General features: G+C 40.2%; 55 protein-coding genes (2 of these 55 only partly in view). 23 read left to right on the top strand and 32 right to left on the bottom strand.

Annotated features, from left to right (window positions below):
- On the top strand, positions 1-363 hold the 3' portion of the coding sequence (locus ABFU83_RS08250; RefSeq protein ID WP_347070046.1) for a DUF1456 family protein. Its footprint begins 72 nt before the window's first position; only the last 363 of its 435 coding nucleotides appear in the window; its start codon lies off the left edge, out of view; the stop codon is at positions 361-363.
- A gap of 1 nt (position 364) precedes the next feature.
- On the top strand, positions 365-892 hold the full coding sequence (locus ABFU83_RS08245; protein WP_347070045.1) for a DUF4269 domain-containing protein: 528 nt from the start codon (positions 365-367) through the stop codon (positions 890-892).
- A gap of 46 nt (positions 893-938) precedes the next feature.
- On the opposite strand, the gene sucC is transcribed toward ABFU83_RS08245, so the two are convergent.
- From sucC to ABFU83_RS08225, 4 genes are all read right to left on the bottom strand, one after another.
- Entirely contained in the window at positions 939-2,132 is a 1,194-nt protein-coding gene (gene sucC, locus ABFU83_RS08240) for an ADP-forming succinate--CoA ligase subunit beta (protein WP_136404162.1), read from the bottom strand.
- Between the two features lie 221 nt (positions 2,133-2,353).
- A complete protein-coding gene (locus tag ABFU83_RS08235; RefSeq protein ID WP_347070044.1) occupies positions 2,354-2,611 on the bottom strand; it encodes a hypothetical protein in 258 nt (85 codons plus the stop codon).
- 2 nt (positions 2,612-2,613) lie between these two features.
- The gene (locus ABFU83_RS08230) at positions 2,614-2,922 is read right to left on the bottom strand and encodes a co-chaperone YbbN (protein WP_136404164.1); all 309 of its coding nucleotides are present in this window, start codon (positions 2,920-2,922) and stop codon (positions 2,614-2,616) included.
- An 18-nt stretch (positions 2,923-2,940) separates the two neighbouring features.
- Positions 2,941-3,576: a peroxiredoxin gene (locus ABFU83_RS08225; RefSeq protein ID WP_256550689.1), complete on the bottom strand. Its 636-nt coding sequence runs from the start codon at positions 3,574-3,576 to the stop codon at positions 2,941-2,943.
- A 265-nt stretch (positions 3,577-3,841) separates the two neighbouring features.
- On the opposite strand from ABFU83_RS08225, the gene ABFU83_RS08220 reads away from it, so the two are divergent.
- From ABFU83_RS08220 to ABFU83_RS08210, 3 genes are read left to right on the top strand one after another with little or no spacing between them, the layout of a single operon-like run.
- Positions 3,842-5,794, top strand: coding sequence for an amino acid permease (locus ABFU83_RS08220; RefSeq protein ID WP_347070043.1), 1,953 nt, complete (start codon positions 3,842-3,844; stop codon positions 5,792-5,794).
- 33 nt (positions 5,795-5,827) lie between these two features.
- Positions 5,828-6,673, top strand: coding sequence for an N-acetylglucosamine kinase (locus ABFU83_RS08215; RefSeq protein ID WP_347070042.1), 846 nt, complete (start codon positions 5,828-5,830; stop codon positions 6,671-6,673).
- 1 nt (position 6,674) lies between these two features.
- Positions 6,675-7,049: a methylglyoxal synthase gene (locus ABFU83_RS08210; RefSeq protein WP_136404168.1), complete on the top strand. Its 375-nt coding sequence runs from the start codon at positions 6,675-6,677 to the stop codon at positions 7,047-7,049.
- On the opposite strand, the gene ABFU83_RS08205 is transcribed toward ABFU83_RS08210, so the two are convergent.
- Together ABFU83_RS08205 and ABFU83_RS08200 are read right to left on the bottom strand one after the other, a co-directional pair.
- Positions 7,030-7,413, bottom strand: coding sequence for a RidA family protein (locus ABFU83_RS08205; RefSeq protein WP_347070041.1), 384 nt, complete (start codon positions 7,411-7,413; stop codon positions 7,030-7,032). The genes ABFU83_RS08210 and ABFU83_RS08205 overlap by 20 nt on opposite strands.
- A 20-nt stretch (positions 7,414-7,433) precedes the next feature.
- Positions 7,434-10,115, bottom strand: coding sequence for a putative LPS assembly protein LptD (locus tag ABFU83_RS08200; protein WP_347070040.1), 2,682 nt, complete (start codon positions 10,113-10,115; stop codon positions 7,434-7,436).
- Positions 10,116-10,238: 123 nt separating this feature from the next.
- On the opposite strand from ABFU83_RS08200, the gene ABFU83_RS08195 reads away from it, so the two are divergent.
- The 8 genes from ABFU83_RS08195 (at position 10,239) to bshA (ending at position 19,797) form a co-directional block, all read left to right on the top strand.
- Positions 10,239-11,429, top strand: a complete 1,191-nt coding sequence (locus ABFU83_RS08195; RefSeq protein ID WP_347070039.1) for an N-acetylmuramoyl-L-alanine amidase — start codon at positions 10,239-10,241, stop codon at positions 11,427-11,429.
- 55 nt (positions 11,430-11,484) lie between these two features.
- Entirely contained in the window at positions 11,485-12,453 is a 969-nt protein-coding gene (locus ABFU83_RS08190; RefSeq protein ID WP_347070038.1) for an MlaD family protein, read from the top strand.
- A 19-nt stretch (positions 12,454-12,472) separates the two neighbouring features.
- Positions 12,473-13,801, top strand: a complete 1,329-nt coding sequence (locus tag ABFU83_RS08185) for a (Fe-S)-binding protein (RefSeq protein WP_347070037.1) — start codon at positions 12,473-12,475, stop codon at positions 13,799-13,801.
- A 42-nt stretch (positions 13,802-13,843) separates the two neighbouring features.
- A complete protein-coding gene (locus ABFU83_RS08180; RefSeq protein ID WP_136404174.1) occupies positions 13,844-14,635 on the top strand; it encodes a (Fe-S)-binding protein in 792 nt (263 codons plus the stop codon).
- A gap of 2 nt (positions 14,636-14,637) precedes the next feature.
- The gene (locus tag ABFU83_RS08175) at positions 14,638-15,120 is read left to right on the top strand and encodes an ABC transporter ATPase (protein ID WP_347070036.1); all 483 of its coding nucleotides are present in this window, start codon (positions 14,638-14,640) and stop codon (positions 15,118-15,120) included.
- Positions 15,121-15,201: 81 nt separating this feature from the next.
- Positions 15,202-18,105 (top strand): glycoside hydrolase family 3 N-terminal domain-containing protein, encoded by a 2,904-nt coding sequence (locus ABFU83_RS08170; protein WP_347070035.1) that lies wholly within the window; start codon positions 15,202-15,204, stop codon positions 18,103-18,105.
- A 19-nt stretch (positions 18,106-18,124) separates the two neighbouring features.
- Entirely contained in the window at positions 18,125-18,580 is a 456-nt protein-coding gene (locus ABFU83_RS08165) for a DUF1801 domain-containing protein (protein ID WP_347070034.1), read from the top strand.
- A gap of 83 nt (positions 18,581-18,663) precedes the next feature.
- On the top strand, positions 18,664-19,797 hold the full coding sequence (gene bshA / locus ABFU83_RS08160) for an N-acetyl-alpha-D-glucosaminyl L-malate synthase BshA (RefSeq protein ID WP_347070033.1): 1,134 nt from the start codon (positions 18,664-18,666) through the stop codon (positions 19,795-19,797).
- Between the two features lie 50 nt (positions 19,798-19,847).
- On the opposite strand, the gene ABFU83_RS08155 is transcribed toward bshA, so the two are convergent.
- From ABFU83_RS08155 to ABFU83_RS08145, 3 genes are all read right to left on the bottom strand, one after another.
- The gene (locus ABFU83_RS08155) at positions 19,848-20,342 is read right to left on the bottom strand and encodes a hypothetical protein (RefSeq protein WP_136404179.1); all 495 of its coding nucleotides are present in this window, start codon (positions 20,340-20,342) and stop codon (positions 19,848-19,850) included.
- A 99-nt stretch (positions 20,343-20,441) separates the two neighbouring features.
- Positions 20,442-21,224 carry a hypothetical protein gene (locus ABFU83_RS08150; protein ID WP_347070032.1) on the bottom strand — a complete coding sequence of 261 codons (783 nt, stop codon included), beginning with the start codon at positions 21,222-21,224 and terminating at the stop codon, positions 20,442-20,444.
- 43 nt (positions 21,225-21,267) lie between these two features.
- Entirely contained in the window at positions 21,268-22,101 is an 834-nt protein-coding gene (locus ABFU83_RS08145) for a UDP-2,3-diacylglucosamine diphosphatase (protein ID WP_347070031.1), read from the bottom strand.
- 144 nt (positions 22,102-22,245) lie between these two features.
- Here ABFU83_RS08145 and aroC point away from each other — a divergent pair, with 144 nt between their 5' ends.
- Complete coding sequence (gene aroC, locus ABFU83_RS08140) at positions 22,246-23,295, top strand: chorismate synthase (protein WP_347070030.1); 1,050 nt, start codon at positions 22,246-22,248, stop codon at positions 23,293-23,295.
- A gap of 165 nt (positions 23,296-23,460) precedes the next feature.
- Positions 23,461-24,207: a T9SS type A sorting domain-containing protein gene (locus ABFU83_RS08135; RefSeq protein ID WP_136404183.1), complete on the top strand. Its 747-nt coding sequence runs from the start codon at positions 23,461-23,463 to the stop codon at positions 24,205-24,207.
- A 45-nt stretch (positions 24,208-24,252) separates the two neighbouring features.
- Here the strand turns inward: ABFU83_RS08135 and ABFU83_RS08130 are convergent, their stop codons facing one another.
- From ABFU83_RS08130 to ABFU83_RS08120, 3 genes are all read right to left on the bottom strand, one after another.
- Positions 24,253-24,396, bottom strand: coding sequence for a hypothetical protein (locus ABFU83_RS08130; protein ID WP_347070029.1), 144 nt, complete (start codon positions 24,394-24,396; stop codon positions 24,253-24,255).
- A 65-nt stretch (positions 24,397-24,461) separates the two neighbouring features.
- Complete coding sequence (locus ABFU83_RS08125; RefSeq protein WP_347070028.1) at positions 24,462-24,875, bottom strand: thiol-disulfide oxidoreductase DCC family protein; 414 nt, start codon at positions 24,873-24,875, stop codon at positions 24,462-24,464.
- Positions 24,876-24,878: 3 nt separating this feature from the next.
- On the bottom strand, positions 24,879-27,050 hold the full coding sequence (locus tag ABFU83_RS08120) for a DNA mismatch repair protein MutS (protein ID WP_347070027.1): 2,172 nt from the start codon (positions 27,048-27,050) through the stop codon (positions 24,879-24,881).
- Between the two features lie 94 nt (positions 27,051-27,144).
- Here ABFU83_RS08120 and ung point away from each other — a divergent pair, with 94 nt between their 5' ends.
- A complete protein-coding gene (gene ung / locus ABFU83_RS08115) occupies positions 27,145-27,810 on the top strand; it encodes a uracil-DNA glycosylase (protein ID WP_347070026.1) in 666 nt (221 codons plus the stop codon).
- On the opposite strand, the gene ABFU83_RS08110 is transcribed toward ung, so the two are convergent.
- From ABFU83_RS08110 to ABFU83_RS08100, 3 genes are all read right to left on the bottom strand, one after another.
- Complete coding sequence (locus ABFU83_RS08110) at positions 27,811-28,743, bottom strand: transglutaminase domain-containing protein (protein WP_347070025.1); 933 nt, start codon at positions 28,741-28,743, stop codon at positions 27,811-27,813.
- 24 nt (positions 28,744-28,767) lie between these two features.
- Positions 28,768-29,613: a substrate-binding domain-containing protein gene (locus ABFU83_RS08105; protein ID WP_347070024.1), complete on the bottom strand. Its 846-nt coding sequence runs from the start codon at positions 29,611-29,613 to the stop codon at positions 28,768-28,770.
- A 148-nt stretch (positions 29,614-29,761) separates the two neighbouring features.
- Positions 29,762-31,279, bottom strand: a complete 1,518-nt coding sequence (locus ABFU83_RS08100) for a succinate CoA transferase (protein ID WP_347070023.1) — start codon at positions 31,277-31,279, stop codon at positions 29,762-29,764.
- A gap of 158 nt (positions 31,280-31,437) precedes the next feature.
- On the opposite strand from ABFU83_RS08100, the gene ABFU83_RS08095 reads away from it, so the two are divergent.
- Positions 31,438-32,268, top strand: a complete 831-nt coding sequence (locus tag ABFU83_RS08095) for an AraC family transcriptional regulator (RefSeq protein ID WP_347070022.1) — start codon at positions 31,438-31,440, stop codon at positions 32,266-32,268.
- On the opposite strand, the gene ABFU83_RS08090 is transcribed toward ABFU83_RS08095, so the two are convergent.
- From ABFU83_RS08090 to ABFU83_RS08070, 5 genes are all read right to left on the bottom strand, one after another.
- Positions 32,265-32,801, bottom strand: a complete 537-nt coding sequence (locus ABFU83_RS08090; protein ID WP_347070021.1) for a GNAT family N-acetyltransferase — start codon at positions 32,799-32,801, stop codon at positions 32,265-32,267. The genes ABFU83_RS08095 and ABFU83_RS08090 overlap by 4 nt on opposite strands.
- Positions 32,798-33,241, bottom strand: coding sequence for a DinB family protein (locus ABFU83_RS08085; RefSeq protein ID WP_347070020.1), 444 nt, complete (start codon positions 33,239-33,241; stop codon positions 32,798-32,800). Before ABFU83_RS08085 ends, ABFU83_RS08090 begins: the two co-directional genes overlap by 4 nt.
- Positions 33,242-33,243: 2 nt before the next feature.
- Entirely contained in the window at positions 33,244-34,116 is an 873-nt protein-coding gene (locus ABFU83_RS08080; RefSeq protein WP_347070019.1) for a nucleoside phosphorylase, read from the bottom strand.
- Positions 34,117-34,131: 15 nt separating this feature from the next.
- The gene (locus ABFU83_RS08075) at positions 34,132-34,482 is read right to left on the bottom strand and encodes a translation initiation factor (protein ID WP_347070018.1); all 351 of its coding nucleotides are present in this window, start codon (positions 34,480-34,482) and stop codon (positions 34,132-34,134) included.
- Positions 34,483-34,586: 104 nt separating this feature from the next.
- On the bottom strand, positions 34,587-35,537 hold the full coding sequence (locus ABFU83_RS08070) for a 2-oxoglutarate and iron-dependent oxygenase domain-containing protein (RefSeq protein WP_347070017.1): 951 nt from the start codon (positions 35,535-35,537) through the stop codon (positions 34,587-34,589).
- A 219-nt stretch (positions 35,538-35,756) separates the two neighbouring features.
- Between ABFU83_RS08070 and ABFU83_RS08065 the strand changes: the two genes are divergently transcribed.
- The 3 genes from ABFU83_RS08065 to ABFU83_RS08055 all read left to right on the top strand — a co-directional run bounded on the left by ABFU83_RS08065 (position 35,757) and on the right by ABFU83_RS08055 (position 38,770).
- A complete protein-coding gene (locus ABFU83_RS08065; protein ID WP_347070016.1) occupies positions 35,757-37,733 on the top strand; it encodes a dehydrogenase E1 component subunit alpha/beta in 1,977 nt (658 codons plus the stop codon).
- A gap of 174 nt (positions 37,734-37,907) precedes the next feature.
- Positions 37,908-38,354: a hypothetical protein gene (locus ABFU83_RS08060; protein ID WP_347070015.1), complete on the top strand. Its 447-nt coding sequence runs from the start codon at positions 37,908-37,910 to the stop codon at positions 38,352-38,354.
- A 116-nt stretch (positions 38,355-38,470) separates the two neighbouring features.
- The gene (locus ABFU83_RS08055; RefSeq protein WP_347070014.1) at positions 38,471-38,770 is read left to right on the top strand and encodes a hypothetical protein; all 300 of its coding nucleotides are present in this window, start codon (positions 38,471-38,473) and stop codon (positions 38,768-38,770) included.
- Positions 38,771-38,842: 72 nt separating this feature from the next.
- On the opposite strand, the gene ABFU83_RS08050 is transcribed toward ABFU83_RS08055, so the two are convergent.
- Positions 38,843-39,295, bottom strand: a complete 453-nt coding sequence (locus ABFU83_RS08050) for a GNAT family N-acetyltransferase (protein ID WP_347070013.1) — start codon at positions 39,293-39,295, stop codon at positions 38,843-38,845.
- 756 nt (positions 39,296-40,051) lie between these two features.
- On the opposite strand from ABFU83_RS08050, the gene ABFU83_RS08045 reads away from it, so the two are divergent.
- Positions 40,052-40,381, top strand: a complete 330-nt coding sequence (locus tag ABFU83_RS08045) for a multidrug efflux SMR transporter (RefSeq protein ID WP_347070012.1) — start codon at positions 40,052-40,054, stop codon at positions 40,379-40,381.
- 2 nt (positions 40,382-40,383) lie between these two features.
- On the opposite strand, the gene ABFU83_RS08040 is transcribed toward ABFU83_RS08045, so the two are convergent.
- The 11 genes from ABFU83_RS08040 to ABFU83_RS07990 all read right to left on the bottom strand — a co-directional run bounded on the left by ABFU83_RS08040 (position 40,384) and on the right by ABFU83_RS07990 (position 53,744).
- Positions 40,384-40,767, bottom strand: a complete 384-nt coding sequence (locus ABFU83_RS08040; protein ID WP_347070011.1) for a DUF3037 domain-containing protein — start codon at positions 40,765-40,767, stop codon at positions 40,384-40,386.
- A complete protein-coding gene (locus tag ABFU83_RS08035) occupies positions 40,745-41,539 on the bottom strand; it encodes a HipA family kinase (protein WP_347070010.1) in 795 nt (264 codons plus the stop codon). Before ABFU83_RS08035 ends, ABFU83_RS08040 begins: the two co-directional genes overlap by 23 nt.
- 112 nt (positions 41,540-41,651) lie before the next feature.
- A complete protein-coding gene (locus ABFU83_RS08030; protein WP_347070009.1) occupies positions 41,652-42,416 on the bottom strand; it encodes a type 1 glutamine amidotransferase domain-containing protein in 765 nt (254 codons plus the stop codon).
- 3 nt (positions 42,417-42,419) lie between these two features.
- Positions 42,420-43,385: an aldo/keto reductase gene (locus tag ABFU83_RS08025; RefSeq protein ID WP_347070008.1), complete on the bottom strand. Its 966-nt coding sequence runs from the start codon at positions 43,383-43,385 to the stop codon at positions 42,420-42,422.
- Positions 43,386-43,417: 32 nt separating this feature from the next.
- Positions 43,418-44,518 (bottom strand): alkene reductase, encoded by a 1,101-nt coding sequence (locus ABFU83_RS08020; RefSeq protein ID WP_347070007.1) that lies wholly within the window; start codon positions 44,516-44,518, stop codon positions 43,418-43,420.
- A complete protein-coding gene (locus ABFU83_RS08015; RefSeq protein WP_347070006.1) occupies positions 44,508-45,494 on the bottom strand; it encodes a TIGR03571 family LLM class oxidoreductase in 987 nt (328 codons plus the stop codon). The genes ABFU83_RS08020 and ABFU83_RS08015 overlap by 11 nt, the downstream gene beginning before the upstream one ends.
- Positions 45,495-45,496: 2 nt before the next feature.
- Positions 45,497-46,714 carry an MFS transporter gene (locus ABFU83_RS08010; RefSeq protein WP_347070005.1) on the bottom strand — a complete coding sequence of 406 codons (1,218 nt, stop codon included), beginning with the start codon at positions 46,712-46,714 and terminating at the stop codon, positions 45,497-45,499.
- Positions 46,715-46,968: 254 nt separating this feature from the next.
- Positions 46,969-47,538 carry a Crp/Fnr family transcriptional regulator gene (locus tag ABFU83_RS08005; RefSeq protein WP_347070004.1) on the bottom strand — a complete coding sequence of 190 codons (570 nt, stop codon included), beginning with the start codon at positions 47,536-47,538 and terminating at the stop codon, positions 46,969-46,971.
- 112 nt (positions 47,539-47,650) lie between these two features.
- Complete coding sequence (locus tag ABFU83_RS08000; protein WP_347070003.1) at positions 47,651-51,763, bottom strand: Dyp-type peroxidase; 4,113 nt, start codon at positions 51,761-51,763, stop codon at positions 47,651-47,653.
- Between the two features lie 269 nt (positions 51,764-52,032).
- A complete protein-coding gene (locus ABFU83_RS07995) occupies positions 52,033-52,734 on the bottom strand; it encodes a LytTR family DNA-binding domain-containing protein (protein WP_347070002.1) in 702 nt (233 codons plus the stop codon).
- Positions 52,731-53,744 carry a histidine kinase gene (locus tag ABFU83_RS07990; RefSeq protein ID WP_347070001.1) on the bottom strand — a complete coding sequence of 338 codons (1,014 nt, stop codon included), beginning with the start codon at positions 53,742-53,744 and terminating at the stop codon, positions 52,731-52,733. The genes ABFU83_RS07995 and ABFU83_RS07990 overlap by 4 nt, the downstream gene beginning before the upstream one ends.
- 167 nt (positions 53,745-53,911) lie before the next feature.
- Between ABFU83_RS07990 and ABFU83_RS07985 the strand changes: the two genes are divergently transcribed.
- The gene (locus ABFU83_RS07985) at positions 53,912-55,297 is read left to right on the top strand and encodes a TolC family protein (protein ID WP_347070000.1); all 1,386 of its coding nucleotides are present in this window, start codon (positions 53,912-53,914) and stop codon (positions 55,295-55,297) included.
- A 10-nt stretch (positions 55,298-55,307) separates the two neighbouring features.
- Positions 55,308-57,671, top strand: partial view of an efflux RND transporter permease subunit gene (locus ABFU83_RS07980; protein ID WP_347069999.1) — the 5' portion only. The gene runs 921 nt beyond the window's last position; 2,364 of the gene's 3,285 nt are visible here — the first part of the coding sequence; the start codon lies at positions 55,308-55,310; its stop codon lies beyond the right edge, outside the window.

The raw sequence follows: 57,671 nt of genomic DNA, 5'->3' as shown, positions 1-57,671 counted from the left end.
TTAGAATTGGTAGATTTTAGAATTTCCAAAGGTGAGATCGGTAATTTTTTCCGTACTGCCGATCATCCAAAGTATGTAGAATGCGGTGATCAGGTATTGCGTAACTTCCTGAATGGATTGGTAATTCATTTGCGAGGAACAAAAGAGAACCCGAAAAACGCTATGGATGTACTGGCGCAAAATAAAGAAGCGGTCAAAACCGGAGGAAAACTGGAAGTAAAAGCCAAAGCACCTCAAAAACCGACGACTCCAAAACCGGCTGCCAAAAAGCCAATGGGGAAAAAACCGGCATTTAAAGCGAAAAAACAAGAGCCGATCGTAGAAAAGGTTCGTTTTAAAAACGGAAAGAATAAAAACTCGTAATTTGAGTGTATTCGATACGCTGGATTACCTGAAAACAGGCAATGCACTGCAACAAAAAAGTTACGGTCTCTTAACGGAGCACCGTATTTTTTATGTATTGTCGGATTTTGATCCAATTCTGGTTGGAACCATTCCAATTGCTATTGCGATTGATTCGAGCGATTTGGATATCGGTTGTTATTGGAACGACAAAAACGCTTTTATAGCGACGCTACACGATGCTTTTTCCGGATACCGGGATTTCTCCTGTCAGGAATTGAATCAAGGTGCTGCGGAAGCTATAGTGGCTAATTTCAGTATTGATGGTATTGCAATCGAAATCTTCGGACAAAATATTCCCACCCGGGAACAAAACGGATACCGGCATATGCTGATCGAACACCGGATTTTACAGGAAAGGGGAGCAGCATTTCGGGAAGCGGTTATCGCTTTAAAAAAGAGCGGACTTAAAACCGAACCGGCCTTTGCCCAACTTTTACAAATAGAAGGCGATCCGTATCAGGGATTGTTGGAATATAAAAAAGCCTGAGTTTATTAAACTCAGGCTTTTATAATTATATAACTTTTTTTATCAATTATGATAAAGCAGCTTTTACTTGATCAGCAGCTTCCTGGAATTCAACAGCAGATAAAATTGGCATACCGGAATTGTCGATCAATTCTTTTGCAATTTCTGCGTTAGTTCCCTGTAAACGAACGATGATTGGCACTTTAATACTGTCACCCATGTTTTTATAAGCATCTACAACACCTTGTGCAACACGGTCACAACGAACGATACCACCAAAGATGTTAATTAAGATTGCTTTTACGTTTGGATCTTTTAAGATAATACGGAAAGCGGTTTCCACACGTTTTGCATCAGCAGTTCCTCCTACGTCAAGGAAGTTTGCCGGCTCAAAACCTGCATGTTTGATTAAGTCCATAGTAGCCATTGCTAATCCGGCACCGTTAACCATACATCCTACGTTACCGTCAAGGTCAACATAGTTTAATCCTACTTCTTTCGCTTCTACTTCAATTGGATTTTCCTCACGGATATCACGCATTTCAGCATACGCTTTCTGACGGAATAATGCGTTATCGTCTAAAACAACTTTTGCATCTACCGCTAAAATTTTATTATCGGAAGTTTTTAAAACCGGGTTGATTTCAAACAGGGAAGCATCAGCACCTACATACGCATCGTATAAAGCCGCTACGAATTTTACCATATCTTTAAAAGCATCACCGGATAAACCTAAGTTAAAAGCGATTCTTCTAGCCTGGAAACCTTGTAAACCTACAGCAGGATCGATTTCTTCTGTAAAGATTAAATGAGGTGTTTTTTCAGCTACTTCTTCGATATCCATACCTCCTTCGGTAGAATACATGATCATGTTGCGTCCTTTACCTCTGTTTAATAAAACAGACATATAAAATTCTGAAGTTTCACTTTCACCAGGATAGTAAACATCTTCCGCAACCAATACTTTGTGTACTTTTTTACCTTCTGGCGGCGTTTGCGGCGTTACTAAATCCATTCCGATGATTTGCCCGGCAATTTCCTGAACTTGCTCCAGGTTTTTAGCCAACTTAACACCACCACCTTTTCCACGACCACCGGCGTGAATTTGTGCTTTGATTACATGCCATCCGGTTCCGGTTTCGGCAGTTAGTTGTTTTGCTTTTGCTACAGCTTCCTCGGCATTGTTAGCAACATAACCACGTTGTACTCTAACACCGTGACTAGCTAATATTTCTTTACCTTGATATTCGTGTAAATTCATAATTGGATACGTTTAGCTTTATTATAAAGTGCCACAAAAATAGCAAACTTGATTTAAAGTGCCTAATTAAATTTAGATGAGTTTACGATTATGGGATTAAAAATAAAGCACTTTGACTGTTTTTTATTTTGAACGGGCAATTGGATACGGTAAAATCGGTTGTAAACAAAAAAACGCCTTCCTTTCGGAAAGCGTTTTGTATTACAATTTGAGCGTCGGGTTTATTTGTCGATCGAACCCAGAACCCGTTTCATAAAGCTGTTTAAAGCTTCTTTTTTATCGGTTCCTTCTTTTACCATTTTGTGAACTTCCAGTGCACCGTACATATTAGAGATTAACTCTCCGATTACGTCCAGTTCTTCGTCTTTTAACGACGGAACTTCGGTTAAGGCTTCCAGTACTTCGATGGTTTCGATGATATAATCCTGGTCGTTCTCTTCGATAAATTGTGTAAGTTGTTTAATTACAGGTAATTTCATAATTAAGCGATTTCATTTACCAATTCCGACAACACTTCTGCTTTATTGGTTTGCGATTGGTTGACCAAAGCACCGTTAACGAAAGTAGCGAAAGTAGGCAGGTTGCTCACATTAGCCAGTTTTCGGGATTCCGGCGAATTTTCGGCATCAACCAATACAAAAGTGATATTTTCTTTTTCGGAAGCCAGTTTTTTAAATTTTGGCTTCATGATACGGCAGTTTCCACACCAGGAAGCAGAAAATTGTACCACTACTTTTTCGTTAGCACTCACTAACTCCTGTAGTTTATCTTCATTTAATTCAATTAACATAGCAATTTTTTTTAAGAATTAGTTATTTAAGTAGTTTGCAACACCTTCTCTGGTAGCAAACATCGCTTCTTTTCCTTCTTCCCAGTTAGCTGGACAAACTTCACCTTTAGTCTGAACGTGTGTATAGGCGTCGATAAGACGTAGGTACTCGTTTACGTTTCTACCAAGAGGCATATCGTTTACGCTTTCGTGGAAAATTTTTCCGGTTTCATCTACTAAATACGTAGCACGGTAGGTTACATTAGAACCTTCGATAATAACCGTATCCAATTCGTCATTGTAATTCGCTGTTTCGATATCTAAAATACCTAAGATGTTAGCAAGGTTACGCGTTGTATCCGCTAAGATCGGGTAGGTAACACCTTCGATACCACCGTTATTTTTTGGTGTATTTAACCAGGCAAAGTGTACTTCGTTAGTATCGCAAGAAGCCCCGATTACGATCGTGTTTCTTTTTTCGAATTCAGGTAAAGCAGCTTGGAAGGCGTGTAATTCAGTTGGACAAACAAAAGTAAAGTCTTTTGGATACCAAAATAATAATACTTTTTTGTTGTTTTTAGTTGCTTCTTCGAAGATGTTGATTTTTAAATTATCACCCATTTCGGAGATAGCGTCAATTGCAATGCTTGGAAATTTTTTACCTACTAATGACATAATTTTAATGAATTTTAAAGATTATTATTTTTTTGCAGTACAAAAGTAGCCAATTCTGAGTGGACCTTTGTATTAATTTTGATTATTATTTTTTATTTTAATATAAATAAAATCTATCTGTATCTATGGTTGTTACTTTATTTACCAGAGAACCGACAATTTATAAATTGGTTTTATATATTTGTTTTTATTAGCAGAAAAAAAAATTACGGTTTAATTTATTGTTAATAATCCTAAAACTAACCGATTACGCACAAAATAATTTATGAGTTTTTCCAATTTATTTCGAAAAAAATCCGTTGATGCCATATTAAAGCAGGTAAAAAAGAATGAAGCCGATGGTCACGGAGCCCTTGGTAAGCATTTAACGACAAGGGATTTAACCGCATTTGGAATTGCAGCCATAGTAGGAGCCGGGATTTTCAGTACGATTGGAAAGGCGAGTTCCGACGGTGGTCCGGCCGTTATCTTTTTATTCCTCTTTACGGCGCTGGCTTGTGGATTTGCTGCTTTTGCCTATGCCGAATTTGCGTCAATGGTACCCGTTTCGGGAAGTGCCTATACTTATTCGTATGTGGCTTTTGGTGAATTGATTGCCTGGATTATCGGTTGGGCATTGATCATGGAATATGCGATCGGAAATATTACTGTTGCGATTTCCTGGAGTGACTATTTTACCGGGCTGCTCGCAAGTGGTGGCATACACCTGCCACAATGGATACAAATGGATTACCTGACGGCTTCCAACGGTTATGCCGAAGCTACCGCATTAATGCAGGGCGGAAAGTCCTTTGAAAATCTGAGTGCCGCGTTACAGGCGGCTCATGAGGCCTGGACGACGTCACCGGTTATCGGGTCGTTTCACTTTGTTGCCGATCTTCCTGCACTATTGATCATCATAATTATTACCGGGCTGGTATACCGCGGTATGAAAGAATCCCGTAATGCCAGTAACCTGATGGTGGTCGTTAAACTGGCTATTATTTTATTGGTTATTGCCGTAGGTGTTTTTTATGTGGATACCGAAAATTGGAATCCGTTTGCTCCCAATGGTATTAATGGCGTTTTAAAAGGTGTTTCGGCGGTTTTCTTTGCTTATATTGGATTTGATGCCATCTCAACGACAGCAGAGGAATGTAAGGATCCACAGCGGGATTTACCACGTGGAATGATGTGGGCCATCGTAATCTGTACGATACTATATATTGTAATTGCATTGGTATTAACCGGAATGGTGAATTATAAAGAATTGAATGTGGGCGATCCGCTGGCATTTGTATTTGAAAAACTGGACCTGAAATGGTTGTCCGGTATTATCGCTGTAAGTGCGGTTGTGGCGATGGCAAGCGTATTGTTGGTGTTTCAGATGGGACAACCGCGAATCTGGATGAGTATGAGTCGCGACGGATTATTGCCAAAGCGTTTTTCGAAAGTACATCCAAAATACAAAACACCTTCTTATGCCACCATCGTAACGGGTTTTGTAGTAGCGATACCGGCTTTATTTTTAAACCTGACAATGGTAACCGATTTGTGTAGTATCGGAACCCTGTTTGCTTTCGTATTGGTTTGTGCCGGTGTTTTGGTATTACAGGATAAAAAAGACATTCCGAGAGGAAAGTTTAAAACACCCTATATCAATGCGAAATATATTGCGCCGGTATTGGTAGTTGCAGGTTTGGTATTTGCCTTTACGGTGAATCAAAAAGCGACAATGGATTTTATTACCAATGTGCCGCAGGTTAACGAACCGTCGGCTATAGTAACGGCTTTAACGAAAGAAGAAGCCACCGGAGTATACAATCAGTTATTACAGGGAGATAAAGCGCATATCGCTAAGGAAACGCAGGATTTAGAACATATTCTAAGTAATTATAAAGAAGAGGATGCCGGTAAATATGCAGAAATGGTTGCCGGATTACCGATAAAAGACTCGGTAAAATATGAAAGCGGATTGGCTTTATTTCAGCATAAAATCCCGATGTGGATCTTTTTTATCGTATTGATCGGATTAACCGTCTGGGCGTATAGAAAGAACTTGTCGCTGATTCCGCTTTTAGGATTAGTGTGCTGTTTGTATATGATGGCGGAACTAAGCGTATGGAACTGGATTTATTTTACAATCTGGTTGTTGATTGGACTGGCTATCTATTTTGGCTATAGTCAGAAAAACAGTAAGCTAAACTTTAATAAAATGGAGCCGACACTAAACGATTAAAAGGTTTATAAAAGACGAATAACACACAACAGGATGAGATTAGTAGTGGATAGTGGCTCAACAAAAGCCGACTGGATTGCATTGGATAACAAAGGAAATATACAGTTTACGGTGACAACCTTAGGGTTAAACCCGGAAGTGCTGGAAAAAGAAGAGATGTTGGAACGAATGTCACAGCGTTTTGATATTTCGCATAATAGGGATCTGGTTACCCATTTGTTTTTTTACGGTGCCGGTTGCGGAACCGACCGTATGAAGAATTTTCTGGCCGGTGTTTTTAGAGAATATTTTCCAAATGCGGAAGTTGTAGTACACGAAGACACCTATGCGGCCGTATATGCGACCACGCCGCGAGGTGAAGAAGCAATTGTATGTATATTGGGTACGGGATCGAATTGCAGTTATTTCGACGGAAAAGAATTGCATCAAAAAGTACAGTCGTTAGGGTATATCGCTATGGATGATTGTAGCGGAAACCGTTTTGGGCGCCACCTGATCCGTGCGTATTATTTTGGTACGATGCCAATAGAACTGACTGAAAAATTTGAAAAAGAATACGATCTGGATCCGGATGTGATTAAGCATAATTTTTATAAGGTACCCAATCCGAATGCCTATCTGGCTACTTTTGCGAAGTTCCTCATTCAGCATAAAGACCATGAATTTATTCGTGCGATTATCGTAAAAGAAATGCAGTTTTTCGTAGATCATTATATTATGCAATATGAAAATTGTAAAACGATACCGGTACATTTTATCGGATCAATAGCCTATTATTTAAAAAGTGAACTTCAGGAAATCCTTACACAAAACGGATTAACACTAGGGAATGTATACCGTAAACCGATAGACGGATTAATTAATTATCACACAGTATAAAATGGAAATAGCAGTTATTGCGCATGATGGTATGAAAGCCGATCTGGTTCAGTTTTTAAACAAACACAAAAGCTTTTTGCAATCGGATGAAATAACACTTATCGCAACCGGTACAACAGGGAGTAAAGCGGAAAACGCAGGATTTAAGGTAACACGAATGTTATCTGGTCCTTTAGGAGGTGATGCGCAGATTGCGGCACGCGTGGCGGAAGGAAAATGCAATATGGTATTGTTTTTTAAAGACCCTTTAGCAAAACACCCTCATGAGGCAGATATTAACATGCTCATAAGGGTGTGTGATGTACATAATGTGCCCTTGGCTACCAATCAGGCTACAGCCGAATTATTGATAAAGGCTATTTCTCAGCAATCATAGAGATTTCTACATTAACGTTTTTAGGCAAACAAGCCACCTGAACCGTTTCGCGTGCCGGAGCGGTTTTTTCGTTAAAATAAGCACCGTAAACGCCATTTATTTTTGCGAAATCGTTCATGCTACTAATAAAGATAGTCGTCTTCACAACGTTTTCAAACGACATACCAGCCGCTTCCAATACCGCTTTCATATTTTCCATAACCTGTTTTGTTTCCACTTCAATGGAAGAAGTGATCAATTCACCGGTTTTCGGATCCAAAGCGATTTGCCCGGAAGTATATAAAGTACGGTCGTTTACCAGTACAGCCTGGTTATATGGACCGATTGGAGCCGGTGCATTTTCGGTAAAAATAATCTGTTTCATGCTATTGTGTTTTTTAATGATTATCGTAAACGACGATCCGGAAGACTACGTTTATCCCACTTGATATCGCTAAGAACAGAAGACTTGATTCCGATAAAAAAGCCCCAGTAGGAGTACGTTCCAAATGGTACCCAGTTAAAACTCATTCTCCAGCTTAAAAGGTCTCTTTCGAAACGGAACTGCGTAAAGCTTACTCCTTTTCGGGCAAAATCATATCCGGTGGAAACTCCAACTTTCCACTGCGGGGTTAAGTCGATATTCCCGGAAACCATCAGGGAATTGGTTACAATCTCGTTTTCACGATTGCTGTTTCCATAGGTTAGGGAATAGGCAAATTGTAAGTCCCAAGGGAGTGCCAGTTGGTAAAACCCTTTAAATTTGTCTTTACCGTCGTCTTCTTTGTCTTTAAACAAACTATGTCTGTTATCGCTCAGGTCGGTAGCGCGTCCGAATAAATCATCGCCACGGCCTCCGTTCATAACATTCTGATCGTTAGCTTTTGAGTTTTTATCTGAACTTGGTCCGAAATCGGAACTGGAAAGGCTGTAATTAATAGTAATATTGGCACTGGTCATACGAAACAAGCTACCTCCGTTGTCTATATTAAATTTGTTGATTCGTCTGCCGGCATTGTCAATCGCATATAGATCGAGTGTAGAGCCAAAGTTGACATTCATTTTATTGTTAAAGAACTGTGTTCCTCCGGAAATAGTTACCGGCGACCATGCCAATGAGTCGGCTGCCATATTGTAATTCGTGGAAAAGTTAAGGTTGTTTAACAACATCACTTTTTTCGGTTCCGTTTTGGTTTCGTCTTTATCGCGTACTTTGGCTTCGAAAGTATTACTTAACGTAAAACCAATATTGTTTGCCATGGTTCTTCCGGGAGCACCGAAGATTCCGTTTTCGAAACGCGAGTAATCCGCACGTGTCGTTCCGGTAGCATCGATCGCATAGGTATCATAATACTGGCTAAAACTTGGTAGGTAGGAATAGGAAACGCTCGGACGCATTACGTGACGAATGGCCTGGATTTTTTTATCATCTCCAAAGTTAAACGTACCGTAAATAGTAGTTCCGATGTTGGAGGTAAAGTTATAGGTACGATAGGCGTCAAAACCGTTGATGTCGTTAGTAACAACTGTATTTTTTGAAGCGTCGAAGTCTTTACTGATGGTTTTTAAATACCATACTTCGTTATAGTTGGTACCAGCGGTAACGCTAAAAAACTTGAATATTTTAAAGTTGGTACTAATCGGAATACTATGTTGGAAACCGGTTTTGGAATCCCGGAACATTTGAGCGGAGAAAAACAGGGAATCGGTAGTACGGATTCTGTTTTCGGCTCTAAGATTATACTGGAAGTTGATATTTTTAAAGATTCCTTTTTTAAGTTCGTCTCTTTTGGCGAACGGAAAAATACGATCCACGCTAGCCTGAAAAGTAGGTAGCGTCATATCAATAATTTCCGTATTGGTATTTTGCGAGTGCGTAGCGGTTACCGAAAAGTTCACCTGAGGAATAGTTTGTAAGGTCTGCGAATAGGAAACCGACGAACTCATGTTATTATTCAGGGAAGAACCGACATTAAGCATGTTTAACGTATTACGGAAATACTGGCTACTACCTAAATTGACCGATGCGGAGAATCGGGAATTAGGACTGGCTTTGGAATCCTGAGAATGCGACCATTGAATGTTGTATTCGCGTCGTTTGGTATAATCGGGAAATCCTCTTTCGCTTTGAATCTGATTTTCGAAACGGATATTTACCCGTCCGTTAAAAGCATAGCGTTTGGCATAACTGCTTTCAAATCGGAGGGCATAACTTCCGTTGGTATAATAATCCCCTAAAACCGCAAGGTCATAATAATCGCTTAAAGCGAAATAATAACCACCGTTCTGAAGGAAATAACCCCGATCACGGGTGTCACCAAAGGAAGGAATAATAAAACCGGAAGCGGATGTTTCGCTCATCGGAAAATAACCAAAAGGCAATCCTAAAGGAGTTGGTACATCGGCGATAACCATATTGGTAAGACCAACAACTACTTTTTTACCGGGTACAAATTTGATTTTTCGCGCCAGGAAATAATACTCCGGATCGTCGATATTTTTTGAAGTGGTAAAACGGGCATTTTTCATAAAATACACCGAATCATTTTCTCTTTTGGAAACCTCTGCTTTGATACGGAAATCACTTTGCTCGGTTCTGGAGTTCCAAATTTTGGCTTTTTTTGTCTTAAAATTGAAACGAATTGAATCGGGTTCGACTACGTTTTGTCCCTGTTTAAAATAGGGGAATTGGGTGTAATTTCCTAAACTGTCTTTGATTCGTCCCGCATATACTTCGTCTTTGTCATAGTCTAATACGATGATTCCGGACTTTAATTCGATGTCTTTATAGTATAATTCGGCCTCGTTATAGAGGGTTAGTTGTTTCTTTTTTTGATCAATTTTTTCGTAATCTTTTGCTTTACGCTTCACAATACCGTCAATAGAGGACTTCTTTTTTTTGATAGTATCGTTCTTGGTTTCGACAGTCGGTTTTTTTAAACTGTCAGGGTTCAGATGGATACTATCTTTCTGTTTTTCAGCGGGTATGTTTTTAGTTAAGGACCGGTTTTCCTGAGAATAGATTTCATGTTTTCCTACGAGAAGAAAAAATGACAATAAAACGATATGAAATAAGTTTGTACGCAAAGGTTTTAATACTATTTTTGTAAAAATATGGCTCAATTTTTGACGGTTCAAACTTACATATATTTTTTCTCAAAAATAAGCATTTAATAAAATTATAACCAATATCGATAAATATCAAAGACAATGAGAGGGAACATCAAGTTTAATTTTATAAGACCAATTTTTTTACTATTGTTTTTCCATACTGCTTTTGCTCAAAATAATACAAAATTTAAGGTTGTTTTGGATGCCGGACACGGTGGTAATGACTTTGGTGCCGTTTATCACGGCTATGTTGAAAAAAACAACGCCCTGAACGTAGCACTAAAAGTAGGGAAATTATTGGAAAAAGACCCTAACATACAGGTGATTTACACCCGTAAGACCGATGTTTTTATCGAATTGGACGAAAGAGCCAACATTGCGAACCGAAATGATGCTAATATTTTTGTATCCATTCACTGTAATGCCAATAAAAATCTGGCAGCTTCCGGAACCGAAACCTATGTAATGGGGGTTACCCGTAACGCGTCCAACCTTGAAGTAGCGAAAAAAGAGAATGCCGTGGTTACGATGGAGAGCGATTATAAAATGAAATACGACGGATACGACCCGAATTCTCCGGAATCGTTAATCGGAATGACACTTTTACAGGAAGAATATATCGAACAAAGTATTGATTTGGCTGCCCGTATTCAGGATGGTTTCGAAAACGGATTGGGACGAAAAAGCCGTGGTGTAAAACAGGCGGGATTCCTGGTATTGCGTAAAATCTATATGCCACGCGTATTGATCGAGATGGGATTCGTATCCAATAAAGAAGAAGGATCGTATTTGAGTTCGGATAACGGTCAGGAAGAATTGGCCAAAGCCATCGCCGATGCTATCACCGGTTATAAGAAAGAATACTTCGTACCGGGTGTTTCCGTAGGAAGAGACGAAAGACCAACACCGTCTAAAACAGTCGAAAAAGAACGGGAAAAAGAAAAAGATACCAAAGTAGTTAAGGTAGATTCCACAAAAGTTACCAAAGAAATTAAAAAAGAAATTAAAAAAGAAATCAAACCGGTTACATCTTCAAAAGGAGTAGTGTTTAAAGTACAGATTTCGGCCAGTGGTAAAAAGTTGGATTTAACACCAAGCAACTTTAAAGGGCTGAATAACATTTCGATGGAAGAAGATAAGACCATTATTAAATATTACTATGGACAAGTAAAAGAGCATTCCGAAGCCAAAGAACTTTTAAACGAAGCGAAAGAAAAAGGCTTTACATCGGCCTTTATCGTGGCCTTTAAGGATGGTAAAAAGATTAGTATCCAGGAAGCATTAAAATAAATAATACTGTAGGTAAAATATTTATTTTTAATTTTGCTCATTAAATATTTGAATTTTGAAAATAACTAGAGAAGTTAAAACAGCAATTTTAGTCATTACCTCTATAGTGGTATGTTTATGGGGTTATAGTTTTCTGAAAGGAAAAAATCTATTCGACTCCAATCGTAAATTTTATGTTGTATATGATAACGTAGAAGGTTTATCACCTTCGGCGGCCGTAACGATAAACGGATTGGTAGTAGGGAAAATATCCGCTATCGAAATCCAGCCAAACACCGGGAAATTACTGGTGGAAATGCAAATTAAAAATGATTTTGCGATTTCGAAATCGAGTGTAGCCAGTATTTACGAACCGGGATTTATCGGTGGAAAGCAAATTGCAATCCTTCCGAATTTCAAAGATACCAATATAGCACAGTCCGGCGACTATTTACAAGCCGATGTGAAAATGGGATTAACAGCCAAACTGGAAGATAAACTGGCACCGATTCAGGAAAAATTGAATAAAGTTCTGGAAAGTACCGATGTATTGCTAACCAACATTAATAATGTAATGGACGCGCAAACACAGGCGAACTTAAAAAACAGTCTGGCGGAATTAAACAAAACGCTGACCAACTTTAGTGCGGCTTCGGTAAATGTAAACCATTTACTGGCAGACAATAAAGGGAAATTGGATCATACGATTACGAATATTGATAAAGTATCGACTAATTTTGCTAAGATGTCCGATTCATTAGCGAAAGCAAACATTGGTAAAACGGTTAAAAACCTGGAAAGCACATTGGCTAATGTCGACAAGATCATGAACGACTTACAGTCCGGAAAAGGAACTATGGGGAAATTGTTAAAAGACGATGCCATGTACAAAAATCTGGCAGGCGCTTCCAAGCAACTGGAACTATTGTTAGGCGACATGAAGCTAAACCCGAAACGATATGTACATTTTTCTTTATTCGGAAAAAAAGCAGCTCCTTATGTAGCGCCGGAAGAAGAGAAAACAACAACAGAACAAAAACAATAAGCATTAATCTATACTTTATATGAGTTATTTAGATAATATACTATTTGCCATTATCCTTGTTTTAGGAATCGGTTTTTTTGTGCAGAACGTCAAAAAACTAATCCGTAACATTAAATTAGGACAGGATGTTGATCGTACCGATAATCCGAAGGAAAGATGGCGGAACATGGCGATGATTGCTTTAGGACAATCGAAAATGGTTAAAAGACCAGTTGCCGGAATCTTACACATCATAGTATATTTAGGATTCATTATTATCAATATTGAAGTATTGGAAATCCTGATCGACGGTTTATTCGGAACCCACCGTGTTTTCTCCTTTTTGGGCGGATTCTATAATGTATTGATCGGTTCGTTCGAAGTATTAGCTTTTTTAGTAATTGTAGCTATTGCAACGTTCTATATCCGAAGAAATATCATCCAATTAAAACGTTTTATCAGCAATGATTTAACCGGATGGCCAAAAAGTGACGCAAATAATATTCTATATTTCGAAACGGTATTGATGGTTTTATTTCTGGTTTTAAATGCGGCCGATTTGCATTTACAGACACTAGGCGTAGGCCATTACAATCAGGCGGGAGCTTTTCCGGTTTCGCAATTTATCGCACCGATCTTTAACGGAATTTCCGAAAACATCGTGGTATTGATCGAAAGAGCAGCCTGGTGGTTGCATATTGTGGGAATCCTGATCTTCCTGAATTATTTGTATTATTCGAAGCACCTACATATTCTATTGGCTTTCCCGAATACTTATTTTGCCAACCTAAAACCACAGGGACAGTTTGATAATCTGGAATCGGTTACCAAAGAAGTAAAACTAATGATGGATCCGAATGCTGATCCGTTTGCAGCAGCACCGGAAGGAGAAGAACCGGTACATTCCAAATTTGGAGCCAGCGATGTTCAGGATTTAAACTGGGTTCAGTTGCTAAATGCATATACCTGTACCGAATGTGGACGTTGTACGTCGTCATGTCCGGCAAACCAAACGGGTAAAAAGCTGTCACCAAGAAAGATCATGATGGATACCCGCGACCGACTGGAGGAAGTAGGGAAGAATATTGATACCAATAAAGGCGTATTTGTGCCGGACGGTAAATCATTGTTAAACGACTATATTTCAACGGAAGAACTATGGGCCTGTACCTCTTGTAACGCCTGTGTGGAAGAATGTCCGGTAAACATCAGTCCGCTTTCCATCATCATGGACATGCGTCGTTACCTGGTAATGGAGCAAAGTGCCGCGCCGATGGAATTAAACAGTATGATGACCAACATCGAAAACAACGGAGCACCTTGGCAGTACAACCAAATGGACCGTTTGAACTGGAAAGACGAAAACTAATTAAAAAACAAACCTTGCAGTATTGCAACTAGTATAAAAGATATGTCAGCAAATTTAGTAGTTCCTACAATGGCCGAAATGATGGCAGAGGGAAAACAGCCGGAAGTCCTTTTTTGGGTCGGTTGTTCGGGAAGTTTTGACGATAGAGCGAAAAAAATAACCAAAGCGTTTGTAAAAATATTAAATCAGGCCAACGTATCCTTTGCCGTATTGGGCACGGAAGAAAGTTGTACCGGTGATCCGGCAAAAAGAGCCGGAAACGAATTCCTGTTCCAAATGCAGGCGATGATGAATATTGAAGTGATGAATGCCTACGAAGTGAAAAAAGTCGTAACGGCATGTCCGCACTGTTTTAATACTATCAAAAACGAATACCCGGAATTGGGCGGAAGCTACGAAGTGGTCCACCATACCCAGTTTTTAAAATCCCTTTTGGACGACGGACGATTAACGATCGAAGGCGGACAGTTTAAAGGTAAAAAAATCACCTTCCACGATCCGTGTTATTTAGGACGTGCGAATAATGTTTATGAAGCACCACGTGAGCTAATCCAGAAACTGGATGCGGAATTAGTGGAAATGAAACGTTCGCGTGCCAACGGACTTTGTTGCGGAGCCGGAGGAGCACAGATGTTTAAAGAACCTGAAAAAGGAAATAAAGATATTAATGTAGAGCGTACCGAAGATGCGCTGGAAACCCAACCGGAAATCATAGCAGCCGGCTGTCCGTTCTGTAATACCATGTTGACCGACGGTGTGAAATTCAAAGAAAAAGAACACGAGATCAAGGTAATGGACGTGGCAGAATTAATTGCTAATGCCAAAGATTTATAATTATGTACGTACCTTTTGATACTATGCCTGAAGAATCCCGAATCTGGATTTATCAGGCCAACCGAAAACTTAGCGACGATGAAATGCAGGAAATTGAAGTCGCTTTGGAAGAATTTGTATCCAACTGGGCCGCTCATGGAACCGGTCTGGAAGCTTCTTTTATCACCAAATACAACCGTTTTATCATTTTAACGGTTAACCAGGAGAAACAAGCAGCAACAGGTTGTTCGATTGATGCGTCGGTTCAGTTTATACAGGATCTGGAAAAGAAATACGAAATCGACTTGTTGGACAAAATGAATGTAACGTTTCGTTTAGGTGACTTTATTGCCCACAAACCGTTGATTGAGTTTAAGAAGATGGCCAAAGAAAAAGCCGTGTCCGGTAACACTATTGTTTTTAATAATTTAGTGAATACACTGGGAGAGTGGCAGGAATTTTGGGAAGTTCCGGCTAGTGAAAGCTGGCATAGTCGCTTCTTCTAAACGAGAAATAAAAATACTAGCATCTAAAATCATCACGTGCAACGTTGCGTGATGATTTTATTTATTTAAAAAATTAAGTTAATGAGATACCCGGTTTTTCTACTGTTATTAATTGGTCCGTTTATTTTTGCACAAAGCCCCAAACCTGTTTCCCACTATTCAGAGGAAAGAGAGAAAACCTGGGTGGATAGCATTTATAACAACCTGAATTTCGAAGAAAAATTAGGGCAATTGTTTATGGTTGCGGCCTACTCAAATAAAGATGCCGCTCATGTTAAATCGGTCGAAAAACTGGTAACCGATTATGGCGTGGGAGGATTGATCTTTTTTCAGGGTGGTCCGGTACGACAGGCAAAGCTGACGAACTATTACCAGTCGAAAGCAAAAGTGCCATTATTTATGGGGATTGATGCCGAATGGGGATTGAGCATGCGACTGGATTCTACCTATCGTTATCCGTGGAATATGACATTGGGTGCGGTTCAGGATTTAAAGCTGATCGAAAAAATGGGACAACAAATGGCCATTCAGGCCAGACGAATGGGCTTGCATTTTAACTTCGCTCCGGTTTTGGATATCAATACCAACCCGAAAAACCCGATTATTGGAAACCGTTCGTTTGGGGAGAATAAAGAAAACGTAACCAAAAGAGCTTTGGCCCTGATGAAAGGAATCCAAAGTGAAAATGTCTATGCGACCGGAAAACACTTCCCGGGACATGGAGCAACCGAAAACGATTCGCATTATACCTTACCGTTGATCAATGCTACCCGGGAACAACTCGAAGATGTCGAGTTTTACCCGTATAAAAAACTGTTTCGGGAAGGATTGGCCAGTGTGATGGTAGCGCATTTAAACGTGCCGAGTCTCGAACCGCGACCGAATTACCCGAGTTCGATATCCTATGAAGTTGTAACCAATGTGTTGAAAAAGAAACTCGATTTCGACGGACTCATTTTTACGGATGCGCTCAACATGAAAGGCGCGAGTAGTTTCAAGCAACCGGGCGATATCGATCTGGAGGCTTTTTTAGCGGGGAATGATATTTTATTGTTTGCCGAAAATGTACCGGTGGCGATCGAAAAATTCTGTCAGGCGTATAACGATTCAATATTATCAGACGAAAGAATCGAGTATTCGGTTAAAAAAATCCTGAAATACAAATACAGAATCGGATTGAATCATTACAAGCCAATCGATTTAAACAATTTGGTTAAAGATTTGAATGCGCCGGAATACGACGATTTGAATTACCAGTTATACGAAAATGCCGTTACGGTTTTAAAAAATACCGATAACGAATTGCCAATTGGTGATCTGGAAAACGAACGAATAGCGTATATAAAATTAGGCGACGATAAAAACGAAACGTTTTTAAATACACTTCGAACCTACGCGCCAGTCACGGATATTCCACTGGATACGGTACCTTTAATGCTGGAACAACTGCGGAATTATACCAAAGTAATTGTAGGTTTCCATAAAGCAGATGGTGCCTGGAAAAAGCACGATTTTACCCAAAAAGAATTGTCGATGCTCAACCTGATTGCTTCCAATCATAATGTAACGCTAACCGTTTTTGCTAAACCGTATACATTATTAGCCATCGATGATTTCAGTGTATTCAGAAACGTAGTATTGGCGTATCAAAACAACGATATTGCACAAACCGTAGCGGCTGAAGTTATTTTTGGAGGAGTCGGAGCCAAAGGAAAACTACCGGTTTCAATTAGCAATTCATTTAAAGTAAACGACGGTCTCAAGACGCAAAAAATGAATCGCTTGTCGTTTACGACACCGCAAAATGTAGGAATGAACCCGGCAATATTGGCAAAGATTGATAAACTGGCGCAAAAAGCCATCGATGGCAAAATGACACCGGGACTGCAGATTGTAGTCGCGCGACATGGTAAGGTTTTCTACCAGAAATCATTCGGATACCGCGATTATAAAAACACCGATAAAGTGACCAATCAGGATGTATACGATCTGGCATCGCTAACCAAAATCCTGTCGACTTTACCGAATATCATGCAATTGTACGATAAGAAAAAGATCAACATGGATACCAAATTGGGAGACATGTTACCGGTTTTTGCGAATACCGACAAAAAGAACATCACCTTAAAAGATATGTTGACGCATCAGGCGCGTTTGCAGGCGTGGATTCCGTTTTATCAGGCCACGTTAGACAGTACCAAACATCCATCTAAAAAATACTATCGCTATACCTATTCGCCGGATTTCCCGCTTCAGGTTTCCGAAAACCTGTATTTGCGTAAAGATTATTCTGATACGATTGTAAAAAGGATCGCAGATAGTAAGCTACTACCGAAAAAAGAATATAAATACAGTGATTTTCCGTTTATCATTCTAAAAGATTATCTGGAAAAAACCAACCATACGACCTTGGATGTTTTAAGTGATAAGGCCTTTTACAAACCATTGGGATCGGCCACGATGACCTATAATCCGTTGCGTAAAATGGATATGGATATCATTCCGCCAACCGAAAAAGACAACTATTTCCGTTATACGAAAGTGCAGGGTTATGTACACGATATGGGTGCTGCGATGCAGGATGGCGTAGCGGGACATGCCGGTTTGTTTGCCAATGCCATCGATGTGGCCAAAATGATGCAGATGTATCTTCAAAAAGGAAACTATGGAAACCATCAGTATTTTTCGGAAAAGACATTCGATGAGTTTAATAATTGTGCCTTTTGTAAGGAAGGAAATCGTAGAGGAATTGGATTTGACAAACCGCAACTCGGAAAAGAAGGACCAACCTGTGGTTGTGTATCGATGACCAGTTTCGGGCATACCGGATTTACCGGAACGATGGCCTGGGCCGATCCGGAGAAAGATATCGTTTATGTATTCCTGTCCAACAGAACCTACCCGGAAAGTGCGGTGAACAAACTTTCAAAAGAAAATATCCGTGAAGATATTCAGAAAGTGATTTACGAAGCGATTACTGACTAAACCATCAAAAAATACCCTTATGCAATCAAAAGAAACCACTCCTGATGCTTATTTCGATTCGTTACCAGACGATCGTAAACCGGCGATGATCAAATTAAGAAACATCATAAAAGAGAGTCTTCCGGAAGGATTTCAGGAAGGGATGGGCTATGGCATGGTTGGCTATTCGGTTCCGCATACAACCTATCCGAATGGATACCATTGCGATCCGAAACAACCGCTTCCGTTTTTAGGTATGGCTTCTCAAAAGAATTTTATCGCCATTTACCATATGGGAATTTATGCCGATAAAGATTTATACGATTGGTTTGTTGGAGAATATCCCAAACATGTAAAAACCAAATTGGATATGGGAAAAAGTTGTATCCGTTTTAAAAAAATGGAGACCATTCCATATGAACTATTAGGAGAACTTTTTACCAAGATGACGGTGGAAGACTGGATTACGCGCTATGAAACGATGCTGAAACGCTAACTTTTTCGTTTCGTTAATTTTATCTAAAAATCCGGATTACCTTACTTTTTTGCAGTACTTTAGTTCACTTTTAAAAACTAAAAATGAAAATTGCTATAGTATGTTATCCTACCTTTGGAGGTAGTGGTGTAGTGGCAACCGAGTTGGGTTTGGAGCTCGCCAGGAGAGGTCACGAAATTCATTTTATAACGTATAGTCAGCCGGTTCGATTGGCCTTGCTGAATCCTAATATCCATTATCACGAAGTACACGTACCGGAATATCCCTTGTTTCATTACCAACCGTACGAACTGGCCTTGTCCAGTAAGTTGGTCGACATGGTAAAACTGCATAAGATTGAACTATTACACGTACATTATGCCATCCCGCATGCTTATGCCGGTTATATGGCTAAAAAGATGCTGGAAGACGAAGGAATCCGTATCCCGATGGTGACTACCTTACACGGAACGGACATTACGCTGGTTGGAAACCATCCGTTTTACAAACCGGCCGTATGTTTCAGTATCAATAAATCCGATGTGGTGACTTCGGTTTCGGAAAGTTTACGAGATGAAACTTACCGACTTTTTGATATCAAAAAAGAAATTATGGTGATTCCGAATTTTATCGAAATTGATAAAAACAGAATCGATGAAAATTCCCCTTGCCATCGTTCGTTAATGGCGACCAAAGAAGAAAAAATTATTACCCATATCAGTAACTTTCGAAAAGTGAAACGCATCCCGGATGTGGTGAAAATTTTCAACGAGATTCAAAAAGAAATCCCATCTAAGTTAATGATGGTTGGCGACGGACCGGAAAAAGAAGTGGCCGAAAAATTATGCGAAGACCTGGGAATTACCGACAAAGTGATTTTCTTTGGAAACAGCAGTGAAATCGATAAGATCTTATGTTATTCCGATTTGTTCCTGTTACCGTCGGAAACCGAAAGTTTTGGTCTCGCGGCGTTAGAAGCAATGGCTTGTGGTGTACCAATTATCTCAAGTAATTCGGGCGGATTACCGGAAGTAAACAAAGACGGTTATTCGGGTTACCTGAGCGATGTTGGGAATGTACAGGAAATGGCTGCCAATGCGATAAAAATCTTATCAGACGACGAGAAGCTACTGACTTTTAAAAAGAATGCGCTCGAAGCGTCCAAGGAGTTTGATATTATGAATATTCTCCCGCTTTACGAAAATCTGTATCGCAAAGCACTGGAAGATTTTGCATAAATAAATCAGAAAAATAAAAAAGGGTTGTCATTGACAGCCCTTTTTTATTTTTAGAAACGGTAACGAATACCTAATGCGATATCCGGACCGAAGTTATCACCTCTGTAATCGTCGTTAAAGTATAGCTCCGGACGGAAGTCTAATGAAATCTGTAACGGAATGTCGAATACATACTCGATACCGATATCACCGGCAGCAAATACAAAAGTACCGCTGTCTTTTACATCTACATGGTAGTCATTTTCATAACTCCAGCTTCCGATTCCTCCACCAACACCGGCATACCAGTTAAAGCCACCGTCGATGTTCCAAACCCACTGGTACAAACCGCTAAGTTTGAAGGCATCTACATGCTTGCTGTTTCTCCATCCAAGGTCGACTTCCAAACGGTTATTTTTAGAAAGACCTCGCTGATAGGAGATCTCACCACCAAAACCATCGTTGTCGCCTAAACGCAGACCTAAAGCATTTTTAGAAATTTCCTGTGCTTGTGTGCCAAATGCTAATCCCATTAACATGAAGGCAGATAAAAATAGTTTCTTCATATAAAAAATTTTAACAATATAACCCTGCTGTTTGGTTATTATTATAATTGTCGGCTTTATTTTAACAAACAATTTTATTGTATGGCAGGGTAACTTTTTTTAATTAATATGATAATCATCTAAGAATTCCTGTTGCGTCTGATTGCCTGAACTCGGTATTGGTAAAGGGATTCCGGCTGGAATACCACTACTCAATGCATACTGTAAATTGGTATTGGTATGCACCACACCGATGTCTTTGGCGAAATACTGCGTAGAAACAAGAACGTCTTGTGAAGGTAAGACTACAAAAGGTATGCCAAAATAAACGGTTGAGACCTGTAAATTTATGATTGTGTTAACAGCTTTTACATTGGTATAGGGATCACCGTTAGGTGAAGTATAGTTTGGGAGCGTGGCTCCGGCGATGCTAGTGACCTTATATTGAATGGTTAACGGTAAATCCTGAACGGTTTGTTGTAAGGTTCCGGTAACGTTTCCTAATGCTTGTCCGGCGGTAGCATTTTCTTTAAAAATAATAAAATTATTTAGGCTAATCGCGATAGGGAGTCCGGTAAAAGCTTCCAGATCGAAGGTTCCGGAAGCTAATATTTGGTCGCCGGATTTACGAATTCCGTTTTTATTTAAAGAATTGGAATAAAATCCAACTGGAAAATCTTTGGCTTTGCATTTTTTATGAGGTGTACTGGCAATCAGTGTGTCGTTTGCGATATAAAGGGAATCCCGCATGGTATCGACGGTATACGTCCAGTAATTATTGGTCGATAGTGGAAAATAATCAGAATTGGAAGGTGTACTACCCGTTGTTGATTCTTCAGTAGAGGAAGAACAGGAGCAAAGTAGCAAAACACCCAAAAGGGCCGGGATGTATCTTAAAATCATTTAGTAAAATCTTTTAGCTAATGTACTAAAAAATGTTAAAATATTAACCTTTCATTAGTATTTTTAAAGATAATAATTCCTGGCTTAATTGGGTTTCCTGTTCAAAATAATCATCCTCTTCTTCGGCTTGTGCCGCTTCCGGAGAATACTGATACAGTTTCCATCTTTTTTTATTGTATTCCAGCGCGGTCAGATTTTCAATCCAGTCACCGGAATTCAGATAGAGTGTTTTTCCTTTTTTGTTTTCTTTTTCGACAATTTTAGGCTCGTGGATATGACCACATATCACATAATCATAATTTTTTTCGATGGCCAGATCAGTTGCAGTCGTTTCGAAATCGGAGATAAATTTAACGGCTTTTTTGACACTGCTTTTGATCTTTTTTGATAAGGAATACGGTTCTTTTCCCATTTTTATCAGACACCAGTTGATAAAACGGTTTAGCAAAATCAGATAATCGTAGCCAATACCGCCTAGTTTCGCGATCCATTTGGCATGATGTACGGAATTATCAAAAATATCACCGTGAAAAATCCAGGCTTTTTTATCGTGTAAATCCAAAACCAGTTTGTCGACTATGGAAAAATTCCCCATTGTGGTATCGCTAAACTTCCGTAACATCTCGTCGTGGTTGCCGGTGATATAATAAACCCGCGTCCCTTTGGAGGAAAAATCCAGTAATTTTTTTACAACTTTAAGGTGGGATTTTGGGAAATAGGATTTTCGAAACTGCCAGATATCGATAATATCACCATTCAATATTAGTGTTTTGGGCTTGATCGTGTTCAGGTATTTCAGTAATTCTTTTGCATGACAGCCATAAGTACCTAAATGTACATCGGAGATAACAACAATATCAACGCTTCTCTTTTTCAAGGAATTGAAATTTAAGTTTAACAAATAAACCCTTTTGTTGTTATTAAAAATTTAATGAAACATTAAATAATTATTAGTTCTTTACGAAAAGTTTAGTATTGCTGTGCGATCAGAAAAGTTTATTTTTGTATAAAAATACGCGTTATGGCAGGAAATACATACGGAACATTATTCAGAATAACTACATTCGGGGAATCGCATGGAGAAGCTTTAGGAGGAATTATTGACGGATGCCCGGCTGGGATTGCTTTGGATTTTGAAGCCATTCAAAAAGAAATGCAACGCCGTAAACCGGGACAATCGGCTATTGTAACCCAACGAAAAGAGGAAGATGCCGTACAATTCTTATCGGGAATTTTCGAAGGAAAAACAACCGGAACACCAATCGGTTTTATTGTACCGAATACGAATCAGAAATCAGACGATTATTCCCATATAAAGGACACGTATCGTCCGAGTCATGCCGATTATGTATACGAACAAAAATATGGCATCCGCGATTATCGTGGCGGCGGACGTAGTTCAGCTCGTGAAACAGCGAGTCGGGTAGTAGCCGGAGCGATCGCCAAACAAGCCATGCCGGAAATTAAAATCAATGCATTCGTATCGTCTGTTGGCGATATTTTTATTGATAAGCCGTATCAGGCGCTGGATTTTTCATTAACAGAAAGTAATGCGGTACGTTGCCCGGATCAGGCGACGGCCGAAAAAATGGAAGCGTATATTAAAGAAATCCGAAAAGAAGGAGATACTGTTGGTGGTACTGTTACCTGTGTAATTCAAAATGTACCGATCGGTTTGGGCGAGCCGGTATTCGACAAACTGCATGCCGAACTGGGAAAAGCGATGTTATCGATTAATGCGGTAAAAGGGTTTGAATATGGTAGTGGTTTTTGTGGTGCCAAAATGAAAGGAAGCGAGCATAACGACCTGTATAATTCGGATGGAACCACTAAAAGCAACCTTTCCGGAGGGATTCAGGGAGGAATTAGTAATGGGATGGATATTTACTTTCGGGTAGCCTTTAAGCCGGTGGCTACGATTATGCAAAAGCAGGAAGTTCTTGATAATAAAGGAAATATAACCGAACAGCAGGGTAAGGGACGTCACGATCCTTGTGTAGTACCGCGTGCGGTACCAATTGTCGAAGCTATGGCTGCAATTGTCCTATTAGATTTTTTCCTTAGGAAGTGAAAAATTAGTAAAAAAAATGAATTTTCTTTAAAACCTTAAGTTAATATTAAGGTTTTTTTGTGTGTGTTAACGGAAGGTTGTATTTATTTTGAATTAACATTTGTGTTGTTTTTTCCTTAAAATTTAATGGTTAATTTTACTTTTAGTAATACAAAACCAATTATAATGAAAAAAACATTACTTTGTTTATGCCTTGTGTTGGCATCAATAAACACAACTTTCGCACAATCGGTAACGGTTCCTTTTAACAATATGGCAATCGAAAGCTTTATGTTTTATAAGCTTAATGAGCCGGGAGAATTCACCGGGACGCTAAACAGTGTTACGATGAATGCTATCCTTAACGATTCTGCCATGGAAACGTATGCGAGTGATCTTACAGTATATGTTACGGCTAATGGCGATATTAATTCATTGGGATTATTGCAAATTGGAGGGTACGACGATTTATATGCAGACCAGAGCTATTTCTGGGATGATGGTGATTCGGACGAGCCAGGAACTCCTGTAACAGGAACAATTGTATTGGATACACCGCTTAGTTTCGACGGAACAACGTATACCGTTTGGTTAGGTCATGGTTACGATGGAGAAGGAGCAGCAGGTATCTGGACCGGAACGTTAACGTTAAACGGTCTTACAGAAGTAACGGCTTCTGCTAACGATTTTTCAAAAGCGAAATTTACAGTATTCCCGAATCCGGTTCATGATGTAGTAACGGTTGCAAACGATGCCAACGTTATGGTGAACCAGATTGCAATCAACGATATCAATGGAAGAACGGTAAAAACTGTAAAATTTGATGCAGTTTCGGAAGCTCAGGTTAATATTGCCGATTTAAATTCCGGAATTTATTTTATGAATATCACAACAGATAAAGGTGTGACAACTGAAAAGATTGTCAAAAAATAATAATTATTTTTTCTGATTTGTATTTGTAAGAGCGGGATAGCGATGCTAGTCCCGCTCTTTTTTCTTTTTATTGCTGTTCATCATCAGGAAAATAGATGCGACTAATGAAAAGATGACGAACGAAAAGATACCAATCATAATAAAGGCACCGACGGACCAGGAATACAGGGAAATAAAAAGCTTTGCCATTTTTAAGTGATTTAGTTACCCAAATCTAACTTTAAATTAGCGGTAAAATGATGATAATTATCAGGTTATAAAAATTTAGCCTTAATTTCCGGACTCGGTAACATGCACTGGTCTTTTTTACCGTACCATTTATAGCGGTTTTTAGCCACGTAATCGTAAACGGCATTCGAAATCGGTTTGGGAAGCCAGCTAAACAAACCAAATAGTGAATAAATGCCACCGATGGTTTTGGCAATCGAAATCGCAGCATCGGCTTTATAATGATAAGCTATTCCGGGTTCATACAGAATAATACTGTCGGTTTTGGAGGTATCGACACCGATATGGCGAATCACCTGCTGTCCCAGTTCCGATTGCAACGGCAGAAAACGAAAGATGTCTTTTTTGTCGTGTTTAATGATAAACTGTACCGAACGATCACACAAGTTGCAGAAACCGTCAAAAAGCACGATCTTTTTGTCTTGGGGTAAACCTTTCATATTCTATTTTTTGCGTTCGACCAGTTCCAGATTATCCAGAGCAACTTTGGATGTGAAAATACCATAATTGACCGTCGCTTTATTCTTTTCGATGGTATCAATGCTTCCTACGGCTTTACCGTCGATCATACGAACGCGGTCGCCCACTTTTAATGGAATTTTAGGTTTGTTGCTTTCTTCCTGAATGGCTTTTATTTTCTTTTCCTTTTTCTCTTTTCGGATCACTTCAACCTTTTCCTTAACCTCTTCGATAATTTCTTTCTGAACCGCTTCTTTGGCTTTTTTCTCCTTAACCGTAATTTTTTTACGCTTGGAGTTTTCGATCTCTACCATTTTCAGGAATTCACCGATAAGTTCTTTTTTATTTTTGTTATTAAAGTACTTTTCGGAAATATCGTCCATTTTCTGACCCATATAGATCAAACGTTGGTTGGAATCATACAATTCCTGATAGCTTTCCAGTTTTTGCTGAATTTTCGTATTGATGCCTTCCATTTTTCGGCTTTCCTCGCGCGCCCGGGTTTCTTCCTCTTTTAGGTTTTGAGAAGTTTTTTCCAGTCGGGAACGCTCTTTTTGCAGGTTGGCAATCGTCTTGTCAAAGCGGACTTTATCACCTTCGACTTTCTTTTTTGCGCGATTGATCAAACCATATGGAATGCCGTTTTTCTGCGCCACTTCAAACGTAAAGGAACTACCGGCCTGACCCAGGTGTAATTTATACATCGGTTCCAGCGATTTTTCGTCGAATAACATATTTGCATTGGTGGCAAAAGGCAGTTCATTTGCGAGTATTTTCAGATTGGTGTAATGCGTGGTAATAATACCAAAGGCTTCACGGTGGTAGAATTCTTCCAGAAAAGTTTCGGCCAAAGCACCACCAAGCTCCGGATCGGAACCGGTTCCGAATTCATCGATCAGGAATAAGGTTTTGGCGTTACACTTTTTTAGAAAGTAATTCATATTCTTCAACCGGTAACTATACGTACTCAAATGGTTTTCGATGGATTGGTTGTCGCCAATATCGGTCAGAATACGGTCAAATAAAAACGTTTCACTGCGTTCGTGTACCGGAATCAGGATACCGCTTTGTAACATCAATTGCAATAATCCGATCGTTTTAAGGGTAATACTTTTTCCGCCGGCATTGGGTCCGGAAATGACAATAATCCGGTTTTCCTGCGTCAATTCGATTGTTTGCGGATAGGTTGGCGCATTTTTCTGTTTGTTATTCAGATACAGAATCGGATGGAAAGCCTCGCGGAAATACAGTTTTTTCTCTGTTGTTATTTTCGGAAGCAAACCATTGATTTTATAGGCATATTTTGCCTTCGCCGCGACCACGTCGATAGCGCTCAAAAAATCCTGATAGTCTTTTAAAAGCTGAATATACGGGCGGATGGCATTGGTTAGCTGTTTTAAAATCCGGGTAATTTCTTCGCGTTCTTCATATTCCAGATTGCTTAGTTCCCGCGAATAACGCAAGGTGGCTTCCGGTTCGATATAGGCGATACTTCCGGTTTTGGAGCTTCCCAGTATGGTTCCTTTAACTTTACGACGGTACATGGCCAATACGGCCAAAACGCGACGGTTATCCACAATCGTTTCCCGAATGTCATCCAGATAGCCCATGCTATTGTAGCTGGACAAAGCTGCGCCAAAACTCTGATTGATTTTTCCGCGAACCAGATTTATATTACGACGAATTTCGACTAAATCCGGAGAGGCATTGTCCTTAATTTCGCCGTATTTGTCGACTACCTCATCAATTTTCTGGATAATGAATTTCGTCAGTTCGACCTCCGATGCCCGAAGGTTTAATTTCGGATAATAATCGTCGAATTTTCGGAAAAACTGAATCAGCGTATTGGAAGTGTCGGAAAGCGCACTAATCTTTCGAAAGCCGCTCAACTCCAGAAAACTATCTTCAATAGCCAGGTATTTTATTTCGTGGTGAATCGCATCAAAATAGTGATTCGGGATTACATTATTATTGGTAAAAGAAGCAACGTATTCGGATGTTTGCAATAGCGAATCCATTAGCGTTTCCTCAGTTTTGAAAGGGATAATCTCAAGCGCCTTCTGTTTTCCGGTTTCGGTATTACACAAGTCCGAAATGGTTTCCAGTATGGTTTTAAATTCTAAATCCTGTAGGGTTTTATCGGTAATTGAAATCATTTTTTTAAATTGAATTGCAAATTTACAAAGAAGATGCGGTATCGTTAAAGCTAAAAGTTAGCTAAAAGTGTTATTTTTGGTAAAAAATTATAAAATGCAAGTAAATATACATCCTTCCTGGGAAAACGTACTATCTGCCGAATTTGAAAAACCGTATTTTGACAAATTAATTCATTTTGTAAAAACGGAATATGCCCAAACCTGTTGTTATCCAAAAGGGAGTCATATTTTTGCTGCATTCGATCGTTGCCCGTTCGACCAGGTTAAAGTTGTGATCATTGGACAGGATCCATACCATGGCGCCAATCAGGCCAATGGTTTGTGTTTCTCGGTAAACGATGGTATTGCTTTTCCACCGTCATTACTCAATATTTTTAAAGAAATCGAAACCGATCTTGGAATTCCGTTTCCAAAAAGCGGTAATCTCGAACGTTGGGCCGATCAGGGCGTATTGTTGTTAAACGCTACGTTAACTGTTCGGGAAAGCATGGCCGGTAGTCATCAAAACCAGGGTTGGGAAACGTTTACCGATGCTGTGATTCAAAAAGTTTCCGACGAAAAACAGGACGTAGTCTTTTTACTTTGGGGTGGTTTTGCCAGAAAAAAAGGTGCTAAAATCGACAGAAGTCGTCATTTTGTATTGGAAACCGGACATCCGTCGCCATTAAGTGCCAATCGCGGACTATGGTTTGGAAACAAACATTTTAGTAAAGCGAATGCGTTTTTACAGCAGAAAGGCAAACCGGAAATCAACTGGTAATTAGTAAAACGTTAATTCCCCTAAAATTTCTTCCGACATAAACGGACCGCCGGGATACTTGGCGGTATAATCCAGATTGAGCCAGATTTGACCGCGTTCGTCGATATGATAATTGATTTCTTTTCCTCTGCTTTCGTCTTTAAACAACACTTCCTTGATCAGGTAAATTACATTTTCAAGGTCGGCTTTGGTTCCAATTAACATTTCCGGATACAAATGACCACCGGTATGGATAATTCGCGGGGTACCGCCTATAGCGCGGATCAATGCGGCCATCAAAATTGCATGATCATCACAATCGCCCGAAAAGTGTTGTAACGACTCACTGGCCGAAGCGATATATTCCCGTCCTTTCGGATCGTTGACATAATTCCAACGTTTTTTGACCTCTGCAAAAACCGCAAAACACTGAATTGTCTGACGGTATTCACGGAATCCTTTCACATCCTGGAAATGTAACGTAGTGGCTTTTAAGGCAAAATTCCGAACCTTCGGATTGGTATAATCCACCGCGTCGATAATCTTGGATTTATTCGGAAACGGAAGCAGTTTGGCTATGATAATATCCTGTGGATTAGCGTCGTCCGACATGGTATAGATCATGGCCCGATAATCTTCAAAAACCGAATTAAAACCGTAGCCACCAAACAAGGTTCCCCAGATCAATGCCAGTAAATACAGAAAAATACAAATAATGATCACCGTTTTAAGCATCCGTAATACCAATTGAATGACCAGTAGTATGACAATAAAAAGCAATACCCGATCGATATGTAAAAACCATTCCGGGTCGATAATATTCTGATGAACAATAATAAATATCGGAATAGTGATCAGTATATTCAGGAAAAAAATGACAACATTGTCCCAAGGCTTTGGCAAAGAAAGCTTTTCTTTTATTTTTTGGATCTTGTTTTTTTCGGACAAAGTCATTTTTTAGCGATGGCTTGTAAATACTTATTTTATGACGGATTCATAAGCAGCTTTGGTTTCGATTATTTTTAAATCGAATAATTGATTTTGAATTTTTTCAAAGGTTTTTTTATCCGGTTTTTTTTGCGACCAACGCGTTAGCTGTAGCCATTCCTGTATATCTTCCGTTTTTTGATTAAAACGACTGGCCAGTGTTCGGTCGATACTCGGAATTTCTTTAAACTCGCGGGTGGTGGTATTGATAATTTCCAGGATTTGATCAATCACATGTTTGTTGGTTGCCAATACGTCATTGCGAACGGCAATCACAAACGACGGCCATGGCGTAGGGCAATCCCCCAGATGACGGAACGTACCGTTATCCACCAATGGTTTGGTCATAAAACGTTCCCACATAAAATAATCGGCTGTTCCATTGGTAAGTGCTGTAACGGCACCGTCTATAGTGTTTACGATTTCAAAAGGAAGGTTCTGCGTATCCCAGCCTTCGTTTTTAGCATTGACGATCGACATTAGTTGTGAACCCGATCCGATCCGGCTGATTGCCACTTTTTTACCCTTCAGATCGCTCAGTTTTTGATAAGCCGATTGCGCGCCTACATGGATACCCCATAACAAAGGTGATTGTACATAAAGCTGTACAATACTACTTGGGTTACCATTCGAAATATCTTTTAGTATGCCTTCGGTTAAAATAATAGCGATATCGGTTTCGTTATCGCGGAGCATCTGACACATTTTTCCGGTTCCTTCGGGTACATCAGTCCATTGTAAATCGATGTCCACCTCGTTAAATTCGCCGTTTTCAATGCATAAATGCCAGGGTAAATTAAAGTGCTCGGGTACTCCTGCAATTCGAATTGTTTTCATGTGAAAAAATTAATTGCTAAGATAGTAAGAGTAAATAAATTTTTGCGATAAGAAGGGGTTAAAAATAAACATTCCCCGTATAATAACTTAGAAATTACTATCGGGGAAGTTTTCGCAAATAAACAAAGAAAACAACACAAATGTTACCTTACCCTTCGCAGGTTACAAGGCAATTTTGTTTCATGGTGCCTGTTTCCAGGTATCGTGTATGAAAGTTAAACGCTTCTTCCAGTATATGTGGCGTATGCCCGCCGCGTTCAGAGGCTCTGTTGTAGTAATCCTGTAATTGTTCGCGGTATTCGGGATGGGCACAATTTTCGATGATCACTTTGGCGCGTTCCCGTGGTGCCAGTCCGCGTAGATCGGCCAGACCTTGTTCGGTTACCAGAATGTCCACGTCGTGTTCCGTATGGTCGGTATGGGATACCATTGGCAATACATGGGAAATAGCGTTTCCGTCTTTTGAAGCCGACTGTGTTACGAAAATACTCAGGTAGGCATTACGGGCAAAATCACCCGAACCACCAATACCATTCATCATCTTCGTTCCGGAAATATGCGTCGAATTGACATTACCATAAATATCAAATTCAATAGCCGTATTGATTCCGATAATACCCAGGCGACGGATCACTTCTGCGGAATTACTGATATTCTGCGGACGAAGGACAATTTTGTCTTTATATTGATCAAAATTGGCTAAAATGTGTTGGTAACAGGATTCCGAAACGGTAATAGATGAAGCCGAAGCAAACGTCATTTTGCCGGTATCCATTAGTTCGAAAGTACTGTCCTGTAGTACTTCGGAATACATCACCAGATTTTCAAAATCACCTTTAGCCAACCCCGACAATACCGCATTGGCCACCTTACCGATACCGGCCTGTAATGGCATCAAAGATTTTGTTAAACGCCCGCTTTGTATCTCTTTTTCAAAAAAGGTCAGTAAATGGTTGGCAATGGCCGTGGTTTTGGCATCCGGAGCGGTGGTTTGCGCCGGACTATCCGGGATTTCGGTAAAAACGATTCCGGCCACTTTATCCGGGTCAATACGGATAACATCGGAACCAATGCGATCGTCGGAAGCCGTAATGTTGATCACATCACGGTTAGGATAGTGGTTTGGAATAAAAATATCGTGTATTCCTTTAAATTCAAATGGAATAGAGGTGTTGATTTCAATAATGATTTTGTCGGCCAGATGGGCAAAAGTAGCCGAGTTTCCAACGGAAGTTGTTGGGATTATATGCCCGTTGGTGTCAATATACGTGGCTTCTATAATCGCAAAATCCAATTGGGGAAGGTGTTTGTTTTCCAGTAATTCGGCCGTTTCGCTAAGATGCTGATCAATAAATAGAATTTCTCCGTTGTTGATTTTTCCCCGCATAACCGGATCGACCTGGAAGGGCATTCGTTTGTACAATGCATTAGTTCTGGCCAGATCGGCATCGGTAGTATGACCAAGGGAAGCACCGGTAATCAGGGTAATCCCGATATCCTCATGTTCGGCGCGCAACGCAAAAGCCGGTAAAACCGCTTTACTGTCGCCCGCTTTTGTGAATCCACTGGAACCGACTACCATTTTATCTTTAAAAAAAGCAGCGGCCTGGTGGGCGGAAATCACTTTGTCTTTGTATTTTTGAAATTGAATTCTTTCTGGGTTCATAAAATGATTTTTTGATAAAAAATTAAACCAAAAAATAAAGTTTTAATAACAAAAGCATTTACTTGTTTTTATTCTTATTGGTTTAGTTTACAATTTTAAAGAAATAATCCAGTAGCGAATTATCGTAATAAGCCAAAAAAATATTCATTTCAGACAGCATGGAAAAGGAAAATCTAAAGGTAGAGAAGTATTATACCAAGGATGTAGACACGGATAAGAACAGTATTTATTGTCATCACGACCTGATGGGCGAATTATTGATTCCGACGCATAAACACGAAAAAGCACAGCTGTTGTATACCGAAGGCGGATTGGTATATGTGACTACCGAAACCAAAACCTACTTTCTGCCGGCGCGCCATTTTATGTGGATTCCGGATACTATCAAACACAGTATCCATCCGAGTTCGGAAAATGTAATGATGCGAAACCTGTATTTTCCGGTCGACAAAAACGAACATTCCTTTTATAATAATGAAGGGATTTATCCGGTTAACGATTTGTTATTGCAAATGATGTTGTTTACCAACCGTTGGAATGGCAATCTAAAAAAAGGAAGCCGTAATTATTTTATTGCAAGAGCCATTAAGGCGATCTTACCGGAGATTTGCGAAACCAACCTGCCATTAGCATTACCGATTGCCAAAGACAAACGGCTATTAAAAGTGATCACCTATCTGGATGAGCATCTTGATGAAACCATTTTCTTTTCCACATTGGCCGAAAAATTCGGATTTAGCGAACGTTCGTTATACCGTTTGTTTCAAAAAGATATGGGCATGTCGTTTATTCAGTTTTTTACCATCCGAAGAATGCTAAAAGCGATCGAATTACTGTTGGAAAAACGATTGCCGGTTAGTGAAGTCGCTGTAGCCGTAGGCTATAATAGTATTCCGACCTTTAGTAATACGTTTTATAAATTGTTAGGACAACGCCCGTCGGATTATTTGAATGGTGTGGAGATTCTAAAAAAAAATCAGCAGGTTTAGCTGCCGATTTTATTATTTTGAAACTCGAACCAGATGGTTTCGACTCCGTCATCCAGAAAAGATTCCGTATGTGCGGGTTGCAGTTTTTGTAATATCGTATTAGAGCCGATATTTCCCTTTTCGACAGAAGCATATACTTTTTCCAGTTTCATAACCGAAAAAGCGTACTCCAAACAGGCGCTGGCGGCTTCAAAACCATAACCTTTTCGCCAATGCTCCTGAACCAATCGGTAACCAAGATCGTAAAAATTCCGGTGACCATTCACTTCTTCTGTGTTGATCAATTTAAGACCGGTCCAACCGATAAACTCATTCGAATCCTTTAATACCATCGCCCAACGCCCAATACCATTCGTTTCATATTGTTTTCGAATAAAGGAAATGGCATTTTGTGCCTCTTCTAAGGTTGTGATAGGCGATTTTCCCAGGTATTCATGAACAGCAGGATTGGAATCCAATCGGAAAATACCTGCGGCATCATCGGGCTGTAATTCCCGGATGATCAGTCTGTCGGTGGTGATAATGGGTTTCATTTTCTGATTTCGATTAAGTGATGTTGCAAATGATGAATATAATCGGTCATTAAAAAGCGTAAATCCGAGGTCGTTTTATCTGGTAAAAGCAAGGATAACGCTAAGGTTTCTGCTGTCTGACATTGCATGACAAAAGCAATCTGTCGGTTTAAGGTCAGCCATAGTAACAAAAGCTCAGTGCTTTCGCGCTGCTGGTACTGATTGGCTTTAACCTGTTCATTTTGATTATACGGACGAACCGAATACGGACTTTCAGCGTACTGAATTTCCGTAAAACGTTCCAGATTATAACGTGCTGAATCGATCAAGTGACCCAGTAGCTCTTTTTTAGACCAAATGGACTCCGCTGATTTTACTTCAAAACCGGAGATATGTCCCTCGTGAAACTGACGTTCAAAAGCCGTGATTTCTGCGATAAGTTGCGAAGCCAGCGTATACATTTTTATTCTGCGAGTTTATTTAAAGTATATAAAATCAACGCATCGACTGCTTTATACGGATCTTCGCTAAAAGTACCATCGGCACGATTGGCAATGATTGCGTTAAGGGATAAGGCCTCGTGACCCAATAAACGGGAAAGTCCATATATAGCGCCGGTTTCCATTTCCAGATTGGTCATTCGCGTACCGTTATAGTTAAAACTGTCCATTTTGGCGTTTAGTGCTTCGTCCTGAATCGGAAGGCGCAATACGCGTCCCTGTGGACCGTAAAAACCACCTGCGGTACCGGTAAATCCTTTATGAATTTCGGTACTTTCGATTTTCTGAGCCAGTTTTTCACTGCCTTTGATGACATACGGTTTACCCTTGCGCATGTCCCAATCGGTATGCGCTATAAAAGCATCTTCAATAGCTGTTTCGGAAATCGAATCGATAATATAGGAGCGGAGCATATTGTCCAGTCCTAAGCCGTATTCGGACATTACAAAGCTGTCAACCGGAATATCGGATTGTAAAGAGCCCGATGTTCCGATACGTACAATGTTTAAGGAAGTAAGCACCGGTTTGATCATACGGGTGTTGAGGTCGATATTAACCAACGCATCCAGTTCGTTCATTACGATATCAATATTGTCAGGGCCGATTCCGGTAGACATAACCGTAAGGCGTTTACCTTTATAGGTACCGGTTTCGGTTTTAAATTCACGCTTTTGTGTCGAAAATTCAACGGTATCAAAGTGTTTGGTGATTTTTGAAACCCGGTTTTGATCGCCTACAAAAATGATATCGGTAGCGATGTTTTCCGGTTTCAGATTTAAGTGGTACACACTACCGTCGGGATTTAAAATTAATTCAGATGATTTAATTGCTGTCATTATATATGTATTTTATTATCCGCCTACGCGTTTTATTTTATAGCCTTCTTTAGTCAGGAAATCCATAATTTTGTCACGGAAATTCCCCTGGATGATAATTTCACCATCTTTTGCGGAGCCACCCACACCGCAAAGCGTTTTGAGTTGTTTGGCAAGTGCCTTCAGGTCGTCGTCATTACCAACAAACCCTTTGATGATGGTTGCCACTTTTCCGCCCCGGTTCTTTTTGTCGAGATGGGCTTCCAGTTTTTGCTGACCGGCAGATAGGGTTTCTTCCTGTTCGGACTCGGTATTAAATTCAAAATCTTTATTGGTGGAAAAAACGAATCCACCCAAATCTTCCAAACTGCTTATTTTCTTTGCCATAGTGCTAAATCAGTCGATGTATTATTGCCTTTCAAAAGGTTGTAAAAGATAAAAGACATCGAGTGTAAAACCCAATGTCTTTTACGATTTTATAAAAATAAGGATTATTTTTTAATTAAGCCCAAATCAACCAAGCGTTCGTATAGGAAATCACCAGCGGTAATATCGTCATAACGTTTTGGATTTTCGGCATCGATACAGTTTTCCAGACAGTTAAGTGGCATTTCGCTTATCGGGTGCATAAAAAACGGAATCGAAAAACGGGAAGTTCCCCATAATTCACGTGGTGGATTTACCACCTGGTGAATAGTTGATTTTAGTTTGTTGTTGGTGTGACGGGAAAGCATGTCACCCACGTTGATCACTAATTCATCCTCCTCAGCAATGGCATCGATCCATTCGCCGTTATGATTTTGAACCTGTAATCCTTTACCTTGCGCACCCATTAATAAGGTGATCAAATTAATATCGCCATGTGCTGCAGCACGAACGGCATTTTCTGGCTCCTGTGTAATAGGAGGATAGTGGATCGGACGTAGAATACTGTTTCCGTTTTTGATGTAGTTATCAAAATAAAACTCATCCAGTCCAAGGTATAACGCTAATGCTCTTAAAACGTATACTCCGGTTTTTTCCAACATCTGATAAGCTTCTTTTCCTACCGTGTTGAATTTAGGAAGTTCGGCAACTTCCACATTTTTAGGGTATTCAGCTTCCAGTTTCGGGTCGTTTTCAACATACTGACCAAAATGCCAGAACTCTTTTAAGTCACCTTCTTTTTTTCCTTTGGCATGTTCTTTTCCAAAAGAAACATAACCACGCTGTCCGCCAATTCCAGGAATTTCGTATTTTTCTTTTACCTCAAGTGGCAAGCTAAAAAAATTACGAACCTCACCATAAAGTTCATCAACTAATTTGTCATCTAAAAAATGACCTTTTAATGCTACGAAGCCGATGTCTTCGTAGGCTTTTCCGATTTCATTTACAAATTTTTGTTTACGTACCGGGTCGTCCGATAGGAAATCACGCAAGTCAACACTGGGAATGTTTTGCATCTTTAAAAATTTTGTTAATAACTTTTTGGTTGTGAAACCATTATAAAACAAAGGTAAATAATAATTTTTAGATAAAATTTATAAAGTTATCAACAATGAGGTAGGGTTGGGTAATTACCCGTACGAACCTAATAATTTGGGAAAATATTTTGATAACAATTCCATTAGCGACGGTTATTTTTTTATACTTTTGGAAGCGTTTAATCAAAGCACAACATCATGAATTTTGATCGGAAAAATCTAAGTGACGAAAAACTATTAGATTTATATAAGAAATTAATCAAGCCAAGGCTGATCGAAGAAAAAATGCTGATCCTGATCCGTCAGGGAAAAGTTTCCAAATGGTTTTCAGGAATTGGACAGGAAGCCATTTCAGTAGGAATTACATCCGTTCTGGATAAAGACGAATATATTTTACCAATGCACCGTAACTTAGGGGTGTTTACAACCAGAGAAATTCCATTATACCGTTTGTTTTCACAATGGCAGGGAAAAGAGAATGGTTTTACTAAAGGACGTGACCGTTCGTTCCACTTCGGAACACAGGAATATAAGATCATCGGAATGATTTCGCACCTTGGACCACAATTAGGTGTGGCCGATGGTATTGCGTTAGCTAATAAATTAAAGAAAAACGGAAAAGTAACCGCGGTTTTTACTGGTGAAGGTGCTACTTCCGAAGGTGATTTCCACGAAGCATTAAATATTGCCTCAGTTTGGGATTTACCGGTACTGTTTGTGATCGAAAACAACGGTTACGGATTGTCGACACCAACAAATGAACAATATAGATGTGAAAACCTGGCTGATAAAGGAATTGGTTACGGAATGGAGAGTCACATTATCGACGGAAACAATATTCTGGAAGTGTATACTAAGATTGACGAATTAGTTGCTTCCATGCGCGAAAACCCGCGTCCGGTACTATTGGAATTCAAAACCTTCCGTATGCGAGGGCATGAAGAAGCCAGTGGAACCAAATATGTACCACAGGAGTTAATGGATATGTGGGCAATTAAAGATCCGGTAGATAATTTCCGCAAATACCTTTCGGAAGCAGGAATTTTGACACCGGATATGGATGAGGCATATCGTGCCGAAATTAAAAAAGAAATTGATGAACATTGGGCGAAAGTTCAGGCAGAACCAGAAATTGAGGCAAGTCTGGAAGAAGAGCTAAACGATGTTTACCGACCTTATACACATGAAACATTTGATCACAGCGAAGAAGTAGAAAACATTCGTTTGGTAGATGCGATCTCACAAGGACTAAAACAATCGATGGAACGTCATGAGAACCTGGTGATCATGGGACAGGATATTGCTGAATACGGAGGAGCCTTTAAAATTACAGATGGTTTTGTAGCACAATTCGGAAAAGAGCGTGTCCGCAATACGCCAATTTGTGAAAGTGCTGTCGTTTCAGCAGGAATGGGATTGTCGATTAACGGACATAAAGCCATTGTAGAAATGCAATTTGCAGATTTCGTTTCTACAGGATTTAACCCGATTGTGAACTATCTGGCAAAAGTACACTACAGATGGCAGGAAAATGCCGATGTAGTAGTGCGTATGCCTTGCGGCGGTGGAACTCAGGCTGGACCTTTCCATTCGCAAACGAACGAAGCCTGGTTTACTAAAACACCGGGATTAAAAGTGGTATATCCGGCTTTTCCATACGATGCCAAAGGACTTTTAAATACAGCAATCAACGATCCGAATCCGGTAATGTATTTCGAGCACAAACAATTGTATCGTAGTGTTTATCAGGATGTGCCAAAAGACTATTATACGATTCCTTTTGGAAAGGCAGCCATGATCAAAGAAGGTGACGATGTGACGGTAATTTCATTTGGAGCCGGTGTACACTGGGCTTTGGATACTTTGGCGAAACATCCTGAAATTAAAGCTGATTTAATCGATTTACGTACGTTGCAACCATTGGACATGGAAACAATTTATGCATCGGTTAAAAAGACTGGTAAAGTGATTATACTACAGGAAGATACACTTTTTGGAGGTGTTGCCAGCGATATATCATCGATGATCATGGAGAATTGTTTTGAATATCTGGATGGACCTGTTAAACGGGTAGGAAGTTTGGAGAGTGCAATTCCATTTGTAAAAGCACTGGAAGATCAATACCTGCCAAAACAACGATTTGAAAACGATTTATTGGAATTATTAGCATACTAATATTCTGGTTTTCGATAGCATAAAAGAAGCCACATCAATGGATGTGGCTTTTTTAATAAAATTCTAATAAAAAAAACGATGTAAGCTGTTAATTAAATGTGTTTTTGTTTGTAATTTTATAATTAATAGTTACTTTTTTTAAGTAAAAAAGAATAATAATCTAAAATTATAAATATGAAAAAAGCAATTTATTTTAGTTTGTTAATGGTCTTTTCATTAACTGTTTTTGCTCAGGAAGCAGCTGTAAAAAAAGCAGCTAAAAAAGCCGATACCGAAACGGCTAAAACCAAAAAGAAAACAGACGAGGCTAAAACAGCCGTCAAAGACGATACGAAGGCCGTAAAAGAAAAAGCGGCCAAAGCAACTGCCGATACTAAAAAGGCTGTTAAGGATGATACTAAAGCAGTAAAAGAAAAAACGACCAAAGCAACTGCTGATGTAAAAGCTGATGCTAAAAAGACGACTGCGGCAGAAGCAAAAAAAGTTACTGCGGCCAAAACAACAAAAGTAGCGTCGGAAGACAAGGTAACGGGTACTTATAACGGAAAAAAAGTATATACCGGACCAAGGGGGGGGAAGTATTATATCAATGACAATGGAAATAAAACATATATAAAATAATATAAATCAGGAATATATAAAAAGTCACAAGAAATTGTGGCTTTTTTAATACTTTTTTATGAAATCTTTAAGGTATTTTTTTTTAATTTAGTTAATAGATGTGAGTATTTAATTAAATGAAAAAAGAACTTATGGATGCAATTTTTGAAATAGTTAGCAAAGAAGAAATAGAAACACTGAATTTTCCTGAAAAGGATGTTTTAGAGGAAGATGTATTGGCGATTAAAAGAAGAATAGAAGATCTGAATCGTGCTTTGGCACTGGGTAATCTGGAACATGGAAAAATCAAAATTTATTTTGAAGACAATGTCTCTAAAAAAGTAGTAGAGACCACTATATGGGGAGTTACAGATGAACGTATCATTTTAAAGCAAGGCGTAGTAATCCCGATACACCGGATTCATATGACAATTTAAGACGTAGAATAGTTAAAAAAGAAGTTTTAAACTTCTTTTTTTTATGGTAAAAACAGACAATTTATAAAATGCCTATAAGATAATCTTTCTCATGCACAGGCTATTGGTAATACCTTCATATTGTCCAAAATTAGGTATTAAATGATAGCCCGATTTTTCATATAGACGGACAGCTTCTAAATGTTCTTTTCCGGTTTCCAGAATACATTCTGAAAAAAACAATTCAGTAGCCCATCGTTCCAGTTCTTTTAGTATTTCACCGGCAATTCCACGGCCACGGAAACTGGGATGGACATACATTCTTTTGATTTCAGTTATGTCGTCAGAATATTGTCTTAAAGCACCACAACCAACAGCTTTGTCCTCTTTGTATGCTAAAACAACGTGCTTAATTTTATCTATTTTATTAAATTGTTCAAAAAAAGAATGTTCTTGTCCATCCTTAATTTTTAATTCATGATTCAGTAAAGCAACAAGATCCTTAAAGTCCTTGTTGTTTGATGTTGTTCTTATTAAAATTGGCATAATTAAAAAATTATTTAGACAGATTTTAAAAAGAAATGGGGCTTGGTAAAGATACGAATGTTTACTAAAAAGGAGTGAATTTTATCTGTTTACTTTACATTATTTGATTTAAAATATAAAAAAAGGTTATAAAAATAATGTTTTGTGATGTTTTTTGTTTTTAAAAAGGTATGAATTGAGACTATGTCCTTGAATTTTAACAATGATGTAATAAAATTATAAAAACTGTCATGATAGTTAGCGCTAATGTATTGACTGTGAAACTTTGAACTTAGTTTCATTTTTTAAAACCGAACAGTTTAAATTAGGCTTATAAATACGAACTGGAATTGAAGTTTGAAAACTGCTCGGTTTATAAAAGTATTAAAATAGAAAAAAGTCCTAAAAGCGGTTTGAAAAGACAGTCAGTTTAACTAACTGTCTTACAAACCCACATAATACACTTTAGTTTAGTCCTTAAAAAAAATACTGAAATAAATTAATTGAAATCAAGGACTTACCTGATGCTGAAAAAATACTACAAAACCAAAAACATCGTAAAACTAAACAGTAAGTGTATTACACAAACAAAGTAAGGGAATTGTAACAACTTTTGCAGTATTTCTACACACGCATAGATACTCAGTTTTTTATAATAGTAATTTTGAGTGTTTTTGAGTAATATTATGACGGTTTTACTATAAGGATAAAGTCAACTACCATAAATATAAATATGTAGCAAACTAAAAATGTATCTTTAGGGCATAAAAAAGGAAAATGAAATACCTGTTTTTAATAATGGCTATTTTTTTTGAGGTGATAGCGACCAGTGCTTTAAAATCGTCGGAACAGTTTACCCGACTGCGGCCCAGTGTAGTGGCCGTTTTGGGGTATGCAGTGGCCTTTTATTTTTTGTCATTAACACTTAAATCATTGCCAATAGGTATTGCTTATGCTATTTGGTCGGGTTTAGGAATAGTTTTGATCTCAGGGATTGGTTACTTGGTTTATAATGAGTCACTAGATTTTCCGGCTATAATCGGGATTCTTTTTATAATTATTGGAGTACTGATTATTAATCTGTACTCCAATAGTGTGTCTCATTAATGTTATAAAACCAGTTCGGTAAAAAGTCGTTCAATAGTACCATCCAGGTTAGCACAAAAACCGGGATGGGGACGGGATGTTTGTATTACAGAACTCCTTACAGCGGTGAGCCATCGAAAACGGGAAGGAATATCAAGTTGAGCAATTGGGCCGCCATTTTTGTCGCCCAGTGCAATTTTTTGAAACGATTCCAGATTTTGCTGTAACTGTTCAATATCCAGTTCGTCTGAAAGCATAAGAAGTTTGTGTTCGTTAATAGAAAAACGAACATCAATGTATTGGGCACTTTTAGAAAAAAGAATAATACCAACATTCAAAAATTCTTCCCGCTCAACCTTAGGCAAAACGCGGATCACTGCATATTCATATAAGTGTTTGTCTTGCATTTTGCGCTTCTTTTATAAAAATTTCAGAATTATTTTTTCGGATCAGTAAAAACTGTATATAAACTTCTTTCAGATCTTCCGGAGTATCACGATTATCGTCCCATAATAACCATTCATCCGGGATTGTATTTACGATTTTACGGATCTTTTCCTCTGTTAAAATTTCTTTAAAGACTTTATCAACCTGTTCCAGTTCTGTTGCTTTGGGTAATAGAACATGATCTTTGATCAATGCAAAAGGGCTTTTAGCATGATTCTCCCAATTGTTCCAGGAATGATGGAAATAAAAAGAAGCTCCGTGATCAATCAACCACAACTCTTTATGCCAAATCAGCATGTTGGTATTTCGAAAAGTCCGGTCTACATTGGTTATAAAGGCGTCCAACCAGACAATTTGTGAGGCTAAAAGTGGGTCAACATCGGTGACAACGGGGTCAAATGTAATGGCACCCGACAGGAAGTGTAGCGCCAGATTTAATCCCTGACTCCCTTGTAAGAGATCCTGTATTTCTTCGTCGGCTTCGGTGCGGCCAAAAGCTTCATCAAGATTAGCGAAAACGATTTCCGGAACCCGAAGCCCTAAAGCGCGTGCGATTTCACCACCTAGAAGTTCTGCTATTAAGGCTTTACTGCCGTGACCAGCGCCTTTGAATTTTAGTACATATTTAAAATCATCGTCGGCCTCAGCAAGGGCAGGAAGCGAACCGCCTTCCCGTAAAGGGGTTATATAGCGGGTCACCTGAACCGTACGTAAATGGAGCGTATCACTCATAAAACTTTGTTTAGTATACTGTCACAAATGTATTAAAAAGGAAAGGATTTTTTGAAGCACAAAAACCTGACAGGTTTCACAAACCTGTCAGGCTTAACATAGGGTAATCCGATTATAATTTTTTCAATTCGGCTAAAACCGTTTTTCCGACAGCTTCGGCCGAGGCGGGATTCTGGCCGGTAACCAAACGTTGATCGGTTACGACATGCGATTGCCAGTTGCCCGTTTTTTCAAATTTTGCACCACGCGCTTTTAATTGATCTTCCAACATAAAAGGTACTACTTTTTCCAATCCAACAGCAATTTCTTCTTCATTGGTAAAGCCATTTACTTTTTTACCGTCGATTAAATAGTTCCCGTTGCTCAGTTTGATGTTAACCAAACCGGCCGGTCCGTGGCAAACAGCGCTGACAATTCCGTTATTTTCATAGATTTGGGTTGCAATAGCTGCGATTTCTTTATTTTCGGGTAAATCCCACATTGCACCGTGACCACCTGCATAGTGTATCGCTATATAGTCTTTAGGATTAACTTCTGAAGGTTTCATTGTGTTTTCCACTTTTGCATGGTACACTTTGTCATCCCAGAATTTTTTATTGATCGGATCTTTTAAATCAAATCCATCCACCGGAGCTTTGCCACCTTTTGGGCTAACAAAGTCGATTTCATAGCCGGCGTTGTGTAATACTTCCCACGGATGCGACACTTCGCTAAGGAAATACCCGGTAGGTTGTCCGGTGTTACCTTTTTGATCATGGCTGGTTACCACAAATAAGATTTTCTTTTTCATCGTTCCTGTTTTTTTTGTTTGTGCTACAATATTTAGACTGCTGAAAAGCAATATCAGACTGGTTGCTACCGTTAAAAATTTTCTCATGATTTATAAAGTATGAAGTTGGTTTGTAATAAAAGTTAGTTCTTCGGGGTTTAATTCAAAATGCAGAGCCTGAGCATTTGAAATGGCCTGTTCGGCATTTCGCGCACCGGCAAGTACTGCGGTAATTCCCGGTTGCTGCACCGTCCAGCGTAATACCAATTGTGCCAATGTACTATTTTTAGCATCAGCAATAGGTTGTATATTTTGTAAAAATTGTTGCACTTTTTTCAAGTCATATTGGTTGAAATAACCGTTACGATGATCGTTTTCCGCTAATTTTCCACCAGCAAAGTATTTTCCGGTTAGTAAACCGCGTTCCATCGGGCTATACGCAATGATGCCAATGTTTTTATCTAAACTGTAGGGAACCAAATCTGTTTCAATACTACGGTTTAGCATACTGTAGGCTACTTGATTGGAAGCTAAAGGTACGCTTTTTTGTGCTTCTTCCAGTTGGGAAACGGTATAATTGGAAACCCCTGCTGCTTTGATCTTTCCTTGTTGGATCAGTATTTCCATCGCTTCCATGGTTTCAGATATCGGCGTAGTACTGTCCGGCCAGTGCAATTGCAGTAAGTCGATATAATCGGTTCCCAGACGTTGCAAACTTTCTTCCACTTCTTTGATTATAGTGGCTTTTGAAGCGTATTTATAAATGGATTGACCATCGGCTTCAAAGAAAAAATCTCCGTTTCCGTTATTGCTTCCGTCCCAAACCAGACCGAATTTTGTCAATATCTGAATTGTACTGCGATCCCGACCTTTGATGGCTTCCCCAATCAGGGATTCACTCAGACCAAAACCATAAAACGGAGCGGTGTCGATACTGGTCACACCATTGTCAATTGAAGCTTGTATGGCTGCAATGGAGTCTTTTTTTTCATTTCCGCCCCACATCGTACCACCAATTGCAAAAGCACCCAAGGTGATAGGGGACACTTCGAGAGAAGAATTTCCTAATGTTCTCATATTGTATAATTGTTATATAAGTGTATTCGTTGTTATTGATAAAAAGGATAGTCGGTATAACCGGTAACACCACCTCCAAAAAAGAACTCGCGTTTCGGTTCGTTTAGCGGTAAATTGTGTTCCAGTCGGTAGGGAAGATCCGGGTTAGCGATAAAGGGTCTGCCAAAACCAATCAGATCCGTCCAGCCTTCCTGTAAGGCTTCTTCGGCCCGGGTTTTGGTATATTTCCCGGAATAAATCAGGGTTCCGGTAAAATTGGCCCGGATACTTTCTTTAAACGAACGTTCCATCACCGGCGCATCCTCCCAATCGGCTTCGGCTATATGAACATAGGCTACTTTCAGACGATCTAAAAGTTTGATGGCTTCGGTATAGGTTTCCACGGGGTTATCATCAATCGTACCTTGTAGTGTGGTTAATGGTGCCAGACGAACACCAACTTTTTCATTACCGATGGCATCCGAAATTGCCTGAACAACCTCTTTTAAAAATCGCAGTCGGTTTTCAAGAGAACCACCATACGTATCGGTTCGGTTGTTGGCCTGTGAGTCGATAAACTGATTGATCAGATAGCCATTAGCCGCATGGAGTTCAATACCGTCAAATCCGGCAGCCCTTGCATTTTGAGCCGCTTTGGCATAATCGGATATAATTTCCCGAATTTCCGTTTGGGTAAGTGCTTTTGGTTTGGAGTGTTGCACCATTTCGCCAACGCCATGTTCCGGCCCGCGATTTTCGTGATCGACAAACACTTTTACACCATCGGCGACCAGTTCACTGGAGGAAACCGGCGCTTCATTATTTTTTTGCAGGGCAGTATGGGACACCCGTCCAACATGCCATAACTGGGCGAAAATAATTCCGTTTTTGCGATGTACGGCATCGGTAGTCAGTTTCCATCCTGCAATCTGCTCCGGAGTATAAATTCCGGGTGTCCAGGCGTATCCCTGTCCTTGTTGACTAATCTGAGTTCCTTCAGAAATGATAAGTCCGGCGGAACTTCGCTGTTCGTAATATTCGGCCATAAGTGGAGTGGCCACTTCGCCTTTGGCAGCACGGGAACGGGTCATTGGCGGCATTACAATACGGTTTTGTAATTCGATGTTTCCGAGGGTATGTTTTTTAAATAGCATAATCGTGTTCTTTATAATTAAAATGAGGTAAAATAGTTGTGGCAATACGTTCGATTGCTTCTTTAACCGGCGTTTCCGATTTTCGAAGATGCAAGGCCATATGATTCACGCCAATTTCTTCGTAGGCTTTGAGTAACGGTAGCAACCCATTGATTCCTACCGCTCCGCCAAAACGATAGGGATGGAATGCTGCGTTGTCATCGGGCAAAAGATTGAGATGGAAAGCCGTGATATACGGTTTGGAAGCCTGATTGTTGTCGTAAAGCACATTCCGCCAGTCGATAATCTGGTTTGCGGTTTCGGCTAACGGACGCGGATAATTAAACCAACCCTGCATATTTTGGGCAATCCAGTCCATACTTTGTTGCGCACGTCCGGCAATAATCCAGGGAATCGGATTTTCCGGTTTTGGAAATATCCGGATATTGTTATTCAGGTTTTCATAATACTGACTAAGTCCGCTTTGCGTTTTCCAGGCTTCTTCGATTATAGCATGGTTATGACCGAAACGCTCAGCCCGGGTTTCAAAATCATATCCGAACAATGGAAACTCCACCGGACGATCGCCAAGGCCGACACCAAACAGAAACCGACTTCCGGATAAATTTTCGATAGATGCAACCGCTTTAGCCAGTTGTAACGGATCGTGTAGCGGTAAGACGATAGCAGCGGTTCCAAGGGTAATGGATTGGGTGATTCCGGCGATATAACCCAGATAAGCTATCGTATCAAAAAGTTGGGCGCCATCGCCAAAACCGGGATCGTACACCGGAACTTCGCGCATCCAAAGCGCGGCATAACCCAGTTGATCCGCCAATTGAATGTATTCCGTATGCCGACTACTATCCGGAATACCAAACGGACGTCCGGAAACGCTGCGTTTTTTCTCACCTTCCGGCGACCAGTCGTTATCAAGCGGGAATTCCAACCCGATGGTCATTTTTCCGGGAATATGAATGTTACAAATTGTTTCCAAGATCAATTGTTTTTTTCGCGTTTATAACTGATAAGTGTCACCAAAAATCCAATGGCAACCAATACCGCACCAACCCAGGGAGTGGATTGAATACCGAGTGCCGATTCGACTACATGTCCACCGATAAAGGCACCGATAGCGATACCTACATTAAAAGCCGCGATATTCAGTGCCGAAGCAACATCTTCGGTTCCCGGCAGGTATTTTTCGGCCATTTGTACTACGTAAAGCTGTAAACCCGGAACATTCGAAAAAGCCAGAATTCCCATGGCAAACAAGGTGGTTACAGTTGCGATCTTATTAAAAACAGTAAAAGATAAAACCAATAATACCAAGGCTTGTAATACAAACATGATCATGAGTGCTTTAATCGGTTTTTTATTGGCTACTTTTCCACCGATCACATTTCCCAAAGCAATGGCAATTCCGTAGATCAATAGTAATAAGCTGGTTGCATCGGCCGAAAAACCGGAAATGTTTTCCAATAGTGGTGCCATATAGGTAAAGCTTACAAATGTTCCGCCATAGCCCAAAGCGGTAATCGCTAAGACCAATAGTATCGATGGGTTTTTAAGCACCTTTAACTGATCTTTTAATTGTAAAGGTTTGCTTTTCTGTAGGCTATCCGGAATTAAAAGACTACTGGCGATAAGCCCGATGATTCCCAAAGCCGCTACTCCGATAAAAGTTGCACGCCATCCGAAATGTTGTCCGATATAGGTTCCTAAGGGAACACCGGTAACGATGGCTACGGTTAATCCGGCAAACATAATCGCGATCGCACTGGCGCGTTTGTCTTCGGGAACCAGGCTGGCGGCTATAGTTGCTCCGATCGAAAAGAAAACACCGTGTGCAAATCCGGTTAGGATTCGGGCGAGAATTAATGTGATAAAAGAAGGCGCAATGGAAGCCAGTCCGTTACCAATAATAAAAAGTACCATAACGCCCAGTAATAATTTTTTGCGATCGATACGACTGGTTAAAGCCGTTAATATAGGTGCTCCTACAGCTACACCCAAAGCATAAAGACTTACGAGCAGGCCGGCGGAGGCAATAGACGTTTTTAAATCGTTGGCAACAGTGGGAAGCAGACCGACAATTACAAATTCGGTAGTACCAATACCAAAGGCACTGATGGTTAAGGCCCATAAAGCGGCCGGAAGTTTTTTAGATTTAGAAGGTACTGCGATAGCAGCCGTATTGTTTTGAATTGTTTTCATAGGTTTGGGTTACCACAAATGGGTAACAGGTGATTCATTAGTATTATGTTTGATCCCATACATCCGATTAAAACCGGGCATAAAACGATCGGAACTAATAATAATTAGTACACAGTAACTTGTAAAAACATCGGATAAAACAACTTGGAACGGTCATATTTGTAATGTCATAAGGAACAGTACAAATGTCCGAATAGGGGAAACGCTAGGCGAGGAGTTAAGTCACCGTTTTTTTGTGAGGTAGATCACACTGATTAACTTTTAAGTCGGCTAAGGGTTTCGCGGGTTACCCCCAAATAGGAGGCCAGTAGTTTTTTAGGAACACGCTGAATGAGTCGGGGTAATTTTTTGATCAGATTATTATACCGTTCCTCTGCGGTTTCCGTTAGTAATGACATAATGCGTTGCTGTAGCGCGATATAACCATAATTGGCTTTGATTCTGAAAAAATTCGCCATAGCCGGAATCTCATGGCAGATTTTCTCCCGATCTTCCAGTTTCAGACAGAAAAACTCCGAATCTTCAATACAATCCATATACATACAGGCGGGAACCTGATTTTGAAACGCCTGAAAATCGCTGGTCCAGTATTCTTCCATGGCAAATTGTAGAATATGTTCTTTTCCGTCGCAATCGATCGCATAGGTTTTTACCAGGCCTTTGATGATCCAGAATTCGCAGGGAACCATTTCGCCTTTTTGCACCAAAAACTGATGTTTGCGTAGTTTTCGAAAGGTAAAATGACGGGATACATAGTCCCATTCGCTATCCGAAAGCGGACAAATGGAAGCAATATGCTGACGTAAAAGGTCGTATTGGGTCATACTAAGGCAATTGTACTACAAAAATAACAGATTTCTGCAGACGATAAACCACTTTAAAATAAAACACCCCGGAATTTTCCGAGGTGTTTTTCCCAAATTTTAATATAGAACGTTATTCGTCTTGTTCTACTTCTTCTATTTGTTGATGGAAAGGGCAACCCTTTGCCATTTTTTTCTCTTTTTGAACCTCTACAGGTGTCGAAACCGGTCGGCGGCGGTGCTGATCCTGAATAGTAGGGAACACCGAAGTAAAGAAGTTTGTCCAACCTCCGGTACGCACGCGAAGCAGGTCGTATTGTTCCGGCGAGCCTACTGCATCGGCAAAGGTATCCGGATTAGCAACGGTAATGGTCAAAATGTTAGACGATTGTCCGTTGGCAAATTGTTGCATCACCTGAATCAGTTTTTCGGCCGGGAAGTCTTCGTCGATATTATAATCGGTAGGAGCACCATCGCACATCAACTCGGCACCGATACCGTCAAAACCGGCAAGGGATTCTTCGAACCCGGCATATTGATGTTCGATTGGTAAATCGGCAGGGCTAGGCATAGCACTCATATCGGAAGCAACGGTAGTTCCCAGACGACGACCATCGGCACTGGCTCCGTTCCAGGCACCCATTTCCACGTGGTTTTCGAAAGTTCCGACACCCGGCTGAATTTGAAGTCCGAAAGGGAATTCTTCCGTTCCATATCGGGTTGCCATATTTTTCATGGTTTCATACAATTGCGGCCAAGGTTCGGTAAAAGTTGCAATCGATCGACGGGCAATACCCGCTACAATCTCATTTCCAAAGGCATCAATATCGGGATTCCCTCGTCCGTAACGCGGTTGTGCCAGAGCGATTTCTCTCAGACGTTTAAATCGATCGGAGCGCGAAGCGATACGGGATTCTCCGGCCAGATCACTAATAAACGGTTCGGTCATTTTATAACCCCAGTCACAGCACAAACATTCCAGTAATTCCGGTAATGTAGTAACCGCATTTTTATCGTCAAAAACCATTGTTTTGATTGCATACAGTGAATTAATCGTCGCACTCAACGAGATATAGCAAGGTCCGTAAATGTTGTATTTGGTTCCGCCGCTATAAAAATCAAGTCCTCTGGCAAGACAGTCATCCATCAAGACGTTAAGAATAGGAGATGGACAGAATTTTGTATTCGCGCCATATCCCATTAATTGACCGTTAAAAGCTTTACGGTTGAGCCATTCGAAATGTTGGAAGTAAATGTCCACCAGTTCCTTAAACGATTTGATTTGATCTGCCGGTTTGGAATTTAACGAGACTACCTGACCAAATAAATAGGATTCTCCGGCCGATGAATACGTACGTCCCTGGTTTAGCGCGCATTCCAACGGTTGTAAGGTGGAAAATCCACCCAGTGAAAACCAGTTTTCACCCGGGAATTGCGGTTCGTAACAGCCATCGCAGGCATAATTCTGAGCCGATTCCACGGTTACATTTGAGTTCCATTTTTGGGTTTCGCTTCCCAGTTTACCGCCAACGCCGTCGCCGCTGTGATGAAGTCCTTTAATTATTTTTTCGTCATTTAAAAGAATCGGATGTGCCCCACCGGAAAGCAGCGCGTGAGCAGCATCTTCCAGGATTTCTCTTGGCATATCTTTACGGGTTCGTAACGATAAACAAGGTGCATTAAGTGGTAATCGTCCGGAAGCGTGTATAAACAATCGCGTCATATGGTTATAAGCCGGTTCTGTTTCTTCAAAAACAGGATTGCCATTGACTTTAGTACCGCCAACGGTAATTTGCTGAATCCATTGTCCCAAAGAAGCACCTTGCGGATACGGCCCGGAAGCACCACCCATAGCCAGATTTCCAAATGGCTGATGGTCTTCCATAAAAATACGGTTCTGCTGTATTTTCTCGTCCAGTTTAATATAGAACGCATCGATAACTTCCTGTGCTTCGGCTTTTTCGGCCTCGTTACTACTGTCGTAATAAGGTTGTAAAAGCTGGTCCATACGACCAATAGCGGTTGGTTCGCCGTTGAGGTGTAAACAAGTATGTAGGGTAAAGATAAACTGCACTGCTTCAATTAGTGAGTCTGGTTTTTCGGTAGCTAATTTGGTCATCCGATAAGCAATCGATTCCAGATTTTCCCTTTCCCAGGCTTGTCCGGGATTGTTTTTCATGCTGGCAGCCATTTCGCGCGCCAGTTGGGCATAATTCAAACAATATTCTGAAATTCCTTGTAAAGACAGATAAGCCGATTGGTATAATTCTTTTTTCTCCTTATATGTTTTTGCCTTAGCGGCTTTTTCCTCATCCGTTTTTCCCTTATCTTTAGTGTATTCTTCGGTGATTTTCTTTTCGTACTCCAATATATCCTCCATCATGGTTTTTAAACCTTTTTTCAGGGCTTTTTCATAATTCGGAATTACGTGTCCCACACCGGAAGCCTCGCTCAGATTGGCCAGGAAGCCATCCAGACGTTCGGAATCCGACAGATAGCGCATCACATAACGGCCTTCGCCTAACGATAGGTTTGGCATGGCACCTATAATAATTTCCTCCGGAGAAATGCGAAACGTATCTGAACCGTAAACAATTTCGCCTTCTCTTTCACGGAACGAAGAGTAAGGAACCAGCGTACCATCTTTAAGTCGGATCTTACGTCCTCTAAAACCGTAATCGGGCGAACTGAACAATTGCAAACTTAAACGGATTGCCCAACCTTTACGAATCATAATGGATTCGTTCATAATATCGGCCGGTTTATCGCTTCCGTTATAACGATTGATATAAAAACGAATATCTTCTTTAATTTCTTCCTGTTTCCGGTTAAAGTACCAATTGTCCTGCCAAAGGGAGAAAATGTTTTCCAGAAGGCTTAAAATACGATTTGTTGGTATTGAAAAGTAACGATCTTCCGGCAGCCCGATTCGGGTCGACATGGTAAACAGGAAATTCTGATGGTTGTAATACATCAGTCCGTTTTTAGAAGCGTTTTGGTAATGACGATCCAGACGTGTCCAGTCGACACCCGGGAAACGCGACCAATCTTTCTCTGTAGCAAAAGAGAAGTCATTTCGGTATTTTTTAGCTACATCTTCGTCATCTAATCCCAGATCCTGAATGCTTGGAATATAAAAAACACCTCCCAGATCCGATCGCAGGTGATTAAACAAACGGTCGTTCATAAAACCACTGTCAGGTCCGATCTGGTTACTCATGATGTTTTCCAGAATTCCTACTTCTTTACTAAACCCGGCGAAATAGATTCCTTCCTCGTCCGATAACGTAATTGATTTTGGTGTACGGAATCCGGAATTGCCGTGTTGCTGATGTTTAGCTCTTCCAAACGGAAGTCCAAGGCGTAATACCGGCGTGGTATTGCCATTCGCATCCTGAATTCTGGCCGATTTGATATGCGAACGCGAATCGCGGTCGGGAATAATAGTATCGTTGGTTTTACGGCCAATAAGGTCTTCAATCTGATCTTCGGTCATCATATTGATCTGATTCCAGTTGATCAGGAAGCGTTGAGCCAATACAAAAGACCCTCCAAAATGCGCCATATCGTCGCAACCGATTAACGTATGTTTGGCGATAGAAATCGGATCGGAAGGATTGTTGAGGTTTTCGGAGAAACGACAACCCAGTACTTTACCGCGATGGCCGTCTGCTTCATTCGATTTGGAAGCGGCTTCCTGCGAATAATGTTCTTCTGTAATACTGTCTAAAGCCTTTATTAATAAGGAATTCACAATTTCACAAGCTTCTTTACTGTCACTCTTAATGTGAAACCAAAGATCGCCATTAGAATCTACAAAGGCGCCGTTTGAGGCCCGGAATACTTTCGATACATAAGGATCATTATGCTCCGGAAATTGCAACGTCATTCCTTTAGGATGCGGTATGCCTTCTTCGTCGCAGATTTTAGCCCAGTTTTCAAATGAAACCCCCAGAATAACAGACGTATTACGATCTTTCAGATCTTTATGGGTGTTGATTTCCGATCGGATATTTGCCATTACTTCGGCAAACTTTTTTTTATAGGTCACCAGCTTTTTACCGTCTGGTTGTTTGTTGGCTTGCCAATTACCTCGTTTTTGGAACCAAAAAGTTGTAAAAATGGCAAAGGGCGACGGGTATACCAATCCTCTTTGACAGTGTTTCCACACTTCGGTAAACCGATTTTCAAAGTTAAGAGAGCTCTCGTTGTTAGACGGGATGTCGGACTTGAGTGTTTTTTCCATGTGAGTTGTTTGTTGGTTACAGTTTAAAAATGTTTGTTGCGATTGTTATTGTTTCCTTTACAGGTATAAAGAGCTACCTTCTATAACAATTTGGTTGTTATGAAGTTACAATTGAAAGAAACAGAAGATTTATAGTGGGAAATCGATCTGTATCAAAAATAGCGAAAGAAAAACAACAGCTTATACGTACAAACACCTGTTTTTTTAGGAGAGTAAAGAGGAAAGAGGAAAGAGGAAAGAGGAAAGAGGAAAGAGGAAAGAGGAAAGAATTATGATAGTGGGCGTAAACGTTCGTTAAGTTCGCGGCGGAAGGTAATTCCCAACGGGATTTTTTCTTCGTTGATCACAATGTGTTCCTTTTCGTGAACATCGATTTTATGAATGGCAATGATATACGATTTGTGTACCCGCATAAACTTGTCCGACGGCAATTCCTGTACCAATTGATTCGTAGTCATTGCGGTTACAAAGGTTTTGGCCTTAGTAAAAATCTTAACGTAATTCCCGTAACTCTGAACATATAGAATATCATCCAGTCGGATATCGATGTTTTTACCGTTTACCTTTACGTTGAGAGAAACCGGAATAGCCGTTTCTTTTTCGATAAATTGTACCGAAAGATAGCGTTCGATCGACTTTAGAAAACGCGGAAAGTAGATTGGCTTTAGTAAATAGTCGATCACACCATATTCGTAACTTTCGAGCGCAAATTCTGAATAAGCGGTTGTTAATATGGTTTTTGGCGGATTTTTTAGGGTTTGCAACAACTCCAATCCGCTGATTTCCGGCATATCGATATCCAGAAACATCAAATCAACGGTATGTTCCCGTAAATACTGCAAAGCCTCAATACCGTTATAGCATTGCGCAGCGAGTTCCAATTGCGGATTTTGACGGATATAATTTGTTAGTACATAATGCGCGGCCGGTTCATCGTCGACAATAATACATTTTTTTGGAGTATTGATCATAATAAATCCATTTCGAGTAACACACGGTATTGTTTGGCTTCCTGTTGTATTTCCAGGTTGTGTTTTTTCGGATAAAGAATGCGCAGTCGTTCCGTTGCATTGCTCAATCCGATTTTAGTGGAAACGATTTTTCGTTTTTTTTCCGGAATCGAATTTAATGTTTCCAGACGTAATTTACCATTATTTACCGAAAGATTGATCTTTACAAAGCAATTTTCGATCGCACAGGTACCGTGTTTAAAGGTATTTTCCACAAAAGGAATCAACAACATCGGTGCGATCATATAGTTGGAATCGGCATCGGTTTTATAGTCAAACTCAATTTCACAGCGATACCCTACGCGTTCTTTTTCCAGTTCGATATAGCTGGAGATAAAGTCGATCTCATCTTCGAGCGAAACATATTCTTTTTGTGAATTTTCCACCTGATACCGGAGCAATTGGGAAACCCGCATGATCATATCGGAAGTCCGTTCCGGATATTGCAGACTAATACCGTAGAGCGTATTAAACGTATTAAACAGAAAATGCGGATTTAATTGTCCTTTTAGTGCATTTAACTGGATTTGATTGTAGAGTAATTCTTTGTTGGTTTTTTTCTTCTGATCGCGGTAATGTTCGATTAGCTGGATACTTCCCAAGATGCAAATTAAGGTACCGACCAAGGTTCCCAATTGGAAGTGATAGGTCTTTTGCATGGAGGTTTTATACAGGAAGCAATTCTTATAAATGACTTCAATTGCTACTTCATGTAATATTACTGAAAATACTAATATTAATACAATTGAAAATAAAATATAGGTTAGTGGTTGGTGTTTTTTAAGTAGAATGGGCAGTAGAAAAAAGCGGTTGATCTGGGCATGACCGTATAGGAGTAAAAAATATACGATACCCATCCAAAAGCCTTTCCAGCTTAAAATTAAAATCCAGTCGTTTAATGTGAAAAGAACAAACGAAAAGACAAGAATTGCGAATTCCTGTAGCCATTTGTTCTCTAAGATCTTCCTCATATTCATTTCAGATTATAGCATACAAAATACGTATAAAAAAACGAATAAACCGGGAAGTTAAATGATCAATTGAATTGGTCATTTTTTATAGCGAATTAATCATTTTTCATAGGCGCTGCTGCGGAATGTGTTGTAGTTTCGCGTTGTTAAAAAACCTTACCACAATAATGATAGTACGAAAATTGCCACTGCTGTCGCTTTTAATGTGTTTTTCAGGAGCTTTTTCCCAATCGCTCAGCCTGAAAGATGCTATTGATCAAGGGATGGCTAACTATGGCACACTTAAAGCCAAAGAGAAGTATGCTTTGGCGGGACAGGAAACCGTCAAGCAAAACAAAAGGGATTACTTGCCCAACCTGACGTTGGCCGCGCAACAGGACTACGGGACCGTAAACGGACAAAATGGTCCGCTCTATGGTTTTGGAGGTCTGGGAGTCGCTTCGTCGGGATTACCCTTGCCGGAACAAAACTGGAACGCTGCTTTCGGCGCCCTGTATCTGGTGAATATGAACTGGGATTTTTATAGTTTCGGTCGTATCCGACAAAAGATCGCTTTGTCTAAAGCCGATGCCGATCGTTTGCAAAAAGATTCGGAACAGGAACAATTCCAACATAAAATCCGCATTTCTGCGGCCTATCTAAACCTGTTGGCAAGTCAGCGACTGGAAATTTCACAAAAGAAAAATCTGGAACGGGCAGAGGTGTTTTTAAAGCTGGCCGCTGCGCGGGTTAAAAACGGATTGCTACCGGGAGTCGATTCTACGTTGGCTTCTGCGGAAGTATCGCGTGCACGTATCGCCTTGAATCAGGTGAAAGATCAGGTGAAGGAACAGAACAACAAACTGATCACTTTAATGGGAATAGATATTTCTGATATTAAAGTTGATACCACTCTGGTAATCAAATCACCAAATGTGATTGCTAAAAGGGAAACTTTAGGTATTGAGTCCAATCCGATATTACAGTTTTACAAGAGTCGGATGGAATATGGTAACCAACAATTGCGACTTTTCCGTAAAGAATATTACCCTACATTCAGCTTATTTGGTGTGTATCAAACCCGTGCTTCGGGATTCAATTCGGACTATGCAGCAGATCAATCTTCGTTTACCCATAACTATTGGGATGGTGTCGATCCGACGCGTCAGAATTACCTTTTTGGTGTGGGGGTAAGCTGGAATCTGACTACCTTGGCGCGTACCGCTAAAAAAGTCAATGCGCAGAAATTTACGACTGAAGCCCTGGATGACGAATATAAGGTGATGGAACAGCAGTTTAAAGCACAGTCGGATGCGGCTGATGTGAAAATACAATTGGCCTATGAAAGCAATAAAGAGGCTCCTAAACAAGTAAAAGCAGCCGCTCAGGCGTATTTGCAGAAAATGACACTCTACAAAAACGGACTGACGAATCTGGTAGATGTTACCCAAACCCTATATACGCTAAACCGAGCCGAAACCGACCGGGATATTGTTCATGTGAACTTATGGCAATCATTGCTGTTAAAAGCAGCGGCAACCGGCGATTTCAACTTATTTATTAATGAATTATAACCCGTAAAAGATGAATTTAATACGTTTTGCACTTCGTAAACCGATTTCGATTATCGTTTTGGTAATGGGATTGATCATCTTTGGAATCGGTGCTGTAAAAAGCATCAAAGTGGATATTCTCCCAAAAATGAACCTACCGGTGATTTACCTGGCGCACCCGTTCGGAGGATATACACCCAACCAGATGGAATCTTATTTTGCCAAAAACTATGTCAACATCATGTTGTTTGCGAATGGCGTTAAATCAATAGAAACAAAGAACATACAGGGACTTACTTTAATGAAAATTTCGTATTATGAAGATACGAATATGGCACAGGCTGCGGCCGAATTAAGTGCGCTTTCCAACCGGATTCAGGCAGCTTTCCCTCCGGGATCGCAACCGCCGTTTATCATCCGTTTTGATGCTTCTTCCTTACCGGTCGGGCAATTGGTACTGAGTAGTGCGACCCGTTCAAATAACGAGTTGCAGGATTTGGCCAACGTTTATGTGCGGGCTTCGTTTACGTCGATTCCCGGATTATTGTCGCCGCCGCCGTTTGGAGGTAGCCCGAGAACCGTGGAAGTTAATGTGGATCCGGATTTATTGCGTTCGCATAACCTGACACCCGATCAGATTGTAGAAGCGATCCGGCTTAATAACCAGACAGCACCATCCGGAAACGTTCGCGTGGGTGATAAAAACTATATCACACCTACAAATAATACGATCAAAGAGATTAAAGATTTTGAAAAGATTCCATTGTTTAAAGGTGGTGTACAAAACCTGTATCTGGGCGATGTAGCGACTGTAAAAGATGGAGCCGATATTACGGCTGGTTATGCTTTGGTAAACGGAAAACGTTCGGTATATGTGAGTATTGCCAAGGCCGGAGATGCTTCGACCTGGGATGTGGTACAAAAGTTAAAAGCGGAGTTGCCTAAAATACAAAGTACGCTACCGGAGGATGTAAAATTATCGTACGAATTTGATCAGTCGGTATATGTGATCAACTCTGTTAAAAGTTTGATCACCGAAGGAATCATCGGAGCGATATTAACCGGTTTGATGGTATTATTGTTCCTGGGCGACCGTCGGGCGGCTTTAATTGTAATCCTTACGATTCCGATTTCGATTATATCCGGGGTTTTATTCCTGAAATTATTCGGACAAACGATCAACCTGATGTCGTTGAGTGGATTGGCATTGGCTATTGGTATTCTGGTTGATGAGAGTACCGTTACGATCGAAAACATCCACCAGCATCTCGACATGGGCAAACCCAAGGCACTCGCGATATGGGATGCCTGTAAGGAAATCGCCTTACCGAAATTATTGATTTTATTATGTATTCTGGCGGTATTTGCGCCGGCCTTTACGATGAAAGGAATTCCGGGATCGTTATTCCTTCCATTGGCGTTATCGATAGGATTCTCGATGATTATATCGTTTCTGTTATCGCAGACATTTGTGCCGATCATGGCCAACTGGTTGATGAAAGACCATGCGAAAGTGCAGCACTCGGCTGAAATCAGTGATGATGAAGCGGTTTTTCTGGCTTCGGGCTTAACGCCGGAATCGGAAAAAAACACGATGGATCAGAAAAAGATACTGGTGGAGCGACAGGATTTTAACGGCGATGGAAAAATCAGTCCGTTTGAACGCTTCCGAAATCGCTTTATGAAGTTGATCAACCGTTTATTTTTATATAAAAAACCGATCACGATCCTATATCTGGTTGGTGTAACCGCATTGGCTGTTTTATTGCTAAATGTAATCGGGCAGGATGTGTTCCCGAAAGTCAACTCCAGTCAGTTCCAGATGCGATTAAAAGCACCGGACGGAACGCGTTTGGAACGAACCGAAGAAAAAGCCAAAGTAGCTTTAGCCGAACTGGAAAAACTGGTTGGAAAAGAACACCTTTCAATTTCGTCGGTTTATGTAGGACAACACCCGTCGTTGTTCTCAGTATCGCCCATCTATCTTTTTATGGCAGGTCCGCACGAAGCGGTGTTTCAGGTGGCTTTAAAAGAGTATCACCGCGATATGGATGATTTTAAAGACGAATTCCGTCAGCGTTTGAAAAAAGTACTACCAGATGTAAGCGTTTCGTTCGAACCGATCGAATTGACCGATAAAGTATTGAGTCAGGGATCGCCAACACCAATCGAAGTGCGTATTGCCGGTAAAAACAAAAAGAAAAACGAGGAATACGCGAATAAGCTGATGGCCGAATTACGTCAGAAACCGTATTTCAGAGATATTCAACTGGCACAACCGATTAAATATCCGGCATTGGATATCAATATCGACCGGGTTCGCGCAGCACAATTGGGGGTGGATATGGGCGAAATTTCCCGATCCCTGATTGCTTCGACGTCTTCGTCCCGTTAT

The sequence above is a fragment of the Flavobacterium sp. WV_118_3 genome (assembly GCF_039778605.1).
Taxonomy (GTDB): domain Bacteria; phylum Bacteroidota; class Bacteroidia; order Flavobacteriales; family Flavobacteriaceae; genus Flavobacterium.
This window is presented reverse-complemented; position numbering and strand designations above follow the sequence as displayed.

Coding starts and splice junctions, on each gene's coding strand:
- ABFU83_RS07995 (WP_347070002.1), bottom strand. CDS start 52,734: ATGATCAATACTCCAAAAAAATGTATTATTGTCGACGATGAACCGGCC.
- ABFU83_RS08070 (WP_347070017.1), bottom strand. CDS start 35,537: ATGCAAAACATTCCCAGTGTTGACTTGCGTGATTTCCTATCGGACGAC.
- ABFU83_RS08175 (WP_347070036.1), top strand. CDS start 14,638: ATGTACGTACCTTTTGATACTATGCCTGAAGAATCCCGAATCTGGATT.
- ABFU83_RS08125 (WP_347070028.1), bottom strand. CDS start 24,875: ATGAAAGGTTTACCCCAAGACAAAAAGATCGTGCTTTTTGACGGTTTC.
- ABFU83_RS08035 (WP_347070010.1), bottom strand. CDS start 41,539: ATGAGTGATACGCTCCATTTACGTACGGTTCAGGTGACCCGCTATATA.
- ABFU83_RS08155 (WP_136404179.1), bottom strand. CDS start 20,342: ATGAAGAAACTATTTTTATCTGCCTTCATGTTAATGGGATTAGCATTT.
- ABFU83_RS08150 (WP_347070032.1), bottom strand. CDS start 21,224: ATGATTTTAAGATACATCCCGGCCCTTTTGGGTGTTTTGCTACTTTGC.
- ABFU83_RS08085 (WP_347070020.1), bottom strand. CDS start 33,241: ATGTATACGCTGGCTTCGCAACTTATCGCAGAAATCACGGCTTTTGAA.
- ABFU83_RS08225 (WP_256550689.1), bottom strand. CDS start 3,576: ATGTCATTAGTAGGTAAAAAATTTCCAAGCATTGCAATTGACGCTATC.
- ABFU83_RS08165 (WP_347070034.1), top strand. CDS start 18,125: ATGCAATCAAAAGAAACCACTCCTGATGCTTATTTCGATTCGTTACCA.
- ung (WP_347070026.1), top strand. CDS start 27,145: ATGCAAGTAAATATACATCCTTCCTGGGAAAACGTACTATCTGCCGAA.
- ABFU83_RS08110 (WP_347070025.1), bottom strand. CDS start 28,743: ATGACTTTGTCCGAAAAAAACAAGATCCAAAAAATAAAAGAAAAGCTT.
- ABFU83_RS08185 (WP_347070037.1), top strand. CDS start 12,473: ATGAGTTATTTAGATAATATACTATTTGCCATTATCCTTGTTTTAGGA.
- ABFU83_RS08065 (WP_347070016.1), top strand. CDS start 35,757: ATGAATTTTGATCGGAAAAATCTAAGTGACGAAAAACTATTAGATTTA.
- ABFU83_RS08050 (WP_347070013.1), bottom strand. CDS start 39,295: ATGCCAATTTTAATAAGAACAACATCAAACAACAAGGACTTTAAGGAT.
- ABFU83_RS08005 (WP_347070004.1), bottom strand. CDS start 47,538: ATGACCCAATACGACCTTTTACGTCAGCATATTGCTTCCATTTGTCCG.
- ABFU83_RS08100 (WP_347070023.1), bottom strand. CDS start 31,279: ATGAACCCAGAAAGAATTCAATTTCAAAAATACAAAGACAAAGTGATT.
- ABFU83_RS08205 (WP_347070041.1), bottom strand. CDS start 7,413: ATGAAACAGATTATTTTTACCGAAAATGCACCGGCTCCAATCGGTCCA.
- ABFU83_RS08180 (WP_136404174.1), top strand. CDS start 13,844: ATGTCAGCAAATTTAGTAGTTCCTACAATGGCCGAAATGATGGCAGAG.
- ABFU83_RS08045 (WP_347070012.1), top strand. CDS start 40,052: ATGAAATACCTGTTTTTAATAATGGCTATTTTTTTTGAGGTGATAGCG.
- ABFU83_RS08080 (WP_347070019.1), bottom strand. CDS start 34,116: ATGACAGCAATTAAATCATCTGAATTAATTTTAAATCCCGACGGTAGT.
- ABFU83_RS08170 (WP_347070035.1), top strand. CDS start 15,202: ATGAGATACCCGGTTTTTCTACTGTTATTAATTGGTCCGTTTATTTTT.
- aroC (WP_347070030.1), top strand. CDS start 22,246: ATGGCAGGAAATACATACGGAACATTATTCAGAATAACTACATTCGGG.
- ABFU83_RS08020 (WP_347070007.1), bottom strand. CDS start 44,518: ATGCTATTTAAAAAACATACCCTCGGAAACATCGAATTACAAAACCGT.
- ABFU83_RS08000 (WP_347070003.1), bottom strand. CDS start 51,763: ATGGAAAAAACACTCAAGTCCGACATCCCGTCTAACAACGAGAGCTCT.
- ABFU83_RS08235 (WP_347070044.1), bottom strand. CDS start 2,611: ATGAAATTACCTGTAATTAAACAACTTACACAATTTATCGAAGAGAAC.
- ABFU83_RS08025 (WP_347070008.1), bottom strand. CDS start 43,385: ATGAGAACATTAGGAAATTCTTCTCTCGAAGTGTCCCCTATCACCTTG.
- ABFU83_RS08220 (WP_347070043.1), top strand. CDS start 3,842: ATGAGTTTTTCCAATTTATTTCGAAAAAAATCCGTTGATGCCATATTA.
- ABFU83_RS08040 (WP_347070011.1), bottom strand. CDS start 40,767: ATGCAAGACAAACACTTATATGAATATGCAGTGATCCGCGTTTTGCCT.
- ABFU83_RS08130 (WP_347070029.1), bottom strand. CDS start 24,396: ATGGCAAAGCTTTTTATTTCCCTGTATTCCTGGTCCGTCGGTGCCTTT.
- ABFU83_RS08210 (WP_136404168.1), top strand. CDS start 6,675: ATGGAAATAGCAGTTATTGCGCATGATGGTATGAAAGCCGATCTGGTT.
- bshA (WP_347070033.1), top strand. CDS start 18,664: ATGAAAATTGCTATAGTATGTTATCCTACCTTTGGAGGTAGTGGTGTA.
- ABFU83_RS08075 (WP_347070018.1), bottom strand. CDS start 34,482: ATGGCAAAGAAAATAAGCAGTTTGGAAGATTTGGGTGGATTCGTTTTT.
- ABFU83_RS08010 (WP_347070005.1), bottom strand. CDS start 46,714: ATGAAAACAATTCAAAACAATACGGCTGCTATCGCAGTACCTTCTAAA.
- ABFU83_RS08090 (WP_347070021.1), bottom strand. CDS start 32,801: ATGAAACCCATTATCACCACCGACAGACTGATCATCCGGGAATTACAG.
- ABFU83_RS08230 (WP_136404164.1), bottom strand. CDS start 2,922: ATGTTAATTGAATTAAATGAAGATAAACTACAGGAGTTAGTGAGTGCT.
- ABFU83_RS08030 (WP_347070009.1), bottom strand. CDS start 42,416: ATGAGAAAATTTTTAACGGTAGCAACCAGTCTGATATTGCTTTTCAGC.
- ABFU83_RS07985 (WP_347070000.1), top strand. CDS start 53,912: ATGATAGTACGAAAATTGCCACTGCTGTCGCTTTTAATGTGTTTTTCA.
- ABFU83_RS08215 (WP_347070042.1), top strand. CDS start 5,828: ATGAGATTAGTAGTGGATAGTGGCTCAACAAAAGCCGACTGGATTGCA.
- ABFU83_RS08060 (WP_347070015.1), top strand. CDS start 37,908: ATGAAAAAAGCAATTTATTTTAGTTTGTTAATGGTCTTTTCATTAACT.
- ABFU83_RS08120 (WP_347070027.1), bottom strand. CDS start 27,050: ATGATTTCAATTACCGATAAAACCCTACAGGATTTAGAATTTAAAACC.
- ABFU83_RS07990 (WP_347070001.1), bottom strand. CDS start 53,744: ATGAGGAAGATCTTAGAGAACAAATGGCTACAGGAATTCGCAATTCTT.
- ABFU83_RS08105 (WP_347070024.1), bottom strand. CDS start 29,613: ATGAAAACAATTCGAATTGCAGGAGTACCCGAGCACTTTAATTTACCC.
- ABFU83_RS08195 (WP_347070039.1), top strand. CDS start 10,239: ATGAGAGGGAACATCAAGTTTAATTTTATAAGACCAATTTTTTTACTA.
- ABFU83_RS08055 (WP_347070014.1), top strand. CDS start 38,471: ATGAAAAAAGAACTTATGGATGCAATTTTTGAAATAGTTAGCAAAGAA.
- ABFU83_RS08135 (WP_136404183.1), top strand. CDS start 23,461: ATGAAAAAAACATTACTTTGTTTATGCCTTGTGTTGGCATCAATAAAC.
- sucC (WP_136404162.1), bottom strand. CDS start 2,132: ATGAATTTACACGAATATCAAGGTAAAGAAATATTAGCTAGTCACGGT.
- ABFU83_RS08095 (WP_347070022.1), top strand. CDS start 31,438: ATGGAAAAGGAAAATCTAAAGGTAGAGAAGTATTATACCAAGGATGTA.